The organism is Kocuria himachalensis (assembly GCF_054784195.1).
In genome coordinates this window covers 1-55177 of the sequence record NZ_BAAGPL010000014.1, presented here as the reverse complement: position 1 = coordinate 55177, position 55177 = coordinate 1, and the positions used below count along the sequence as shown (strand labels likewise).

Sequence of the window (55177 nt, the reverse complement as noted above, 5' to 3'; positions counted from 1 at the left end):
GACCAGGAACACGCCCCAGTCGACGAGCTCGACGTCGCCCGTGGCCAGGTAGCTCGTGATGTTGGCGGACGGAGTGGTGATGCCGAGGCCGGACTCGCGGCCGGTGGCCCAGCTGGCGGGCCACGCGATGATCGCGATGACGCCGACGACCACCGCGGTGGCGAACGGGTTCCAGGCCTTCTCGAACAGCAGGTGGTTCAGGCCGGTCTTCTCCGGGGGGAGCGTGGCCATCCTCATCCGGGGCTTGGTGAGGTGGTGGCGGGCCCACACGCCGGCGACGCCGACCAGGGCGAGCACGAGCACCCACGGGGAGATGCCGAGGGTCTCGTGGATCGAGCCCTGGGTCCCGACCGTGACGCCGCGCATGGCCTCGGTGGTCCCGGCCAGCGGGCCGTACTTGGAGATGGTCGCGAACAGCGCGTAGAAGATGAGGGCGAACCAGGAGCCGACGAGGCCCTCGGAGGCGCGGTAGTAGGTGCCGGTGGCGCAGCCGCCGGCGAGGACGATGCCGAAACCGAAGATGAAGCCGCCGACGATCGTGGCCAGCCACGGGAAGGCCGAGGCCTCGAGGGTGATGACGCCGAGGGCGTTCAGCACCCAGATGCCGACCGCCTGGACGGCGATGGCCACGAAGAAGGCGGACAGCCACCACGTGTTCTTCGCGATCCAGACGTCGCGGAACGCGCCGGTGACGCAGAAACGGCCGCGCTGGAGAACGAACCCGAGGGCGGCGCCGATGAGGAGACCTGAGATGAGCACCCGAGGACCATATGTTTTCCCGGACAAGCGTTTCCAGGGACTCGTCATGCGCCGTAGCATCGTGATGCAGCACTCACCGCATTGTGACGCTCCATGGCCGCGCCGACCGGCGCGGACGGACGGGCGTCCGGACGGAGCGCAGATGAGACGACCCCGGCCCGACGCCCCCGGCCCCGGCCAGGAGTCCGTGTGGGACTATCCGCGGCCGCCCCGCACGGAGCCCGCCCGCGAGCACGTGGAGGTGTGGCTGGGCGGCGAGCGCATCGCCTCCACCACGGCCGCGCTGCGGGTGCTCGAGACCAGCCACCCGCCCACCTACTACCTCCCCCGCGGGGCCTTCGCCGAGGGCAGCCTGCTCCCGTGCGAGGGGAGCTCGTGGTGCGAGTGGAAGGGCGCGGCGGCGTACTTCGACGTCCGGGGCGGGGACCGCACCGCACCCCGGGCGGCCTGGACCTACCCCTCCCCCGCGCCCGGCTTCGAGTCCCTGCGCGGGCACGTGGCCCTGATGCCGGGGCTGATGGACCGGTGCCTCGTCGCCGGGGAGCAGGTGCTCCCGCAGGAGGGCGGGTTCTACGGGGGCTGGATCACCTCGCGGGTGGTGGGCCCGTTCAAGGGCGCTCCGGGTACCCGGGGCTGGTGAGCCCCGGTCGCCCGCCGGCCGGGGCGTCGGACTCCCCGGCCGCCTCCTCGGCGGACTCTGCGGGGGACTCCTCGTAGGGGCGCAGCCGGATGAGGGCCAGGGCCGCGAGGGCGACGACCACCGCCACGCCGAGGTAGAGCTGCGTGGGGGTCCAGCCGGTGTCCAGCAGCGCGCCGACCGCGATGGGGGCCAGGATCGCCCCGGCCCGCCCGACCCCGATGCCCCAGCCCACGCCGGTGGTCCGGATGCCGGGTTCGTAGGTCATGGGCGCCACGGTGTAGAGGCCCGCGATGCAGCCGTTGATGAGCATGCCGACCACCACGCCGCTGGAGAACGCCAGCAGGGGCACCGACGTGGTGGTGATGAACAGCACGAGGGTCACGGCGGAGAGCACCGTGAAGGCCATCAGGGTCAGCCGTTCGTCCCACTTGGTGGTCAGTGCCCCGTAGAGCAGGGACCCGAAGGTGCCGCCCATCGTGAGCATGAGCCCGCCGATGATGCCCTGCTGCTCGGTCATCCCGGTCTCCACGAGGAGCCGGGGCGTCCAGGAGTTCGCGAAGTAGAAGCCGAACATGATGACGAAGAAGGCCGCCCACAGCAGGAGGGTCGCGGTGCGGTAGCGGCCGCTGAGCAGCATGCCGACGCTGCTCCGCCGCGCACCGTCGCCGGCCGGGACCGGGCCGAGCTCGACCTCGCCCTCGAGGCGGAGGCGCCGGGCGATGCGGTCGAGCTTCTGCACGGCGCCCGCCGGCCGCCGGGTGCGGAGGTAGTCGACGGACTCGGGCAGCACGGCCAGCACGAGCGCGATCCCCACGAGGGTGAGCAGGCCGCCGGTGAGGAACACGGAGCGCCAGCCGAAGGCGGGGATCAGCTGGGTCGCGCCCATGCCGCCGAGGGTGGCGCCCACGCCGTAGCCCGCGGTGAAGATGCTGACGGCCATGCCGCGGCGGCGGGCGCTGGCGAACTCGCTGGTGATCACCGTGGCGGAGGCGAGGATGCCGCCCACGCCCAGGCCGGTGACGACCCGCCACAGTCCGAGCTCGAGCACGGACCCGGCCGTGGTGGACAGGAACAGGCCGAGGGCGTTGACGGCGAGGGCCAGGACGAGGATCTTCCGCCGGCCGTACCGGTCCGCGAAGGGCCCGAGGACGAGGGAGCCCGCGGCCATGCCGATGAGACCGGCGCTGAGCAGCCAGCCCAGCTGGGATCCGGAGAGCCCGAACTCCTCGGTCACGGACGTGGCCGTGAACGCCATGGCCAGGACGTCGTAGCCGTCGAGGGCGTTGAGGAACGTGGTCACCGCGATGATGAGCCACTGGTACGACGACATCCTGGATGCGTCGATCTGGTGTCGGATGTCCATGGGGAATGCCTCTCAGGGGACGTCGATGGTGAGGACGGCGGCCGGGCGCCCGCCGGGAACGGTCTCCGGCGCGGCGGAGACGACCCGCGAGACGCAGCAGCACATGGACGTGCCGGCCTGCTTCTGGCGGTCCGAGTAGAACACGTCGCGGTGGTCGATCTGCCCGGCCAGGCCGAGGACCTTGACCTGGCAGAGCCCGCACTCGCCCTTGCGGCAGTCGGACATCATGTCGATCCCCTCCCGCTCGAGGGCCTCGAGCAGGGACTCGTCGGGGCCGACGACGGTCTCGGCGCCCAGCCGGGGGACGCGGACCACGAACGGCTCGGCCTCGAACCAGCCGCTGTTGCCGAAGGTCTCGTAGCGCAGGTTCGTGGGGTCCAGCTCCCGCCCGGCCCAGGCGCGGCGCACCGCGTCCATGAGCCGGATGGGGCCGCACATGTAGAGCTCGGCGCTCTCCGGCACGCCGGCCACGAGGGCCGGGAGGTCGAGCGAGCCGCCCTCGTCGTCGATGTGCGCCTCGAGCCGGTCCCCGTGCAGGGCGGCCAGGTCGTCGAGGTAGGCCATGGCGGCCCGGGAGCGGGCGACGTAGACGAGGCGGTAGTCCGCGCCGAGCCGGCGCAGCAGCGCGGCCATCCCGGCGATCGCGGTGATGCCGATGCCGCCGGCCAGCAGGACGTAGGCGGGGGCCCCGACGCGCAGCGGGAAGTTCTGCAGCGGCTGGGTGATCTCGAGGACCTGCCCGGGCTCGAGTCCGTGCATGAACACGGAGCCGCCGCGGGAGGTGGGGGTGCGGAAGACGCTGACGGCGAGCTGCGCGCCGTCAGCGTCGGCGTCGACCACGGAGTAGGAGCGCACCTGCTGCTCGCCGTGGACGAGGACGCGGACGTCCACGTGCTCGCCCGGCCGCACCGGGCGGGGCTGGTCGGGGCGCAGGACGACGCGCCGGATGCCGGCGGCGACGTCCTCGACGGCGACGACGGCGGCGTTCTGCCAGACCTCGTGCTGGGAATCGGCCACGGTCGCTCCTCAGGCCCCGGCGGGGGCGGTCGGGGCGGCGGCGAGGCGGCCCTCCGCCTCGAGCGCCCGCTCGAGGAGCCGGCGCACCCACATCCCGCCCATGTCGATGTTGAGGTTGTAGAACTCGTGGTCGGGGTTGGCGTCGATGGCCGCCTGCTGGGCCTGCAGCATGGCCTCGTCCTCGCCGAACACCCCGTGCACGCCGTTGCGCAGCTGGGTGGTGATGAGCTGGCTCTCCAGGCGGTAGTTGCGCATGAAGGCCCAGAAGTAGTGGCAGGAGCGGTCCGTCTCCGGGGTGATCGTGTTCATCACGTAGCCGTTGACCCCGCGGGAGCGGTCCCCCTCGGGCGCCCCGGTCCCGGCCTCGGCCACGCCGACGTCGATGCAGATGGTGGACGGGAAGGTGTAGTGGATGATCTGCCAGCGGTCCACCTTGCCCTCGAAGCCGGGGAACTTGTCCCGCATGTTCTTGAGCCAGAAGGGCGGGGCGTCGATGTTGCGCATCCAGCGCGTCACGGTCACGGAGTGCTCGTCGTGGGTGGTCTCGAACTCCGATTCGGACAGCTCCTCCTGGCCGATGCTGGAGGAGTGCACGAACTCCTCGTGCGTGAGGTCCATGAGGTTGTCGAGGACCAGCTGGTAGTTGCAGGGGGCGTGGATGGTCTCGCCGTCGCCGGCCCACTCCGCGCTGTCCATCTGGTGCATGTCGGGCAGCAGGGCGGGGTCCGCCTGCGTGGGGTCGCCGAGCCAGACCCACACGTAGCGGTGGCGCTCGAGCACCGGGTAGGACGGCACGGTGGCGGAGGGGTTCAGCGTCTCCTGGGCGGGCATCGAGGTGCACCGTCCGGCGGCGTTGTAGCGCAGGCCGTGGTACGGGCACTGGATCTCGTCGCGGCCCACGAGCCTGCCCTGGGACAGCGGGGCGAGCCGGTGCCAGCAGGCGTCCGCCAGGGCCACGGGGCGGCCGTCCTCGGTGCGGTACAGGGCCAGCGGACGGCCCGCGACGGTGCGGGAGAGGATGCCCTTGCCGGTGATCTCGTGGTCCCACCCGGCGACGTACCAGGCGTTGAGCGGGTGGGACAGGAGCTTGGCGGTGGTGGTGGTCTTCGTGGCGGAGACGGTCATGGTGCGGTCCTCTGCTGGGCGGTCCGGGGAGAGCACGATCCACTCACTATCCCGATAGATAGTGGTGGTGCAGGACACACAATACCTATGTCCATAGTGAGTGACAAGGGTCACGAGGCGCGGCTCCCGGCTAGGCTCTTCACGACGACCCCCGATTCGACGGAAGGAACCGCCCGTGAGCCTCCGCTCGGCCCTGCTGGCACTGCTCTCCTCGGGGCCGCTGACGGGCTACGACGTGGTCAAGCAGTTCAGCTCCTCCGTGGGCCACGTGTGGCACGCCCCCGACTCGCAGATCTATCCGGAGCTGCGCAAGATGCACGCGGAGGGGCTGCTCACGAGCCGGCCCGTCCCGTGGGGCTCGCGCGGGGCCACCAAGACGGAGTACTCGATCACGCCCGAGGGCGAGCGCGCCCTGCGGCAGTGGCAGGACCAGCCGCTCGGCTACGTCCGGGAGCGGGACCCCGCCCACCTGAAGGCCGCCTACTTCGAGTGGGCCTCCCCCGGGGCCGCGGCCGCGCAGCTGCGCGCCCACCTCGAGCACTACCGGGACCAGCGCGCCCAGGCGCTCCAGCAGATCATGGCGCTCCAGGACCGCACGAGCCCCACGCTCGCGCGCCGGCTGGCGGCCAATCCGGAGGACCAGTGGGAGCGGATCACCCGGTTCAAGGTCTTCGCCTACGAGGGCCAGGTGGCCCGCGCCGACCAGGAGATCGCCTGGGCCGAGCACGGCCTGCGGCTGCTCGAGGAGCTGGGCGAGCTCGGCGGGTCCGGCACCGTCTGAGACCCGGTCGCCACCCGGGTCCCCGCGCCGCGGACCGCCCGGGTCGCCCCGTGACGCGCCCGGCGCCGCGGCCGGCCCCGTTCCCGCCGCGCGCACCGGCCCGTGCGTAGGCTGGACGGACCCCCTGCTCCCGGCCCCAGGACAGACCATGACCCGCTCGCCACTGCCCCGCCCCCTCGTCCCGGTCCTGTGCGCCGCGCTCCTCCTGACCGGCTGCGCCCAGAGCGCCGGTCCGGGCTCGGCGGCGACGCCGGCCGCGGACGCGTCGTCGTCGGCCCCCTCCCCGACCCCCACGCCGGAGGAGCCCGCGGAGCTGATCGGCGGAGGCACCGAGGTGTTCCCCGACCGGCGGATGGTGGCCCTCTACGGCCGCCCCGGGACCCCGGCGCTGGGCGCTCTCGGGGAGCAGGGTCCCGAGGAGTCGGCCGCCCGGGCGAAGGAGCTCGCCGCCCAGTACGAGCCCTACAGCGAGGTGCCGGTGGTCCCCGCCTTCGAGATCATCGCGACCACGGCGTCCGCGGGCCCCGGCGAGGACGGGGACTACTCCGAGGAGCTCTCGGTCGAGGAGCTGCGCCCGTACGTGGAGGCCGCCGCGGAGCAGGACGTCTACGTGGTGCTGGACCTCCAGCCCGGCCGGCAGGACTTCCTGAGCCAGGCGCAGCAGTACCAGGAGCTGCTCGAGCTGCCCAACGTGGGCCTGGCCCTGGACCCGGAGTGGCGGCTGGGACCGGACCAGGTGCACATGGTGCAGATCGGCTCGGTGGACGCCGCGGAGATCAACGCGACCACGGCGTGGCTGGCCGAGCTGACCCGGGTGAACGACCTGCCGCAGAAGGTGGTGGTCCTGCACCAGTTCGCGGAGTCGATGATCACGGACCGCCACCTCGTGGACGCCTCCCGCCCGGAGCTCGCGCTGGTCCTGCACGCCGACGGCCACGGCACGCCGGAGCTGAAGATGGGGACGTGGGAGCGGCTGCAGCAGGGCCTGCCGGAGGGGATCCGGATGGCGTGGAAGAACTTCTACGACGAGGACACGCCCACTTTCACGCCGCAGGAGACGTCCGCGATCGAGCCGCAGCCATGGTTCGTCTCCTACCAGTGAGCCCTGCCGACCTGCCTTCCTCCTGCCTACGATGAGGACGGGCGGCCCGGCAGCCCGCCGGACCGGCGACCGAGGAGGACCCATGAAGGCACTCGTCTACCACGGACCGGGCAGCAAGGCGTGGGAGGAGGTCCCGGCCCCCGCCCTCCAGGACCCCACCGACGTCATCGCGAAGGTCGACACGACCACCATCTGCGGCACCGACCTGCACATCCTCAAGGGCGACGTCCCCGCCGTCGTCGACGGCCGGATCCTCGGCCACGAGGCGGTCGGCACGATCACCGAGGTCGGGGACGCGGTGACCGGGCTGGAGCCCGGTGACCGGATCATCATCCCCGCCGTCACCAACTGCGGGAAGTGCTCCTACTGCAGGAACAACCAGCCCTCCCACTGCCAGACCCTGGGCGGCGTGGGGTGGGTGTTCGGGCACCTCATCGACGGGACGCAGGCCGAGTACGTGCGCGTGCCGTTCGCGGAGACCTCCGTGCACAAGGTCCCCGAGGGGCTCGACGACGAGGACGTCCTGTTCCTCACCGACGCCCTGCCCACGGGCTTCGAGATCGGGATCCTCAACGGCAACACGAAGCCCGGCGACACGGTCGCGATCGTGGGCGCGGGGCCGGTGGGCCTCGGCGCGGTCATGACGGCCAACCTGTGCGGCGCCGGACGCGTCATCACTGTGGACCTCGACGAGAACCGGATGGACAAGGCGCTCGAGCTCGGCGCCACGGACAAGGTCAACGCCGGGGACCCGGACGCCGTCGAGCGGATCAGGGCGCTGTCCCCGGACGGTCTCGGCGTGGACGTGGCCATCGAGGCCGTGGGCGTGCCCCAGACGTTCCGGACCTGCCTGGACGTGGTGCGGCCCTACGGCACGGTGGCCAACGCGGGCGTGCACGGCAAGCCGGTGGAGCTGCCCCTGGACCGGATGTGGATCTCCAACGTCCGCATCAACATGGGGCTCGTGGACTGCCGCACCGTGGGCAACCTGCTGAACATGGTCCGGTCCGGCCGGCTGGACGCGAAGGCGATGGCCACCCACCGCTTCACCATGTCCCAGATGGAGGAGGCCTACGAGCTGTTCGGCAACGCCGCGCAGCACCAGGCGGTGAAGGTGGTCATCACGGCCGGCTGAGCAGCCGGCCCGGCGCTTGCTAGCGTGTGCCCGTGCGGACCGACAGACTTCAGAACCCCCGGCAGCGCAGGACCATCGACCGGCTGGCCCGGTGGCTCGTCCGCGCCCACGGAACCGAGCCGGGCTGGGACGCGCTCGTGCTGGACGTCCTGAGCGTGGGCCGGGACCTGCGGCTGCAGGTGCGGGAGGTCCGCGGCGACCGCACGACCTGCCGCCCCGTGGACGTCGAGGGCCTGCGCAACGCCCCGCGGCGGCTCGCCCGGGCCCTCCAGGAGGACTACGCCGATCTCGTCGACGGGTCGTGGCTCTCCGCCACGCTGATCGTCACCGTGGCGGAGCGGCGCTGGGAGCGCCCCGGCGTGGAGCTCGTGCTGAACTACGGCGACGACCCCGTCCTCCCGGCGCACGCCCCCCACCCTGTCGCCGCGGAGGACTGGCGGAGGCACCTCGGGCACTTCCGGAGGATGGACCGCAAGATCCCGGCCTGGCTGCGGGAGCGCCTGACCGCGGCCGGGCTCGACGTCCCGGAGCGCTGAGCACGCGCTGTTCGCCCTGGGGGGAATGACCCCTTCCGCGGCGCCCCGCCGGTTCCCCCAGCATGCTGAGCGCCTTAGGCTGGTAGCACCTGTTCACCGACCGGAGGGAGAGCCCATGGGACTCGGAGACAAGATCAGCAACGCCGCGGAAAAGGCGAGCGGCACCGCGAAGGAGAAGGTCGGCGACGCCACCGACAACCGCGACCTCCAGGCCGAGGGCCAGGCGGACAAGCTGTCCGGCAGCGCCAAGCAGGCCGGCGAGAACGTCAAGGACGCGGGCAAGAACTTCAAGGACGGAATCTAGCAGCACGGTTCAGCCGTCGAACCACACGGAGGGCCCCGGTGTCGCAGTCGACACCGGGGCCCTTCGCCGTGCTCCGCCTCTCCTCCGCGAGGAGTCGCGTTCCGTCCTCTCCCGCTGCGAGGAGTCGCGTCCTGACCATCCCCCGCCGCCGGGGAGGCGCCACCTGACCTCCCCCGCCTCGAGGGGTCGCGTCCTGTCGGAATGCGCCGCCCGTACGGGCAGATGCCGACCCGCCGGCACGTGGGAGTCACGGATCGCGCCGCGTCACGCGGCGGCGCACCGCGTTCCGGTTGCGATGGCACATCCTAGGTAGCCTGGGGCCATGCCGCAGACCTTCCCGGAGTCCCCGGAGTTCCCGCCCGGCTTCGAGGCGGAGCAGTGCGTCTGGGAGGCGCTGCGGGCGCAGCTCCCCGAGGACGCGGTGCTGATCTCGGGGCAGCGCATCACCGGGGACGAGGTCGAGGCGGAGCTGGACCTCCTGGTGCTGTGGCCGGGTGTGGGCAACGCTGTGATCGAGGTGAAGGGCGGGCAGGTCTCGGTCCGGAACGGGCAGTGGCACCAGTCCGGCCGGGGTGGGGCGCACCGGCTGAAGCGGTCGCCACTGGAGCAGGCCCGGTCCGGGATGCACGCCCTCCTGGACTACCTGGCGCCGCGGCTGTCCCGTGGGGGCGGGCGGACCACGTTCTTCGCGGCCCTGCCCTACACGCGCCTGCCCGAGGACTGGGACGTCCCCGACGCCCCGCGGGACCGGCTGTTCGACTGCACCGACCTGGACGGCATCGCCGGACGGCTGAACCAGGTGCTGCGCCGCAGCACGCAGGCCCACCGCCCACCGGACGCGACCACCGTGGATCTGATCGTCAAGAACCTGCGCCGCACCCACCTGTCCCTGCGCAACGTGCAGGACCTCGCCCGGGAGCTCGAGGACTCCGGCAACCAGCTCACCCAGGAGCAGGAGCGCACCCTGTCCCTGCTGCGGTGGCAGCACCGCGCGCAGATCACCGGAGGCGCCGGTTCCGGCAAGACCCACCTGGCCATGCTCAAGGCCCGCCGGCTGACCCGCGACGGGCACCGCACGGCCCTCGTGTGCTACTCCCGGGGTCTCGCGCGGTACTTCGAGCTGATGTCCCGGGCGTGGCCGGAGGAGGAGCGCCCGGCGTACATCGGACTGTTCCACCGGCTGCCCGTCGCATGGGGCGCGGAGCCCGGCGAGGACGACGACCCCGACTACTGGGAGCACCGGCTCCCCCAGCGGCTCCGGGAGCTGGCCGCCGCCCGTCCGGACGGGGACCGGTTCGACGCGATCGTCGTGGACGAGGGACAGGACTTCGGGGAGCTGTGGTGGGAGGCGCTGGTCCAGTGCCTCGAGGACCCGGAGCAGGACGTGCTGTTCGTGTTCACCGACGAGCACCAGCGCATCTTCGACCGGGACGGGCACGCCCCCATCGACCTCAACCCGTTCCCGCTGGACGACAACCTGCGCAACACCGCCACCATCGCCCGGGCCTTCTCCCCGCTCGCCCGGGAGCCGCAGCGGTGCCGGAACGAGGAGGGCCCGGCGGTGCGGTTCGTCGACGTCGAGCCGGGGGCGGTCCTGGAGCTCGCCGACGACGCCGTGGTCGCCCTCCAGGACGAGGGGTGGGACCCGGGCCGCATCGCCCTGCTGACCACCGGCAGGCGCCACCCGGTGCAGCGGGAGATCGTGGACACGGAGGGCTTCGGCGCCTACTGGGACGGGCATTTCGCGGAGGAGGACGTCTTCTACGGGCACGTCCTGGGGTTCAAGGGCCTCGAGCGCTCGGCCGTGGTCCTGGCGGTCAACGGGTTCCAGGACATGGCCCGAGCCCAGCACATGGTCTACGTGGGCATGTCCCGCGCGAGGTCGTTGCTCGTCGTCGTCGGCCCCCGGGAGGTCGTGGAGGAGGCCGCCGGCCCGGACCTGCTGGCCGCGCTCGACGCGGGCGAGGCGTGGCGCCCGCCCGCGGGCTGACCCGGAGCCGCCCCGACCGGCCGGCCGCTCCCGCCGACCCCTCCCGCCGACCGGCGGGCCAGGCGAGGTCGCTGATCAGCCGCGCCAGGATGTCGTTCATCGCCAGCAGCCCGATGAGCTCGTTGCCCTGCACCACCACCAGGCGGTTGAGGCGGAACCGGGCCATCAGCGCCGCGGCCTGGTTCACGGACAGGTCCTCGCCGACGGTGACCACCGGCTTGACGGCGGCGTCGTAGACGTTGAGGAGGTCCATGTCCCCCTCCTCCGCCACGATGGCCTGCAGCAGCTCGCTGTAGCTGAGCAGCCCGTAGCCTTCGTGCGGGTGCTGCGGCTCCACCACCAGGCTCTTGACCTGGCGGGCGCTCATGGTCGACAGCGCCTCCCGCAGGGTGCTGTAGGGGGAGATGGTGATGACGTCACGCACCATGACGTCCTTGACGGTCAGCACGGGGATCCTCCTGGAGGTCTCGGACGGGGCTCGAACGGGGGGGGGTCAGGCGCCCCCGCGGCGCATGTGCTCCTCGAACCGGGCGACCTGCTGCATGTCGATGCCGGTGAGGTGGTCGATGGGGACCCGACCCTCGACCGCCCCGCGAGCCCGATGCCGAGAGCGGTCACGAGGGGCACGGTGACCTCCGAGGTGGTGACGCCCCGAGGTCGAAGGCGAGGGCCACGACGTACTGCGGCGCCAGCAGGACGAGGACCATGACGACGGCGTAGGCCGCCATGATCACGTAGTACAGCGGTGCTCCCACGGGGATGCGGTACACGCCCAGGGTGATGCCGACCGAGAGCGCGCTGCGGCCTTGGATCGAGTTGGCCAGACCGGTCCCGATCGCCGCGATGTGGGGCACGGTGACGATGTTCGTGGTGACGCCGCCGGAGTCGTAGGCGAGGCCCACGATCTCCGGCCGGGCGACGTACGTGGCGACGAGCACGAGCGCGTAGCCGGGGAGCAGCAACGACTGCACGGCCCAGCCCCGGAGGATGCGCAGGGTGCCGAGGACGAGCACCGAGCCCACGGACACGGACACGGCGACGACGAGGCGCAGGGTGAGGGCCCTGATCCGTCCCTCGCTCGCGAGCTCGGCCTGCTCGGCCACGGCGATCAGCGCCGGCTCGGCGACCGAGGGTGTGAAGCCGATGGCGAAGCCGAACGGGAGCAGCTGCCCCGGGGCGCCGCGGCGGGCCCGGGACCGTCTACCGGGGGCTGTCCGTGGCCCCCACGCCGGACTCGACGCCGGACTCGACGCCGGCGAGCTCCTCCGGGGAGCCGTGCCCGGTGCGCGCCCGGGTGCGGGCGTCGACGGCCAGCAGGGCGAGGACTGCCAGGCAGCCGGCCGCGGCCGCGAGCAGCTGGACCCACCAGTCCCCCCCGGGGGAGAGCAGCGTGCGGTCCCCGAGCTGCCAGGGCCACAGGGCGCGCAGGGCCCCGAGCATGACCCCGGTGAGCGCCAGCAGGGTGACGCGGTGGTGGTGGTCGAGGAGCCACTGCAGACCCTTGACGATGACCACCACGCCCAGGACGGCACCGAGGAGGAACAGGGACAGATAGCCGAGGTCGAGCTCGTCGACGGCCCGCAGCGTCGGCTGGTAGAGCCCGATCGTCAGGAGCAGGAAGGAGCCGGAGAACCCGGGCAGCAGCAGCGCGGACACCGCGACCATGGCCGCGAGCACGATGAGCAGCGGCGCGGGCGCCACCGTGGTGGGCGGGACGGACACGAGCACGAACGCGAGCACGGCCGCGAGCGCCACCAGGGCCGCGTCCCGGACCCGCAGGGCACCGCCCGACAGGCGCAGGGGCACCCCGACGGAAGCCAGGACCATGCCGAAGAACAGCGCCCGCATGGTGACCGGGTGCTCCTCGACGAGGTGGCTCATGGGACCGGCCACGGTGAGCAGGGCCGCGACCATGCCGATCACCACGGGCACCACGATCCGCCAGCGGACCCGGGCCAGGTGGTGTCGCACCCCGGCGGCGCGGTCGGGTCCGAGCAGCGCCTGCCTGCCGGCGGACACCACGTGCCCGGCGGAGTTGATCAGCTCGTCGTAGATGCCGGTCACGAGCGCCACGGTGCCGCCGCTGACGCCGGGGACGGTCTCGACCACGCCGATGAGCGCCCCGCGCACCACGTTGCCCGGGATGCTGCGGCGGACCTCCCCACCGGCGGTGGTCGTGGCGGTGGTCGTGGCGGTGGTCGTGGTGACCGGCGGTGTCGAGGGACGGTCCGGGGGCGACGAGGGCGTCACAGGTGCTCCTGGGCAGGGGGCGAGGGATGCCTTCCAGGGTACCGGGACCGGTCCCCGCCCCTGCCGGTGTGCCGTGGGTCACCCGTGCGTAGACTGGCCCGACCGCACGCGTCGTCGACCCAGGAGCCCGCCATGAGTCCCCACCACGCCGGTCCGGCCCTGATCGGCGGCACGTCCTGCCGCCGGCTCCTGACGGCGGACGCCGTCCGCGCCCGGCAGGTCTGAGCCGTCATGAGCGACGTCGTCGTCGCCACCGACCACGGGCAGATGCCCGTCCACGTGGCGGTGCCCGACGGCCCCGGCCCCTGGCCCGGTGTGGTGCTCGTGCACGACTTCACGGGGATGAGCCAGGACCTGCGCCACCAGGCGGACTGGCTGGCGGGCGAGGGGTTCCTGGCCGTCGCCCCGGACCTCTTCCACTGGGGCGGCCGGCTGCGCTGCCTGCGCACGATCATGAAGGACATCGGCGCCCGCCGGGGACGGACGTTCGACGACGTCGAGGCGGCCCGGTCCTGGCTCGCCGCGCGCCCGGACTGCACCGGCCGGATCGGGGTCATCGGCTTCTGCATGGGCGGCGGCTACGCGCTCGCGCTCGCCGCCGAGCACGGGTTCTCGGCCGCGAGCACGAACTACGGCGGGTGCCCCGAGGGCGCCGAGCAGTGGCTCCCGAGCGCCTGCCCGATCGTGGGCAGCTACGGCGGGGCGGACACCACGCCGCTGGGCGCCGACGCCGGCCGCCGCCTGGAGGGCATCCTCACGGAGACGGGGGTGGAGCACGACGTCAAGATCTATCCCGGCGTGGGCCACGGCTTCATGAACGACCACGCCCCCGACGACCTCTCCCCGATGCTGCGGGTGCTCGGCCGGTTCAGCCGCACCGCCTACGACGACCCCGCCACCCAGGACGCCCGGCGCCGGATCGTCGCGTTCTTCGACCGGCACCTGCGCGAGCAGACCGACCCGGACGCCCCGCAGGACTCCGAGAGCTGAGATCCCGGCGCGCCGGCGGCCGCACGACACGGATGACGGGGTGCGACGACGAATGCACGACGTGTTGTTGTTCACGCGCCCGGCAGGGACGGCCGTCACAGAACACCACCCTTGACCGACCCGGGACAACCGGTGCAGGTTGCCGACCGGATGAGGGTGTGACCAACCTCAAGACGCCGGAGCTGTTTGTCAAATCGGGGCGGCCGCACGGGTCGCCCCGGACAGTGCACCATGGAAGCACACGAAGACGACAACGACGATGGGAGGTGGCGTCATGACCGCTGCTGAGAAGTGGATGACCGACCTGAGCCAGATCCAGCCCGGCGACCGGCTCGAGATCTGGGACGAGTTCTACGAGAGCTGCGTCGGCACCGTGGGACAGGTCTCGCACCCCCTGGGGGTCCTGTGGATCCTCGAGGCCGGCACCGGCGTCCGCCGGCTGTTCTCCTTCGAGGGCTGCCGCCTGCGCCCCGCGCCCCTGGCCCTCGCGGCCTGACCGGACACGGTCCACGACGCCCGACCGGGCCGGCTCCCACCGGCACCCGGTCGGGCGTCGTCGTGTCCTGGGCCCGTCCGGCCGCGCACGGCAGGATGGTGCCATGAGCATCCTCATCGGCCTGGACATCGGCGGCACCACGACCCACGGCCTGCGGGCCGAGGACGGCCACCCGGTGCGGGAGGCGGTCGGCGGCAGCGCGAACGTGCAGAACGTCAGTCCCGGCCAGGCCTCCCGCGCCCTGGCGGACGTCCTCGGCGAGCTGGGGGCCTCCGCCGCGGACGTGGTCGTGGCGGGGGCGGGCGGCGTCGACACTCCCGCGGACGCCGAGGCGCTGCGAACGCTCATCGCCCCCCACACGGGTGCGGCGCGGATCGTCGTCGTGCACGACACCCGGCTGGTCCTGGCCGCCGGCGGGTCCAGCACCGGCATCGCGGTCATCGCCGGCACCGGCTCCGCCGCCTGGGGTGCCGCCCCGGACGGCCGGGAGGCCCGCGCCGGCGGCTGGGGGCACCTGCTGGGCGACGAGGGCAGCGGCTACTGGCTGGGCCGCGAGCTCGTGCGCCGCGCCCTCGCCCGGCTCGACGACGGACTGCGACCCGACGCCCTGGACGCCGCGGTGCTGGCGCACTGCGGGCTCGCCGAGCCCGGGGCCCTCATCGAGCGGTTCCACGGCGGCACGGACCGAGGATTCTGGGCCGGGCTCTCCCGGGTCGCCTTCGAGGCCGCCGGGCACGACGACGACGCCCTGCGCCTGGTGGACCGCGCGGCCGGCGCGCTGGCCGACCTCGCCGCCACCGTGTCCCGGCGGCTGGACCTGACCGGCCCGGTGGTGGTGGGCGGCGGCCTGGCACGGCACCAGCCGCTGCTGCGGCACCGGCTGCAGGAGGCCGCCGCGGCCCGCGGGCTCGGGGAGCTGCGGGTGCTCGACCGCGACCCCGTGCACGGCGCCCTGGCCCTCGCCGACCTCCGGTGACGGAGGAGCCGCCCGGGGAGCCCTACCCTGAACGGGTGACCACCCTCGCTCCCGTCCGCAGCCCGAGACTGCGCCCGACCGTCTACGTGCTGGCCGCCGTCGTCTCCGTCCAGTTCGGCGGGGCCCTCGCCGCCGTCCTGGTGCCCCTGATCGGGGCGTCCGCCACGGTGACCATGCGGCTGCTCATCAGCGCGGTGCTCATGTTCGCGGTCATCCGGCCGCGGCTGCGCGGCCGGAGCCGGGAGGCGTGGCGGTCCGGACTGTTCTTCGGGGCGGCCCTGGCGGGCATGAACTTCGCGTTCTACCAGTCCCTGGCCACCCTGCCGCTGGGCGTGGCCGTGACCATCGAGTTCCTGGGCCCCCTCACCCTGTCCGCGGTGCTCTCCCGCCGCGCCCGGGACGTCCTCGCCGTGGCGGCGGCCCTGTGCGGGATCGTGCTCATCTCCCAGGCCCTCACCGTGCCGTGGGCGGAGCTCGACCTCGCCGGCATCGCCTGGGCGGCGCTCGCCGGGGCAGGCTGGGCCGCCTACATCCTGGGCAGCCGATCCGCGGGCCGGCACTTCGCCCAGCTGGACGGTCTCGCCGTGGCCCTGGTCGTGGCCGCCGTCCTGGTCACCCCGGTGGGCGTCCTCACGGCGCACGCCCCCGCCCTGACGTGGGGCGTGCTGGGCGCGGGGGTGGGCATCGCGATGCTCTCCTCCGTGGTCCCCTACTCCCTCGAGCTGCTGGCGCTGCGGGCCATCCCGCCCAAGGTCTTCGGGATCCTGCTGAGCCTGGAGCCCGCGGTCGCAGCGCTCGCGGGTCTGCTGGTGCTCGGCCAGGCGCTCGCGGGCCTGCAGCTCGTCGGCATGGGCCTGGTGGTGGCCGCGAGCGCCGTGGTCATGGTGGGCGGGGACACGCCCGAGCTCGGGCCGGAGGCCGCGGCGGGCCCGGCACGCACGGAAAAATGATCAGCCACCTGTTCAATGTCGGACGTCCGTGATGGGATGAACCCATGGAAGCCAACGAGATCATGGACCGCATCCGCTCCGCCCGGGACCACGCCCTGGAGCAGGAGCGCGAGGAGCGCAGCAACATCGAGAACGCCGACACCGCGGACAAGCAGGGCGCCGCGAGCGTGCGCCTGGCCACCCGGCAGGCCGTGCGGGAGGCCTTCGACGACATCCTCGGCGAGAGCACCGACCCGGAGCAGGACGGCTGAGCTCTCGAACGGCTGAGCACGCGGACGGCATGACGAGCGTCCCCGGAGCCCTCCGATGATCCGCACGGCCGTGGTCGGCGCGGGCATCGTGGGCCTCGCCGCCGCGCACGCCCTGCGGGCGCGCGGCGCCGACGTCACCCTCTACGAGTCCGGGCCGCCGGGCGGCGGGCAGTCCGCCGGGCAGGGCCGGATCTTCCGGCACGCCCACGAGGACCCCCGGCTGGTGGCGCTCGTCGTCCGCAGCCGGGCCCTGTGGCGGGAGTGGGAGCAGGAGTTCGGCGTGGAGCTGGTCTCCCCCGACGGCGCCGTGGCGATCGGGGACGGGGTCGAGGAGAAGCTCCGCACCCTGGAGCCGTTCGCGGACGTCCCCGTGCGGCGCCTCTCGCCCGAGGAACTGCACGGCCGGCTGCCGTTGCTGGCCGACTGGACCGGCCCCGCCATGCTGGACGCCCACGGCGGCGCCATCCGCACCCTCGACGCCGTCGGGGCCCTGGCGCACCGGCTCGAGGCGTCGATGCTGCGCGAGCACGTGCTCTCGGTGCGGCGCACGAGCACCCGGACGGTCGAGGTGCGCACCGGGACCACCTGCGAGACCTACGACCACGTGGTGCTGTGCGCCGGCCGGGGCACCGCCCCGCTGGCCCGTGGCGCCGGGCTCGACCTGCCCGTGGAGGTCGGCGCGCACGTCCGCCTCACCTTCGCGCCGGCGTCCGACGGATCGGTCCTCGGCAGCACGGCACCTGGTGCCGGCCGCGGCCTCCCGACCTTCCAGGACGGCAGCGGGGCCTTCGGGGAGACCGGCGTGTACGCGGCTCCGTACCCGGACGGCCGCCACGTCTCGGTGGGACTCAGCGCCGACACGCCCGCCCACCCGGACGGCGGTCTCGTCGATCCCGCGGCGCTGGCCGACCTGGCCGACCGGACCGTGGCCTACGTGCGGCGCGCCCTGCCGGGCCTGGACCCGCGGCCGGTGGACCACGTGCACTGCTGGGTCACCCGGTTGCCGTGGGGTGACGACGGCGTGGGGATCTGGTCCGAGGACGGGCTCACCGCCCTGGCCGGGCACAACCTCTTCAAGCAGGCCCCCGCGCTCGGCGAGGCGCTCGCGGAGACCGTGCTGACCGGCGCGGTCCCCGGAAACCTCCACCACGAGGAGCGGCTGGGTCGTCCGGCCGGCTGAGCGGTCAGGCCGGCCGAGCGGGCCGTTAGCGCGTCCGAGCGGACCCCTAGCCTGGAACGTGCCGGAGATCACAGCGCACCGTGTCCGGGTCCCGGACCCCGCAGAGGATCCCCGGCGGTACCGCTGCACCCGACCCGCGGAAGGACCCTCGTCATGACCACGCACACCGAACCCTGGCCGGTCGGCTCACCCTGCTGGGTGGACCTGATGGCCTCCGACCTGGGGCGGACCCAGGCCTTCTACCGCGACGTGCTCGGCTGGACCTACTCCGAGTCCCAGCCCGAGTACGGCGGCTACTGCAACGCCCTGCTCGACGGGCGGACCGTCGCCGGGCTCTCCCCCACCATGGAGGGAATGGAGAACGCCCCGCACGTGTGGTCCGTCTACCTGGCCACCGAGGACATCTCCACCCACGCCGCCCGGGCGGTCGAGGCCGGGGCCACCCCGGTGTTCGAGCCCATGGAGGTCGGGGCCTTCGGCTCCATGGGGATGTGGGTCGACCGCACCGGGGCGGCCTTCGGCATGTGGCAGGCCCACGAGCACACCGGCTTCGGCGCGTACGGGGAGCCCGGCGCGGTGACCTGGTGCGACCTCATGACCGGCGACCCCGCAGCCGCCCAGGGCTTCTACGCCGCGGTCTTCGGCTACACGTACCAGGACATCGGCGACGAGAGCATGCCCTACGCCCTGTTCACCGTTCCCGGGGGCCAGATGCCCGCCGGCGGCATCGGCGGTCTCGATCCCCGGGCCGGTGACGCCCAGCCCGGCTGGTCGGTCGCGTTCCAGGTCGAGGACGTCGACGCCGCCGCGCGGCGCGTGCGCGAGTCCGGAGGGTCGGTCACCCAGGAGCCGTTCCACTTCGAGTACGGGCGGATGGCGGTCGCGACCGGCCCCGACCAGGAGGTCTTCGCGGTGATGACCCCGAAGGAGGACATGTAGGTGCCGCGCCGGGGCGCCTCAGACCCGGTCGAGGCGCCCCAGGGCCGCGGAGACCGGTCGGGCGCCGGCCAGGCCCGGAAGAGCGGCGAGAGTCTCGTCGAGCCGCAGCAGGTCGGCACGGGCGGCCGGATCGGCGAACAGCCGCTGGACCCACGTCCCGATCGGGCCGGGGTCGCAGTAGCGGGTCCCGGGCCAGTCCCACCGGGCCGTCCCGGAGCGCGCGAGCCGGCGCGCACTCGCGCTGCGGGCCAGCCGGGCCGCGGCCTCCTCGGCGAAGAACGCCAGGTGGCGTTCCTTGAGGCGCACGATCTCTCGAGCCGTCCCGGCCCACCGGGGCTCGACGGCGCCCAGCCGGCGGTGGACCGCGGCGAGCACGGCGGTGTCGAGCCCCCCGGTGACCATCTGTCCCCCGGTGACGTCGGCGCCCAGGAGGTTGCTCGCCACCGCGCCGAGCGCGGGCCGGGCCCGCTCGTCCCAGCTCCGCCGCCACCGCCCTCCGGTGGTGTCGGCGGGCTCCCCGACCGTGCGCCCGTTGGCGGCCAGGACCGCGGCGAGGGTCTCGGCGAGCCAGTGCTGCTCGTAGGCCCACGCGGTGAGGAAGGCGGTCACCCGGGACTCGGCGTGGGTGGGGGTGACCAGGAGGTCCCGCAGCCGGTCCAGCAGGCCGCGCTCGACGCGCCACAGGTGCGCCAGCACGTCGAGCGTCCCGGGCGCGAGCCCGCGCACGCTCTCCAGGTCGAGGTCCGCGGGGCGCAGCTCGTAGGGCTCGCACGCAAAGGCCCGCACGTCGAAGCGGGGACCGCCCTCGTCGACCGCGGCGGTCGCGCTCACGCCGGCACGCCCCGGGCGTCCAGGGCGTCGGCCACGACGGTGAGGCCGTCCATCCCGGGCAGCTTGGCAATCTGGCGGTCGATGGCCTCGACCTCCTTGCGGCCCGCCGTCCCGGAGAAGAGGTGGCCCATGACGTGGGTGACCTCGTCCTCGGGCGAGACGCCGGAGCCGACCGGCTGCCACGCCGTGCGCAGGGCCAGGCGGGCCAGCTTCTGTGCCCTCGGGTTGTCCTGCAGCCGGGCCCGGGCCTGGGTCGTGTAGAACGCGATGTGCTTGGTCTCCTGCGCGGCGATGCGCCGCAGCAGCGGGGCGAGCACCGGGTGGTCCTCCAGCGCGGCCAGACGCCGGTAGGCGGCGGCCGCGGACCGCTCGTTCACCGCGCCCCAGAGCATGTGCACGGCGACGAAGTCCGTGCCCACGATGTTGGACAGCAGCGACTGCTTCACCGGGCCGACCCGGTCGCGCCAGCCGAGCTTGACCCGCTTGGCCTTGAGCTCGTCGTAGGCCACGGTGATGCCGTGCAGGTCCAGCACGTGGGCGAGGGCCTCGCCGTGCCAGAACTCCTCCCGGTTCCACATGGTCATGAAGGTGCTGACCTCCGGGTCCTTGCGGGAGGGGCTGACGAGCATGTCCCGCAGGTAGCAGACGGTGTGGAACTCGACGTCGCACATGTACCGCAGCGTGCGCAGCGTCTCCGGGGGCAGGGGGTCCTCGCGCAGCGCGTCGAGTCCCAGGTCGTCCCAGTGCAGACTGGTGGACTCGTCGGCGAACCGGTCGATGTCGAAGGCCATGACGCCTCTTCTCCTCCTCGTTGGGGTGGTCTCACGAGGATGTTCGGCGCCGCGGCGGCATCGGATGGGTCGGCCGGGCCCCGACCTGCCTCAGAAGTCCGCCGCAGGCGCTCCGTCCCTCGACGGGGACTCACCACGATCCAGGGCGGGCACGTCCATCACCAGTGCGTGGAAGACCTCCTCCGCCTCCGCCGCGGGAACCACCCTGTTGGGGTCGTGGACGTCCGGCACCCACGGCATGGTCCCGATGCTGATGTTCTGCTGCGGAACGCGGGCGAGGCCCGCTCCGAGCCTCGCCATGGTGGGAACCCGCGCCAGGTCCGTGTCGGTTCGCACCGACGAGGTCACGGCATCGAGGAACGAGTGGGCCCTCCGAGGGTGCGTGGCCAGCTTCCGGTCCCTGACGCGGTCCACGATCGTGTACATCACCGTCTGCTGGTTGCCCATGCGCCCGATGTCGCTGCCGTCCCCGATGCTGTAGCGCGTCCGGGACCAGGCCAGCGCCTGGTCCCCGTCCAGCACCTGCTCACCGCCCGGGAGGTCCAGCTCCGCCTTCGGGTCGAAGAGCGGCTCCGGCAGGTCCACCGGGAGCCCGTCCAGGGAGTCGACGATGCGGGCGAAGCCTTCGAAGCGCAGCTCGAGGAAGTGGTCCAGGGACACACCGCTCAACGACTCCACCGCCGTGATGAGGCATCCGGCCCCGGCGCCCAGCGCACCGTTGATCATGCCGTAGTAGCAGGAGTACAGGTCGTCGAGGTCCTCGGCGCACGCGGGGAGGTCCAGCACGGTGTCCCGCGGGATCTGGATCGCATCGATCCGGGTGCGGTCCTCGCTGAGGTGGACCAGCACCAGGGAGTCGGCCCGGTCCCCCATCAGCGGATCGTCGTCCCGGGCGTCGGAGCCGACCATCAGCACATTGACCCCGCGCCCGGCTGCGGCGCCCGCGGGCGCGTCACCCGCCTCCTCCCGCATCAGCTCGACCGTGTCGATGTTCGCGGCCAACCGGGCGAAGCGCACTGCCGTGGCCGACACCGTGGCCGCCGCGAGCAGGGAGAGCACGACACACAGCGTCATGGTCAGCCGGCACCACCGTGGCAGTGCGCGAAACGAAGGCAGGCAGCGGGGGGAGATCGGCATAGGGATCCAGGATCGTCTCGGGTCGTCACCGGGGCGCCGCTCGCGCTCCGGACATCAGCCCCGAACTGTAGGAGACCGCGCTGGGTGCCGCCTGAACCGATCCCCGGCCGGGACGCGCGGGGGTTCGGGGACGGTGGCCAGCGCGGCCCCTCCTGGACCCGTCCCGTCCGCTGCGGGCGCCTCCCCGGGGCAACAGGCCGGTCGCGATCGCCGGATCCCGCTACGGTCGCCGGGCGGGGCTGAGCACCCGCGGGACGTAGCGGACGGGCTCGAAGGTCCTGGCCACGAGGTCCCGCAGGGCTTCCAGGGTCCCGGGGACGACGCCGGCGGCCCGCAGCTGCACCAGGACGTTGCCGATCGCGGTGGCCTCGACCGGCCCGGCGTGGACGGGGCGGCCGGTGCGGTCGGCGGTGAGCTGGCACAGCAGGGCGTTCTGCGACCCGCCGCCCACGATGTGCACGGTGCGGATGCTCCGCCCGGAGAGCCGCTCGGCCTGCTCGATCGTGGTGGCGTACGCCGCGGCCAGGGACTCCAGGATGGAGCGCACCACCTCGGCGCGGGTGCGCGGGGGCTCGGCGTCGTTCTCGTGGCACCAGGCGGTGATGCGGGCGGGCATGTCCCCCGGGGCGGTGAAGCGGTCGTCGGTGGCGTCGAACACGGGCACGGGACGGCTCACGGCGGCGGCCTCGGCGAGCAGGGCCGCGAGGTCGCTGCTGCGCTGGGCGTCGGTGGCCCCGGGTCCGTCCCAGGTGCGCATGGACTCGGTGAGCAGCCACAGCCCGGAGACGTTCTTCAGGTACCGCACCCGTCCGTCCACGCCGCCCTCGTTGGTGAAGTTCGCCGCCCGGCTGTCCTCGCTGAGCACCGGGGCCTCCAGCTCGATGCCGACCAGCGACCAGGTCCCGGAGGAGATGAAGGCCGCGTCCTCGGCGGTGCTCGGCACGGCGGCCACGGCGGAGGCGGTGTCGTGGGAGCCCACGGCGGTGACCGGCATCCCCGGGCCGGCACCCAGCTCGGCAGCCACTCCTGGCAGCAGCGCACCGATCGTGGTGCCGGGGGCGACGACGGGGGCGAGCAGCCCCCGGGCGAGGCCGAGCTCACCCAGCAGCCCGGTGTCCCACTGCCCGGTGCGGGCGTCCAGCAGTCCGGTGGTGGAGGCGTTGGTGGCCTCGGCGACCTGCTGCCCGGTGAGCCAGTAGGCGATGAGGTCGGGGATGAGCAGGGCCCGGTCGGCCACGTCCAGGTCCCCGGCGACCCGGTCGGCGGCCAGCTGGAAGACCGTGTTGAACGGCAGGTGCTGCAGTCCGTTGCGGGCGTAGAGCTCCTCCGGCGGCACCTGCCCGTGCACGGCCGCCACCCCGGCGGCGGTGCGCTCGTCCCGGTAGTGGTAGGGCACCCCGAGCATCCGCCCGTTCCGGAGCAGGGCGTAGTCCACCGCCCAGGAGTCGACGCCGACGGAGACGACGTCGTCCCCCCGCAGGGCCTGGGCCAGTCCCGCGGTCAGGGACCGGTGGAGCTCGGTGATGTTCCAGTGCAGCCCGGCCCGGTCCCCCTCGTGCAGGCGCACGGGCTGGTTGGGGAAGCGGGCCACGTGGCGCAGGCGCAGGCGCCCGTCCTCGAGGCCGCCGAGGATCACGCGCCCGCTGGTGGCCCCCAGGTCGACGGCGGCCACCGCCGCGGTGGTGCGCACGGGGCTCACCGGAGGAACGCGGCGGCCACGCCGGCGTCGACGGGCACGTGCAGCCCCGTGGTGTGGGAGAAGTCGGCGGTGCACAGGGCGAACACCGCGTTGGCGACGTTCTCGGGCAGGACCTCCCGCTTGAGCAGGGTCCGCTGGGCGTAGTACGCGCCCAGCTCCTCCTCCGGCACGCCGTAGACGGCGGCGCGCTTGGCGCCCCAGCCGCCGGCGAAGATCCCGGAGCCGCGCACCACGCCGTCGGGGTTGATGCCGTTGACCTTGACGCCGTGCTCGCCCAGCTCGGCGGCGAGCAGCCGGACCTGGTGGGCCTGGTCGGCCTTGGTGGCGGAGTAGGCGATGTTGTTGGGGCCGGCGAAGATCGAGTTCTTCGAGGAGATGTAGACGATGTCCCCGCCCATGTCCTGGTCGATGAGCACGCGGGCGGCGTTCTTGGAGACCAGGAAGGAACCCTTCGCCATGACGTCGTGCTGCAGGTCCCAGTCGGCCTCGGTGGTCTCCAGCAGCGGCTTGGACAGCGACAGGCCGGCGTTGTTGACCACCAGGTCCAGCCCGCCGAAGGCCAGGACGGCGTCGGTGATCGCGGCCTGCACGGCGGCCTCGTCGGAGACGTCGATGGCGACCCCGACGGCCACGTCGGTCCCGCCGAGCTCGGCGGCGGCGGCGCGGGCCTTGTCCGCGTCCAGGTCGGCGATGACCACGCAGGCGCCCTCGGCGGCCAGGCGGGTGGCGATGGCCTTGCCGATCCCCGAGGCCGCGCCGGTCACCAGGGCGATCCGGGTGGCCAGCGGCTGGGGCTTCGGCATGCGGGCGAGCTTGGCCTCCTCCAGGGCCCAGTACTCGATGCGGAACTTCTCGGCCTCGTCGATCGGTGCGTAGCTGGAGATGCCCTCGGCCCCGCGCATGACGTTGACGGCGTTGAGGTAGAACTCCCCGGCGACCCGGGCGGTCTGCTTGTCCTTGCCGAAGGAGAACATCCCCACCCCGGGGACCAGCACGATCGCCGGGTCCGCCCCGCGGAGGGCCGGGGACTCCTCGGTGGCGTGGCGGTCGTAGTAGGCCTGGTAGTCGGCGCGATAGGCCTCGTGCAGCTCCTTCAGCCGGGCGATCGAGTCCTCGACCGGGGCGCCGGCGGACAGGTCCAGGACCAGGGGCTTGACCTTGGTGCGCAGGAAGTGGTCCGGGCAGGAGGTGCCGAGTGCGGCCAGGCGCGGGTGCTCGGCGGCGGCGAGGAAGTCCAGCACCCGGGCGTCGTCGGTGAAGTGGCCGACCTGCGGGCGGTCGTGCGAGGCCAGTCCGCGGATCACCGGGGCCAGGGCCGCGGCCTTGGCGCGGCGCTGCTCCTCCGGCAGGGCCTGGTACCCGTCCAGGACCGGGCCGAAGGGCTCGGGGCTGGAGTGCTGGTCGATGTAGGCCTCGGCGGTGTCGATGATCCAGCGGGAGCGGGTCTCGGCCTCCTCGGACGTCTCGCCCCAGGCCGTGATGCCGTGCCCACCGAGGACGCAGCCGATCGCCTGCGGGTTCGCGTCCTTGAGCGCCGCGATGTCCAGGCCCAGCTGGAAGCCGGGGCGGCGCCAGGGGACCCACACGACCTTCCCGCCGAAGATCTCGGCGGTGAGCCGCTCCCCGTCGGCGGCGGTGGCGACCGCGATGCCGGAGTCGGGGTGGAGGTGGTCCACGTGGGCGGCGTCGACCAGGCCGTGCATGGCCGTGTCGATCGACGGCGCCGCCCCGCCCTTGCCGTGCAGGCAGTAGTCGAAGGCCGCGACCATCTCGTCCTCGTGCTCGACCCCGCGGTAGACGCCGGTCAGCGCACGGACCCGGTCCAGCCGGAGCGCGGCCAGGCCCTTCTCGGTCAGGGTGCCGAGGTCCCCGCCGGAGCCCTTGACCCACAGCAGCTCGACGTCCTCGCCCGTGACGGGGTCGGTCGCGGTGCCCTTGGCGGAGGTGTTCCCGCCGGCGTAGTTGGTGTTCTTCGGGTCCGCGCCGAGCCGGTTGGAGCGGGAGATCAGGTCGGCGACGACGGAGTGGGTGATGGTGTGCATGATCAGGGGTCTCTCTCAGATCGGTCGGCGGGAAAAGCGGAAGGAGGACGGGTGGGGCAGCCCGGCAGGACCGGCATCACGGCGGCCGGAGGCGACCAGGGCTCCGCAGTCGGGACGCGGCGGGGCTGCCGCCACGCGGCGGAGGACGCGGCAAGGGGTCAGGAGGCCCAGGAGGCCTGGGTGCCGCCGACGCGCTCGACGGCCAGGCGCTGCTGGTGGCCCGAGGCGGCATAGGCGGCCATCGGGTCCGCCGGCAGCCCCCGGGACTCCCGCCAGGCCGCCAGGGCAGGCCGGACGTCGGTGTAGAAGGCGTCCATCAGCACCTGGTGGGCGCCGAGCACGTCCCCGGTCTCCTGTGCCGCGGTCAGCGCCACCCGGTCGAGCAGCAGCGCGCGGGCGGTCATCTCCTGGACGTTGAGCACCGAGCGGATCTGGCCGGGGATCTTCTCCTCCACGTTGTGGCACTGGTCGAGCATGAAGGCCACGCCCGAGGCCGGGTCCAGGGCCCCGCCGCGGACGACCTCGACCATGATCCGGAAGAGCTGGAAGGGATCCGCCGCCCCCACGATGAGGTCGTCGTCGGCGTAGTTGCGGGAGTTGAAGTCGAAGGAACCGAGCTTGCCCAGCCGCAGCAGCTGCATCACGATGAACTCGATGTTGGTGCCCGGGGCGTGGTGGCCGGTGTCCAGGCACACGAGTGCCCGCTCCCCGAGGGCGGTGACCTGGGCGCAGGCCGTGCCCCAGTCCGGGACGTCGGTGTGGTAGAACGCCGGCTCGAAGAACTTGTACTCCAGCACCAGCCGCTGCTCCGCCCCCACCTGCGCGTAAATCTCGGCCAGCGACTCCGCCAGCCGGTCCTGGCGCCCGCGCATGTCCTGCTGGCCGGCGTAGTTCGACCCGTCGGCGAGCCAGATCTTCAGGTCCCGCGACCCGGTCTCGGCCATGATCTCCAGGCACCGCAGGTGGTGGTCGACCGCCTTCCGCCGCACCACGGGGTCCGAGTGGGTCAGGGAGCCGAACTTGTAGGCGTCGTCCTGGAAGGTGTTGGAGTTGATCGTGCCGAGGGCCACCCCCTGGTCGGCCGCGTACCGGGCCAGGGCCCCGTAGTCGTCGACCTGGTCCCACGGGATGTGCAGGGCGACGGTCGGCGCCAGCCCGGTGAACCGGTGCACCGTCGCGGCGTCGGCGATCTTCTCCTCCACAGTGCGGGGGGTGCCCGGGGTGGAGAAGACCTTGAACCGGGTCCCGGAGTTGCCGAACGCCCACGAGGGCAGCTCGATGGCCTGACCGGCCAGCTGGGGCGTGATGTCGTCGAATGCAGTCATGACCTTCACATCTTCCGTGCGGGGATCGGGAACGCGACCGGAGCGGCGGCGTGACAAGTTTTTGAATCGTTTCATGACCCTAGGCGGTGATCCTGGTCACGTCAAGGCCAACCCCCCTCCCTTAGGGCCGCGACCGAGGTCGTTGTGGCGAGCAAGTCGCGGCAGAAATTGGCGAGGCTATTGAAACGTCTCAAAATGTGCTTAGGATGGCCGCGTACTGAGAGGCACCTCACATCCGGCGGTCGCCGGGACGTGCGGTCCACCGCCGGGGAGCATCGCCGCCTCTCGTCCCCGGCCGGCTGTTCCGACGGCCCCACCACGAAGGAGTCCCGCATGGGAGCTCACCCGTCTGCCGCGCCGCTGCAGGCGCTGATCCGGCTGCCCGAGGAGGTCACGCGCACCCGCCGGGCCTTCCTCCTCCATGTCCGCCCCGAGAGGCTCGCCGAGTACGTCGAGGTGCACCAGCGGGTCTGGCCCGAGATGCTCGCCGCCCTCCGGGAGACCGGCTGGCGCAACTACTCCCTGTTCCTGCACCCGCCGGACGGACTGGTGGTGGGCTGCTTCGAGGCCGACGACGCCGTGGCCACCCGGGCCCTCATGGACGACCACCCGGTCAACGCGCGCTGGCAGGCCGAGATGGCCCAGTACTTCGTCGAGGGAACACACCCCGTGCCGCTCCTCCAGTACTTCCACCTGGCCTGAGCCGGGCCCCTCCACACCACCGTCACCGTCACCGTCACCGTCACCGAAGGATCACCCATGACCACCACGAAGCTCGGGGGCTGGAAGGCCACCATCGCGGTCTCCATGTCCAACTACATCGAAGCCGGGTCCATCATCGCGCTGGCCACCAGCCTGAGCCTGTGGCAGGAGTACTTCGGCTTCACGAACCTCGCCGTCGGCCTCGTGGCCGCGCTCAGCGCCAACGCCTTCGGCGCGGCCCTCGGCGCGCTGATCGGCGGGCCGCTCGGGGACCGGTACGGGCGCAAGTTCATTTACACCTACGACCTGATCCTGTACATGATCGGCACCGCGTTCGTGATCTTCGCCGTGGCACCGTGGATGCTGGTGCTCGGCGTGATCCTGACCGGTGTCGCCGTGGGCGCCGGTGTCCCCGTGGCCTGGACCTACATCGCCGAGGAGGCGCCGCAGGAGGCCCGGGCGAAGCACGTCGGCACCGCACAGTTCGCGTGGTCCCTGGCCCCGGCCCTGGTGTTCCTCTTCGCCACCTTCGTGGTGCCGCTGGGGCTGCTGGGCACCCGCATCGTCTTCGCCCACCTGTTCGTGGTCGCCTTCGTCACCTGGTGGGTCCGCCGGGGCCTCTCCGAGTCCCACACCTGGAAGAAGTCCGACGAGGAGCGGCGCGCCTCGGAGGCCACCGGGATCAAGCGGCGCAACTACCGCGACCTGCTCACCAACCGCACCAACCTCAAGGCCCTGCTCTTCCTCGTGGGCGTCTACGCGCTGTGGAACCTCGTCGCCGGACAGATGGGCATCTTCATGCCGCGGGTGTACGAGACCGCCGGTGTCGAGTCGGCCACCCAGCAGAACCTGCTCCAGGTGCTGCTGTGGAGCTTCACGGTGCTGGCCACCTGGTTCGGCTTCATGCGGTACGGCGACCGGGTCGACCGGCGCCTGCTCTACGGCGTCGGGGCGCTCCTGGGGATCGCCGCCTGGGTGCTGCTGGTCTTCGCCCACGTCACCATGCCGGTGCTGATCCTCTTCGCCGTGCTCTGGGGCGTGTCCGCGGGCATCGGCGCCCAGGCGTTCTACGCCCTGTGGGCCGCGGAGATGTTCGCGACCCGCTACCGCGCCAGCGCCCAGGGCGTGCTGTTCTTCGTCGCACGCATCGTCGTGGGCCTGCTCAGCTACTGGTTCCCCACCCTGCTCGCCGAGCACGGCGTTCCCTTCGTGGGCATGATCATGATCGGCGCCCTGCTGATCGCGCTGCTCGTCGGTGTGATCGGCGCCCCGGACACCCGCGGCAAGAGCCTGGAGCAGATCGAGGAGGACCGCTACGGGGCGGCCGTTCCCCGGCCGACCCAGCCGGTGGTCTGAGCCGGCGCGCCGCGCGGCTCCCGGGCTTCGCGGGGACCGCGGCGGACCCGTGGACCGAGCACCCGGAGCGCTCCACGCGACGGCCGGATCGTTAGACTCGAGGCTCTGGACAGTTCCGAGGGAAAGTGACGACGTGGCCCCTGCGCGACCGGCGGTGAGCATCAAGGAGGTCGCCCGCGAGGCGGGAGTGTCCATCGGCACCGTCTCCAACGTCCTGAACCGCCCCGAGATGGTCTCCGAGGACCGCCGCCGGCGGGTCCTGCAGGTCATCGACGACCTCGGCTACGTCCGCAACGACGTCGCCCGTCAGCTCAAGGCCGGACGTTCCCGCACCGTGGGGCTCGTGGTGCAGGACTCGGCCAATCCGTTCTACAACGAGATCGCCCTGGGCGCGGAGACGGCCGCCGAGCGGCTGGGCCAGGCCGTGATCATCGGCAACGCGGGCCTCTCCCCCGAGCGGGAAAGCCTGTACCTTGGCCTGTTCGAGGAGCAGCGGGTCCGGGGCGTGCTCGTCACCCCCCAGACCCCCGAGCGGTCCCGCGTCGACGTCCTGCGCTCCCGCGGCACCCCGGTGGTGCTGGTCGACGAGCACGCGGCTCCCAGCGAGTACTGCTCGCTGGCCGTGGACGACGTCGAGGGCGGGCGCGCTGCCGTCGCGCACCTCCTGGGCAGCGGCCGCCGCCGGATCGCCTATGTGGGCGGCCCCGAGACCCTGCACCAGGTCCGCGATCGCCGGGCCGGAGCGCAGCGGGCGGTCGAGGCCGTGGCCGGTGCGTCGCTGGAGTCCTTCGGCACCACGGCCCTGACGGTGCTGGAGGGACGCCGGATCGGGGAGCAGCTGCTCGAGCTGTCCACGGACCGCCGCCCTGAGGCCGTGTTCGCCGCCAACGACCTGCTGGCCCTCGGCCTGCTGCAGGCCTTCGCGTTCACCCACCGCATCCGGGTGCCCGAGGACATCGCGCTCATCGGCTACGACGACATCGACTTCGCGACCTCCGCGATCGTCCCGCTCTCCTCGATCCGCCAGCCCGCCCGGCTGATCGGGCGCACGGCCGTGGAGCTGCTGGAGGACGAGATCACCGACCCCGACCACCACCACCGCCACGTGAGCTTCCAGCCGGAGCTGGTCGTCCGGGACTCCACCCGCTCCCCGGTCTGAGCCGCCGAGCGACCCGGACACGGCCCCCGGACGCACGACCCGGACGGGCACCAGCCGTCGGCGCTGCATCTCGGTGCCGTGGCCCGTCCGCCGGCCCGGCACGACGGGGTGGAGTGCGCACCTGGGTGAACGCAGGATGTACCGGCTGCGCGAGGCGCTGACGGTGCTGCGGAAGATCATCGATCCCTGCGCAGCGCCGGAGGCTCAGGGGTGGGGTTCAGGCTTCCTTCGGGATGATGATCCACAGGGCGATGTAGACCAGCTCCCCCACGCCCACCAGGCCGAAGATGACGAAGCCCAGGCGCAGGAGGAACTTCGGCAGTCCGAAGCGGTTCGCCAGGGCCGCGCAGACACCGGCGATGAGCTTGCCGTTGCGGGGGCGGACCAGTGCAGAGTTCATGTCCGGATTCTACCAACGCACCTCGGGACACGCCCGGGTGCGGGGCCGCCCGGCCCGGGCGGCCCCGCACCCGGGTAGGCGTCAGAGCTCGACGACGCCCTGGTCGCCCTTGATCGTGTCGCCGGTGACCTTGGCCTTCACGAGGTTGGCCACCTGGGTGACCTTGCCGCCGCCGGGGGTGTCCCAGTACTCGGCGGAGCGGCCGGTGACCTCGATGAGGATGTTGTTCGGGTTCTCGGGCCCGCCCTCGAGCCAGGAGCCGGTGAAGCTGTCCCACAGCTCCTTGAGCTTCGCCTCGTCGTTGAGCACGAGCGCCGTCCCGGTCAGCGAGACCCAGGCGCCGTTGCCGGCGTAGGCGACGTTCACGGCGGGCCGCTGCTGCAGGTCCTGGACCTGGTCCGAGGTGCGCTCGGCGATGAAGTACACGGTGCCGTCGAAGTCCACGTCCTGGGTGGCCATCGGCTTGGAGATCAGGTTCCCGTGCTCGTCCGCGTGGGTGAGCATGGCGATGCGGGTGGACTTGATCAGGTCGCGCACCTTGGCGGTGCCGTCGTTCTGGTCGGTCATGGGGAGGTCCCTTCGTCGTTGGGCATCTGGACCGTGCCACTGCTGAAGTGTTCGACAACTGAGCCGACAACTGAACTGCCGGTCCGCGGCGCGGAGGGCCAGTCTATGAACTCGGGGCGGCTCGCACGAGGGGGCACCGGGGAACGGGCCCGGGCAGGCCGCCTGGAGCACCGCCGCCGCGACCGCGGGCTACCGGCCGCCCCGCAACTCGGCGGCTGGTACCCCGCGAGCGCCGCGACGCCCCACCGGCGCGGGCCCCACAGCCGGAGGGCCCCGGTGACAGGACGGAGGTGCCGCGTCATGGGCGGGGCGCCTCTCGGTCGGACGGGGTGCTCTCCCCACTGTGCCGGGGATCGCGGTCCGGCACCAGCGCGGGGACCAGCCGTACCAGCAGCACCATCCCCACCAGCTCGACCAGGGTCTGGGTGACGACGACGAACGGCGTGAGCGCGAGCCGCTCCGGCAGCGCCAGGGCCAGCGGGAGCACCACCAAGGAGTTGCGGGTGACCCCGCCGAACACCAGCGCCCGGGCGACGGGCACGTCCAGGCGGGCGAGGCGGGCGGCGAGGACCCCGATCGGGACCATGAGCGCCAGGAAACCGGCGTAGAGCGGCACGACCGCCGTGAGGTCGGCCAGCTGCTCCCCCACTCCGCGCACCTGCGAGGCGATCACGGTGAACAGGGTGAGCGCCATCAGCGGCACCATGGCCGCGGCCGTCGCGGACTCCAGCCCCCGGGCCGCCGCGGAGCGGGACGCCGCCCCCTGCACGGCCGCGGCCGCGGCCAGGGGCAGCAGGATCAGGAGCACGAACGCCTCCACGAAGGGGCCGAGCTCCACCAGGGCGACCGCCTCCGGGCCGGCGAGGAGCAACAGACAGACCGGCAGGAGCAGCATCTGCGCGAGCATCAGCAGCGGAGCGGCCGCCAGCAGCCGGTCGGCGGCGCCCCCGGCGAGACCGGTGAAGACGATGACGTAGTCCACGCAGGGGGCCAGCAGCACCAGCAGCACGCCCAGCAGCAGGGCCTCCTGCCCGGCGACCGTCCGGGACAGCCCGAGGACCACGACCGGGACGACCACGAAGTTGACGACCAGCAGCGCCGCCAGGAAGCGGAGGTCCGCGAAGGCCCGGCCCAGTGAGGCGAAGGGGACGGCCAGGAACGTGGCGAACAGCAGCAGCCCCAGGACCGGGGTGATGGCCGGCGCGAGCGCGGGGGCGCCGGGCACCGTCCAGCCCACGAGGATCGCGGCCGCGATGGCGACCAGGTACACGGCCACCTGGTGGCGCTCCGCCCACGCGGCGGCTGTCGGTGCGTTCACCCGCCCCAGCCTAGAGGCGCGGCGTCCGGGAGGTCCGCGGTCGTCACCGGGCGGGGATCAGACCTGGACACCTGGGCACTCCACGGCCGGATGACCCCGGAGGGCCGTGTGCCGGCGCTCCGGGGTGAGGACCGTGTCCTCGGCGACGGCGCACTGGATCTGCCGCGGCCCGGCAGGGAGGGACCGAGCAACATGCCTCGACGAACGATCCGCAACCGGGTCAAAGGCCTGTCCCTGACCAGCAGGGCCCGCAGGTGACTGCTGACGTCAGAAGGCCGCTGCTCCGCACCGTGGATGTCCCCGGGGGCGGACCGGAAACGGAGACCAGGGGCCGAAACCATGAATGATGCGGGGGCACGGTTCTACGGGCGCCTCGTCAAGGCAGAGCCCGTCGCTGTGGAGGCGATGGCCGAGGACGCCCGGCGCCACCTGCCCGAGGTCAGCCACGGCGCCTGGGCCGGCCGGTTGCCTCAGTGGCTGTCGTCGTCGTCCTCGTTGTCGTCCTCCGGAGTCGGGACCGGTTCCGGGGGCATCGCCCCGCCCTCGCCCTTCCACCGGTGCAGCTGCTTGTCCGGGACCGGTCCCATGTGCGGATCCGGATCCTCGACAGGCTGGTCCTTGCCAGAGCCGTTCTCCCTCGTCATGCCGCACACTCCAGGCGCCGCCAGCCTCAGGAGGAACAGGAGCAGGTCCGGCGCTGGTCTCCGTGGCCGCACGGGAACCCCGCCCTCGTCGGCGACCCGCACGGGGGACGCGGACCTGGGCGAGGGTCTCCCCGTGGTCCGTGTCCTCCCACGAGCAGGCCGTGGCGTGACGGTGTTCCTGATGCGGACTCCGCAGCTCAGGCGCTGACCGCACCAAGGCTTGCCACGACCGTGTCTCCTCGGCCGACGGGAGTTGCGACGACGGCGTCCGGACATGGTGACGTCGTCCGTCGAGCAGACCCCTCGGTCGGTTCTGGGGTGGCGGTCGTCCGCCGGCGGCAGGTGCCAGCACCGGCTGGCGGACGCTGTCGAGGTCCAGGTGCACCGGCGCTGATCGCTGTGAGGGCCCGCGACGTGCCCGACGGCGCAAGCTTGCCCCTGTCCGGACCATCGGCAGGGTCCGGACAGATCATCCGTACGGGTCCTGGGTCCCCACGCGGGCGTCCAGGGCGTCGATCAGCGCGCGGCGACGGTCCAGGGTGATGGGGTGGGGTCCGGCGGGGTCGGTCAGGTACTCCCAGTCGAGCTGGCTGCAGATCTGGCTGTGCAGGACCTGCAGCTGGGTCACCGTCAGATCGTCCAGGTGCTCCGGGAACGCCTCGGTGGGCTCGAGGTAGATCCACTCGGGCTCGACACGGTGCGAGGCGGGGCCGGCCTGGGGATCGAGAGGGTGGACAGGGTAGGCATGCAGGGTCGCCAATCGGGGCTCTTTCTGGTCGTTCGCCTGTCTCGGGGTGCTCCTGACTGGGCGTTTCGGTGGTCGTCTGCCGTCCCGGGGCAGAGGCGGCACCCGGAAGGCACTGTCCTTCCGACCATAGCCCGTTTCCTCATACCCCGCCGGGGTTTCCGCCGCGGGCCTACGGCCGGGCCGGTCGCACGGAGCCGTGGACTCCTGCTCGCGCGTCCAGGGCGAAGACCACCTTGCAGTACCGGGCCATGGTCACCGGGTGGGGAAAGGCAGGATGCTGCAGATGATCACGGTTGAGCTGGCGGCAGAGCCTGCTGTGCAGCACCTGCAGCTCCGGGAGGGCCAGCCGCGACAGTTCTGCGGGGAAGCCGGCGGTGGGCCCCAGATAGATCTCCTCGGCATCGTCGAGGTCGAGGGGGTCCCAGGGCTGGGTGGAAGGGTGGCTCATCAGGCGCTCTCTCTGTCGGATCGCCTGTCTCGGGCCGTTCTCCTGACTGGGCGGGATGGTGGTCTCCGCCCCGTCGGCGCGCCGGTCGCGCCCGAAGGGCAGCACGGCTCCGACCATAGTGTCCCGCCGGTGGCAAGGCGAACCGCGGGGTCGGCACCGGTCGCGAGCCGGCGTCGCCGCCGACGGGCCCGGAAGAGCGGAGCCGCCACGGGTCTTCCGGGGCGCATCACGGATGTGCCGTGCAGACCCCCCGGCCCCGGAGTGGCCCGTTCCCCGAGCGGGGCGTGAGGCCGGATCGTGTCCTAGTTCTCGTCCTCCGACAGGATCGATCCTCCCGCACGGGATCCGCTGTCACCGGGTGCTGCCTCGGCGAGCACCTCCTCCAGCCGTTCGTCGCCCAGATAGGTCAGCGCCGTGAGGATGCCCGTGATCCTGCGGCGCTGAGCGTCGTCGAAGCGAGTGGAGTCGAGGATGTCGCTGACCCACAATCCGTCCATGGCCAGCCGCACGATCACCCCGATGATCCCCGCCGGGTGTCCCGGATCCAGGTCCTCCCGGTCCATCCGGCGGTTGAGCTGGACCAGGGACTCGGCCAGGTGAGGCCTGGCCACCGCCGCGTGGAGCAGCGCCACCTGGTCCCGGCTGCTGTTATCCCGCACATCGGAGAACGCCTGCACATAGGCGCGGTCATCGGCACCGTCCGGAACGTGGTCCTGCTGGACCCAGTGGTCCAGTTCCTCGACGAGCTCCGTCATCACCGCTTCGACGTGCCGCTCGATCTCTTCACTCGGCGTTTCCGGCCTGAACATGGCTCCTCCAGCCGCTCGGGAGAGGACACCCCGTGCGGGTCCGCTCGCAGAACGAGCAAGTCTACTTGACTGTTTCCTGGAGCACCCGTCCCCGGTGCGCCGGTCCGCACTGCGACCGGTCGGGGACTCTGTGCTCCTGGTGGTCGGGTCTCGTCGTGGTGCACCGCTGCAGTACAGGGTTCTGTGGGATCTGTTCTTCCCTGGGCACGGGGCGTCGGCCGGACCCCGTCCGGGGCACCTCACAGGACTCGTCCGGGCAGCAGCTGGTCCTACACTGAGGCCATGTCGGCCAGGTCGTGGCCCAAGGAGGTTCCCCGTCTGCTCCGGACCCGGGTGCGGTCGGGTTCGCGCCGGGTCCGGAAGTCCTTCGGGCATGCCGTTCAGATGACCGCGGGCGGCATCGCGGCCTTTGCCATCGCCCAGGAGCTGCTGGGTCACGAAGGCCCGATCTTCGCGGCGACCTCAGCCATCATCGTGCTGGGCTTTTCTCATGACCCCCGGCTGCGCCGAGTGCTGGAAGTGGCCATCGGGTGCACCATCGGCATCCTGGTGGGCGATCTCCTGCTGAAGGTGCTCGACGCGGGCCTGTGGCAGGCCGCCGCGGTGCTGCTGACGGCTATTCTGCTGGCCCGGTTCCTGGACAGCGGGTCACTGTTCTCCACCCAGATGGCGATCCAGTCGGTCCTCGTGGTGCTGCTGCCGGTCCCAGCAGGAGGACCTTTCACCCGCAGCGTGGATGCCGTCGTGGGAGGCTCCGTGGCTCTGCTGATCACAGCACTCGTGCCCCGGGATCCCCGGCGTGAACCCCACGCGAACGTCCGGCGGGTGCTGGCCGAGCTGGCCAAGGTCCTGCAGAGAGCCGCCGTCGCGCTGGAGACCCATGACGCGACACCGGCCTGGCACGCCCTGGTGAGGATCCGGAAGACCCAGCCCCTCATCGACGAGTGGCAGGATTCGCTGAACTCGGCCCAGGAGATCGCCCGACTCGCGCCGGCCTATCGACGCCACCGCACCGAGCTGGAGGACCTGAACCGGTCACTGGACTTCATCGAGCTCGCCGTCCGCAACAGCGACGCGCTGGTGCGACGGCTCGCCTCGGCCATCAACGATGCCGCTCTGAGCGAGGAGGCCATGGACTCCCTGCACGGCCTGCTGATCGACACCGCGGACGCGGTCGAGACCTTCGGCCGCGCGCTCACCGAAGCCGACGCCGGAGGAGGCTCCGAACTGGACATGCGCCGGACCCGGGACGAGCTGATCGCGGTGGCCGTCCGGTTGCACCCGGACCCGCTGGGGGTGCGGGGGCTGCAGGGCGAAGGCGTGATCCTGCTGCTGCGTCCGTTGGTGGTGGATCTGCTGGAGGCGACGGGAATGCGGCACCGGACGGCGTCCGGCTACCTGCCGAAGCTCCACTAGCCGGCATGCAGTGACCGCCCGGGCGACCGGGGGTGCGGGCCGGGGCATCGCTCACACGGATTCGTGGGTCACCGGGCAGGGGCCGCCTGCTCGGCCTGTCCGGCCTGTGCGGGAGGCCCCGGTGTTGACAGAGCGGACGAGCACAGGCCTGGACGTGCCCGCACGATCGGTCGCGGCGGCGGCGATCGACGATGGCACCGGCGGACTGCTGCAGGCCCGGCACCGGCTCTCGGAGCTGCTGCTGCGCCACGGCATCGTCGACGAGTGTCTGCGCCGTCCCCGGCCCCGGCGTCGTGTCCTTCTTCAGGCCTGGCGGTAGTAGCGTTCCTCGAGCTGACGATCGATGCCCTTGCGGCGCGCCCGGACCGCCAGCATCTGCAGGGCCGGGTCGAGCAGACGCCCGGGGCCGGGGAGGTGGATGTCGGACTCCATCAGGATCAGCGCACCATGGTACAGATTCTTCGGCCGCCCGTCGGGGTGGGTCAGCCCGTCGGTGGCCATGTTCTGCAGGGTCACCAGCCACTTCTCGAACCCCGGGTGGGCGGGGCGGACCTCCAGCACGAAGCGCAGGGTGCGGTCCCCGGTGGTCCGCCAGCCGTGCACGGCGCGCGGGGGCACCACGGCTTCCTGGCCCCCGATCAGTTGCACCTGACGGCCGGCGATCCGGCCGTCGAGGGTGCCCTCGAACAGGTGCAGGGTCTCGGTGTAGAGCGTGTGGTAGTGCGGGAACACCCTGATGCCCGGGGCGTACTCCGCGTACAGCAGGCCGTACTCGCCTGCGGTCTCCGCACCGGTGCGCACCCAGGTCAGCGCGGTGCCCTGCGCCTGGTCCCGGTACGTCGCCCGGCCGTTGCGCATCTGGCTGATCTGTTCGGCGCTCCAGTCCATGGTCATCGCCCCCGACCAACAGATTACGATCGGCCGCCGTCCGGTGTCCCGGGTCGTTTCCAGATCGCAATCCGCCCGATCGAGCCCGTCCGTCACCCGGGGGCTGCGAGCCGACCGCGTGCTGATCGCAGACCGGTCGGCATCCCCGCGGCGCAGTGCCGAATCCTGCCGGTGCTCGGGGCCCGCCTGAACACACAGCTCGGCAGAAGCAGGGGAACCATGGCCGTCAACGTCGGCTCCGGCCCCGTCGACATCTGACTGCGCGGAGCGCACCCCCTGGTCCTGGGTGCGCGGCGTCCGATCGGCCCGACGGGCACCGCGCATCCAGCCCTTCGGCGGGACGACGCCGACGCAAGGTTCTGCGACGGCCCGCAGCGGGCACACCATTCTCGATGACGACGTCGACGGCGGCCCCTCCGTCACCGCGAGAAGCGGAACCTGCGTCACCAGAGCGTGACTTCGACCTTGTGCTGCTCGTCACCGCCCTGGTGACCATACGATGGTTCCCACGTACCGGGGTGGGGGTGATCGCCCTAGCAGAGGTGACTGCGTCTCCGCCCCCGGGAACGCAGGACATCGTTCCCTGGGATCGAGCCACCGCTGAGCGCTGCCGCCCCGGAACGCGGAAACCGTCCTCACCCGATCCCCGTGGCACGGTGGCACGTCGAGGCGTGATGCCTCCAGGACCGCAGGAGCAGTCAGTAGACCGGTTTGTCCGGCTCCACCTGCTCCACCCAGGCGAGCACCCCGCCCTCGAGGTGGCGGACCCGCTCCTCCCGCTGCGCGAAGAACGGCCGCAGCGCGGCCAGGGCGGTCGCGGAGCGGGCCCCGGCCTTGCAGTGCAGCACGAGGTCCGCGCCCCGGGCCTCCGGCGGCAGGGCGTCCGCGCCCCGGTCCAGGATGTCCTGCAGGAGCACGGGCACGGCGCCGGCGATGGCCACGAGCTCCCGCTCCCAGTCCTCGCGCACGTCCACCAGCGCGAAGGACGCCTCCCCGCGCTCCCGGCGCTCGAGCAGCCGGGCCAGCTCGGCCGCCCCGACGGTCTCGGCGGGCTCCGCCCCGGGCAGGGCGCAGACGGCGTCGGGCTCGGCCACCGCGGTGACCGGGGCGGCGCCGGGGTCCGGGGCCAGGCGCATCTCGCGCCAGGTCATCGCGAGCGCGTCGTGCAGCAGCACCCGCCCGAGCAGGGGCTCCCCGGTGCCGGTGATGAGCTTGACGGCCTCCGTGACCATGACCGAGCCGACGGTCGCGGGGAGCATGCCGAAGACGCCGCCCTCGGCGCAGCTCGGCACCTCCCCGTCCGGCGGGGCCTCGGGATAGAGGTCCCGGTAGGTGGGTCCGTGCCCGGCCCAGAAGACGCTGACCTGCCCCTCGAAGCGCAGGATGGAGCCCCAGACGCAGGGCGTGCCGGTCAGGGCGGCGGCGTCGCTGACCACGTAGCGGGTCGCGAAGTTGTCGGCGCCGTCCAGGACCAGGTCGTACTGGCCGATGATGTCCACGGCGTTGCCCGCGGACAGACGCACGCGGTGGATGCGCACGTCCACGAGAGGGTTGAGCGCGGTGACGGCGTCGGCGGCGGAGACGGCCTTGGGGCGGCCGACGTCGGCGGTCGTGTGCACCACCTGGCGCTGCAGGTTGGAGAGCGCCACGACGTCGTCGTCGACGATCCCGAGGGTCCCGACCCCCGCCGCGGCGAGGTACTGCAGGGCCGGGGAGCCCAGTCCCCCGGCGCCGACGACGAGCACGCGGGCCCTGCCCAGCCGCCGCTGGCCGAGGGGCCCGATCCCGGGCAGGGTCAGATGCCGGGCGTAGCGCTCCAGCTCCTCGCGGGTCAGTTCGGGGCCGGGTTCCACGAGCGGGGCCAGCGGGCTCACGGCCGCTCCCCCACGGGCGCCCAGTCCCCGCGCGGCACGTCGGCCGGGTCGGCGGCCGGCCCGTCGTCGGACGCGCCCGGATCGATCCGCCCGGCCATCGGCGAGGACGCCTGGGCGTGGCGGCGGGCCGGGATGCGTCCGGCGCCGGCGGCGAGCCGGCCGGCGACCACCGCGTGCCGCATCGCGGTGGCCATCGCCACCGGGTCCTGGGCACGGGTGACGGCGCTGGCCAGCAGCACGGCGTCGCAGCCCAGTTCCATGGCCAGGGCGGCCTCGGAGGCCGTGCCGATCCCGGCGTCGAGCACCACGGGCACGGACGCCCGGGAGGCGATGAGCTCGATGTTGTGCGGGTTGAGGATGCCCAGGCCCGTGCCGATGGGCGCGCCCAGGGGCATCACCGCCGCCGCGCCCAGGTCCTCGAGGCGGCGCGCCACGGCAGGGTCGTCCGAGGTGTAGGCGAAGACCTTGAAGCCGCGCGCCACGAGCTGCTCGGTGGCGTCGAGGAGCTCCACGACGTCGGGCAGCAGGGTGTCCTCGTCGGCGATCACCTCGAGCTTGACCCAGTCGGTCTCGAGGGCCTCCCGGCCGAGCTCGGCGGTGAGCAGCGCGTCCCGGGCCGTGTAGCACCCGGCGGTGTTGGGCAGGATCCGGATGTCGTTGCGCTCGAGCAGCGCGAAGAGGGAGTCGCCCTGGCCGGGGGCGTAGCGGCGCAGGGCCACGGTGGTCAGCTCGGTGCCGGAGGCCAGCAGCGCCTGCTCGAGGGTGTGCAGCGAGCTGAGGCCGCCGGTGCCCATGATCAGCCGGGAGGTCAGCTCCGTGCCGTCGAGCACGAGCGGGTCGGGGTGCGGGACGGTCACGTCAGCCTCCTTGGACGGCGGTGATGATCTCGACGGCCTGGCCCTCCGCCACCGGGGTCCGCAGCCAGCGGCTGCGGGGCACGACCGCGGCGTCCACGGCCACGGCCACGCCGAGGCGCCCGCCGTCCAGCGGGGCGCCGTCGGGGCCCAGGGCCCGGCCGACGGTCTCGGCGACGAGGTCGACGACGGTCGCCTCCGCCGCCACCTCGTGCGGGCGGCCGTTGAGTGTGATGGCGGTCATCGGGGGCTCCTGCTCCGGGACCCGGGTCCGGCGGCGGCCGGCTCGGGGTCCTCTCGACGGGCCTCGACGGGTCGGTCGAAGCGGTGCGGGTCGGTGGTGGCGAGGTGTTCGGCGTCGGCGGCCGGATCGGGCCCGGCCCCTCCGGCGACCAGCTGCGCGGCGAGCCGGGCGGCCAGCGGGGCGAGCAGGACGCCGTGGCGGAAGTAGCCGGTGGAGACCACGAGCCCCGGCACGGGCGAGCCGTCGGGGTCGCGGACCCGGCCGAGGTACGGGATGTCGTCCGGGGTGCCGGGCCGGGCGCGGGCCAGCACCTCGACCAGCTCGAGGTCGGCGACTCCGGGCACGAGCGCCTGGGCGTCGCGCAGCAGCCGGAACACGCCGCCGGCGCTGGCCCCCGTCAGGTCGTCCTCGCGGGAGGTCGCCCCGATCACCACGGTCCCGTCGGTGCGGGGCACCAGGTAGACGGGCACTCCGTGCACCAGGCCGCGGACGGTGCACTCGAGCAGCGCCGGCGCCCCGGCGGGGACCCGGGCGCGCAGGATGTCCCCGTGCACCGGTCGCAGGGGTGGGTCCCAGTCCTCCGGCAGACCCTCGAGGTCGCCGAGGCCGGCACCCGGGGCGAGGACCGTCCAGGTCGCGGAGACCATCCCGCCGCCGGCCAGGCGGACGCCGGTCACGGCGCCCTCGGCGTTGCGGCGCAGCCCCGTGGCGAGGTCGTGGACGAGGTGGGCCGGTCCGCCGTCGCGCGCGGCCGACAGCTCGGGGATCTCCGGACGCTCCGGGGGCCCCGAGTTCTCGGCGGGCACGGGAGGCTCGGAGTTTTCGGCGGCCTGCGGGAGCTTCGGGGCGACGAGGGCGGCGAGCAGCCCGGCCACGAGCCGGCGCGGGTCCACCTGGTGGTCGTCGGGGATCCGGAACGCGGCGGACAGCCGCGGGCTCAGAGCGGGCTCGAGGGCCCGGGCGTCGCGCAGGGTCAGCTGCTCCACGGTCATGCCGTGGCGTCCCTGCAGCGCGCGGAGGTCCGCCAGGGCCTGCCGGTCGGCGGCGTCCACGCCGCAGACCAGGGTCTCGGTGGTCCGGTGGCCCACCGTCCCCTCGGCGGCACGCTCGAGGGCGGCCACGAACGCCGGGTACGCGGCGGCCGAGGCGGTCATGAGGGGGTACAGGGGCTCCTGCCGGTACTGGACCTCGCTCACCGGGGCGAGCATCCCGGCCGCGGCGCGGCTGGCGCCGGAGCCCGGTTCGGGGTCCACCACGGCCACCGAGCGGCCGCGACGGCGCAGCTCCCATGCGGTGGCGAGGCCAATCACCCCGGCGCCGACCACGGCGACGTCGGACCGGACGTGCTCGGGCTGCCCGACCAGGGGGTGGCGTGCGGTCGTCGGTGCGGGGTGCGCGGAAGTCACACGGAACGTCCTTTCCTACGGCGGCATGACCCGCATCAGGTGTGGCGGTCGGCGCTGGACGCCCTCTCAGCCCCCGGTGGGGCTCCCGCAGAACCGCTGACCTATCATCAGCGTGTGACCCAGCATACCCGTGACGCCTCCGCCCCCGCCGAGTCCGCCCTGCGAGATGCCCGGACGGCGAAGCTCCTCGCCGCCCGGCTGTACGTGTGCACGGACGCCCGCCGGGACCGGGGAGACCTCGAGGAGTTCCTGCACGCCGCGTACTCCGGTGGCGCGACCATCGTCCAGCTGCGGGACAAGAGCATCGACGCGGACCAGGAGATCGCCGCGCTGCGGCTGCTGGGCCGGGTCGCCGCCGAGTACGACGCCCTGTTCGCCGTCAACGACCGCGCCGACATCGCCGCGCTGGTGGGCGCCGACGTCTTCCACGTGGGCCAGCACGACCTCACCCCCGCCCAGGCCCGGCACCTGCTGGGCCCCGACGTGCTGATCGGGCGCTCCACCCACGACCTCGGACAGGCCCGGACGGCGCTCGAGGACCCGGACGTCGACTACTTCTGCACGGGCCCCGTCTGGGCCACGCCCACGAAGCCGGGGCGCCCGGCCACCGGACTGGAGTTCCTCCGCGCGGTGGCCGCACTGACGGAGGCCCGGCTCGACGCGGACCCGGAGGTCCTGCCCGTGCCGTGGTTCGCCATCGGCGGGATCGACGAGCAGCGGCTCCCGCAGGTGCTGGACGCCGGGGCGCGCGGCGTCGTCGTCGTCCGCGCCGTCACCGAGGCCCCCGATCCCCGCGTCGCCGCGGGGCAGCTGCGCAGCCTGCTCCCCGCCTGAGCCCGGCACGGTTCCCCGCCCCGGTCCCCCATCCCGATGACCGGCCGGCTCCCCGCCGCCGCCCAGCACGTTCTGGGAGCATGGACGCAGGACGACGACGGAGAGGTGGCCCATGGACCCCGAGCTCGACCCCCAGGTGCGGCACGCGGTGGAGCGTCCCGCGGAGACCGCCCGCGGCCCGGAGGACGTGCAGCTGCGCGTCCGGCTGGCCGGTGAGCCCGCCCGCCGCGCCCTCGGCACCCACTGGGAGCAGGGCCTCCCGGAGGACGCCGCGCCGAGCGACGACCGGCTCGCCGCCGCCGTGCTGCTCGCCACCCTCTTCGGCGACACCTTCTGGCTGGAGCGCGCGGCCCGGCTGCCCAGCGACGTGCCGGGGTGTCCGTCCGCACCGCCGAGCGGGCTGCTGGAGCTGACCCGGGTGCCGGGGGCTCGTGCCGCCCTGGCCGCCGTGCTCGAGCGCCCGCTGCTGACCGGGCTCCTGGAGTGGGGCACCAACCCCCTGCCGGAGCAGCCCCCGCTCGCCGTGGCACGGGCCGCCCGGGATCTGGGCATCCCCGACGACGGGCGCGTCTACCGGGTGGTGCGCCGCCGCGCCGAGCGCTTCCTGGCGCGGGAGCACGACGGGTCCGAGCCGCTCGAGCAGTTCGTGACCCTGCTGAGCGAGGCGGAGCAGGGCCACCGCGAGGACGGTCCCGTGCTCTCGGGCGGGACCCTGCCCCCGGCGCCTCCCCCGGCGTCCGGCCCAGGTGCGGGACCGTCGTCCGCGACCGGTCCGGCGGCGGACGGCGACGTCCGCCCGGGAACGCCCCCGCCGGGCGCTCCCCCGGCGGGCTCGCCCGAGAATCCGCAGTGGGGTGTGAGCCCCGCGACCCCCGCCCCGCCGCCGCCGGCGCAGTACCCGGGGCAGTTCCCCGGACAAGGTGCACCCGGGTACGGGGCTCCCGGACACGGCGTCGAGCACCAGCCGCCCGGCGGACCGGGAGCCGGCGGGCAGGGAGCCTCCGGACCGGTGTTCGGTCCGGGCCCCGGAGGCTGGCCGCCGCGCCCGGCCGAGCCCGAGGAGGACGACTCCGACAACCTCAAGGCGTGGGGGCTCGTCTTCCTGGGCATCCTGGCGGTCATCGCGGCGCTGATCTTCATCCTCTGACCACGCCGCCGGCCCACCCGCTCCGACCACCGGACCGGGCGGACCCGGAACGGTGGTGCACCCCGCAGCGGATCGAGCACGGGGTCCCGCTCGCCGGCACCACCATTTACTTGCACAGGAAAGTTTCTCGCGCTATTCTTGGGGACATATCAACCAATGCACTGCCCCTGCCGACGGAGAACCCCGAGATGCCGATCTTTCCCCAGAACCCCGATCCCCGAAGCCTGACGAAGCGCCCCGCCGAGGACCTGCTGTCCGCCGGCACCCGGATGGGCGCCGTGGAGCTGCTGGTCTCCGACCTGGACACGATGGTCGCCTACTACTCGGACGCCATCACCCTCGACGTGCTCGCCCACGCCGGGGACACCGCGGTCCTGGGCCGGGACGGCCGGACGGTCGTGCGGCTGCGCCAGGTCAAGGAGCTCCCGCCGGCCCGCCGCGGGCAGGCCGGCCTGTTCCACACCGCGGTCGTCTTCGAGGACGAGCCGGCCCTGGCCGCGGCGCTGGCGTCCGTGGCGACCGTGGCGCCCCGCTCCTTCACCGGCAGCGCCGACCACCTCTACAGCCAGGCCTTCTACTTCGACGACCCCGAGGGCAACGGGGTGGAGCTCTACACGGACCGGCCCCGCGACACCTGGCGGCGGGAGTCCACCGGCCTGCTGACACTGGCCTCCAACCCCCTGGACCCGAACGGGTTCCTGCAGGAGCACCTGGCGGAACAGGACGGGCGGCGCCCGGCGGCACCGCCGGCCACCCTGGGCCACGTCCACCTGCAGGTGGGCGACATCCCGCTGGGCCGGCAGTTCTACGTGGACGTCCTGGGCTTCGAGGTGATGAGCGACATCGGCTCCGCCCTGTTCATCGCCGCCGGCGGCTACCACCACCACATCGCGCTCAACACCTGGCAGAGCGCCGGGGCCGGCCCGCGCGCGGCGTCACTGGGGCTGGGCCAGGTCAACATCGACCTGCCGGGCGCCGACGACGTCGCGGCCCTGGAGTCCCGGCTCGCGGACCACCGGATCCCCACCCGCCACGACGGCGCCGTGCTGCGCTTCGAGGACCCCTGGAGCACGCTGATCCAGGTGGGCGTCACGGCGTAGCCCCGGTCGCGCAGCCGGCCCGGCCGCTCCCCGCCCGAGCCGCCGGCGCGCCCACCCCCTCCCCCTCGCGCGACGAGGCGCCCGTCGCCCACCGGCTGCTCGCCGGCACCCCGATCCGCCGGTAGGTTGAGCCTCAGGCCCGGCGTGCCCGGGCACCGAGGGCGCGCGGCGACACGGCGGCCGTCCGGGTCGAGAGCGAGGAGCAGGACGTGGGCGACAGCGAGGACACCACCGGCAAGGACTTCGACGAGGCCGTCAACATGACCGCCCGACAGCTGTCCGCGTGGCTGGAGACCGACGAGTCCACCTCGGTGGGCCAGGACGACGGCGGGGAGTCGGTGGGCCACCGCTCCGGGCGGCGCATCGTGGAGATCCTGCAGAAGTCGAAGGGCGAGCGCACCGACGCCGACCACGAGCACATGCGCAAGGTGGTCGGCTACGTCCACCGCCACCTGGCCCAGCGGCCCGACGGGGACGTGCGCGAGACCCGGTGGCGCTACTCCCTGATGAACTGGGGCCACGACCCCCTTAAGGACTGAGCCGGAGGGCCCCCGAGGACTGGGCCGGAGGGCCCCTCCGGCCCGTCGGGGAGAGCCGTACGGTCCACCCCCTAATATTGCAGTTGTGCAGAACGTGCAGAAGTGCAAAAATGTGGTCGTGAACGACGACTCCCCTCCCACCCTGCGCGCCCGCAAGAAGGCCGAGACCTGGTCCGCGATCCACGAGGCGGCCGCCGCCCTCGCGGTCGAGCGCGGGGTCGAGGGCACCACGGTGGAGGCCGTCGCCGCCGCGGCCGGCGTCTCCCCGCGCACCTTCTTCAACTACTTCCCCGCCAAGGAGGACGCCGTCCTGGGCATGCGGGCCCCCGTCCTGGACCCGGAGCTGCTGGAGGGGTTCTCCCTCGAGCACGACCTGCTGGGCCAGGTCTCGCGCCTGCTGCTGGCCGTGACCCGCAGCGCCTACGCGGGCCGGGACGCGGAGCGGCGCCGGAAGCTGCTGCAGGACCACCCGGGGCTGGGCCGCCGCCGGCACGAGCTGATGCTCGAGGCCGATGCACTGGTGCGCCGCACCCTCGCGGAGCTGCTGTCCCGGGACCCGGAGTGGTCGGCCGGGATCGAGGAGCACCGTGTGGACGAGGTCGCCCGGATGCTGGTCATCCTCGGCGGCGTCCCCCTGCGCTTCGCCATCACCGCCGAGGGGTACTCCCCGGCGCACGGCCTGCCGGCCGAGGACCACGAGTCGGCGCTCGCCCTCCTCCACCGCCTCCAGGAGAAGCTCTCATGACCCGCACCCCCGCCCACCGGGCCGAGCCGGGCTCCGGCTCCCGGCACCTCGTGCTGCTCTTCGTCGGCCTGATGCTCTCCATGCTGCTGGCCGCGCTGAACCAGACCGTGCTCAGCACGGCGCTGCCCACGATCGTGGGCGAGCTCAACGGGGTCGACGAGATGCTGTGGGTCATCACGGCCTACATCCTGGCCTCGACCATCATGATGCCCGTGTACGGCAAGCTCGGGGACCTGATGGGCCGCAAGCCCCTCCTGCTGGGCGCGATCCTGGTGTTCATGGCCGGCTCAGTCGTCGGCGCGCTCGCCGGCACCATCGAGGTCCTCATCGCGGCCCGCGCCGTCCAGGGCCTCGGCGGCGGCGGCCTGATCATCCTCTCCCAGGCCGCCATCGCCGACGTGGTGCCCGCCCGGGAGCGCGGCAAGTACATGGGCGTCATGGGCGGGGTGTTCGCCCTCGCCTCGGTGGCCGGTCCGCTGCTGGGCGGGTTCTTCACCGAGGGGCCCGGGTGGCGCTGGGTCTTCTGGATCAACATCCCGCTCGGGCTGCTGGCGCTGGCCGGAGCCGTCCTGTTCCTCAAGCTCCCCCGGCACAGCGGCCGGCCGCGCCTGGACGTCGGCGGGATGGTGCTGCTGGCCGTGGCCACGACCTGCCTGGTGCTGTTCGCCACCTGGGGCGGCGGCAAGTACGCCTGGACCGACCCCGTGATCCTCGGCCTGATCGCCGGGACGCTCGTGAGCGCCGCGGCGTTCGTGGCCGTGGAACGGCGCACCGCCGAGCCGATCATCCCGATGCACCTGTTCCGCGAGCGCAACTTCGTCCTCACCACCCTCGCCGGGCTGCTCACCGGGGTGGCGATGTTCGGGGCCCTCGGCTACCTGCCCACCTACCTGCAGATGGTCTTCGGCGTCGACGCCACCCGCTCCGGGCTGCTGATGGTGCCGATGATGGCCACCATGCTCGTGACCTCGGTGCTCGCCGGGCAGGCGGTCAGCCGGACCGGACGCTACAAGTGGCTGCCGGTGGCCGGCAGCGTGATCGTGGCCGTGGCCATGGGCCTGCTCGCCACCCTGACCCCGGAGCAGGGGGTGTGGCACGTGTGCCTCTACATCGCGGTCCTGGGACTGGGACTCGGCCTGTCCATGCAGATCCTCGTGCTGATCGTGCAGAACACCTTCCCCCTGCGGCAGGTCGGCACGGCCACCGCGGCCAACAACTTCTTCCGCCAGATCGGCGCCACCCTGGGCTCGGGGGTGGTCGGCAGCGTCTTCGCGAGCCGCCTGTCCGACCTGATGGCCGAGCGCCTCCCGGCGGCCGCGCTCGAGGGCGGTGCGGGCGGGGCCAACTCGCTCACCCCCGCCGTGGTCGCCTCCCTGCCGCAGGCGCTGCGGGACCCGATCGTGACCTCCTACAACGACGCCCTGACCCCCATCTACCTGTGGATCATGCCCCTGGGGCTGCTGGCGGCCGCCGTGCTGTGCTTCGTGGCCGAGAAGACGCTGGCCACCACGATCGAGACGGACGGCGAGCCCGAGGCGCTCGCCGAGGGCCGTCTCGTGGTCACCGCCGGCGAGCCGGCCGACCCGCGGACCGGGGACGAGGGCCGGGACGCCGGCGACCCGCGCGAGGAGCCGGCCGCCCTCGAGCCGGCCTCGGCGGCCCGGTAGCAGCGCAGCCCGACAGCCCCGGCTCGGCGGCAGCGGTCCGGCGGCAGCGGCGCAGCCGTCGCTGCCGGACCGTTGCCGCGCCCGGCGGGGGGTCGCCGCACCACGGTCGGCTCCGTAGGCTGAGTACCGTGCCCGGCACGGCCGGGCACCCGGGCCGGCGGCCGCCCGAGGGCGGACGGGCGCCGGCTCGGTCGAGCACCGGAGCGGAGGAGCAGCAGATGAGTCTGAGCAAGGGCACCAAGGTCACGTGGAACACCCCGCAGGGCACGACCGAGGGCAAGGTGATCGAGAAGAAGACCGAGGACTTCGAGCTCGACGGCCGCACGTACCGCGCCAGCGCGGACGATCCCCACTACATCGTGGAGTCGAACAGCTCCGGGGCCCGGGCGACCCACAAGGCCGACGCCCTCACCGAGGCCTAGCCGCCGGCCTGACCTCAGCCACAGCAGAAGGTGGCGTTCAGTCGCGGACGCCGGGCGTGTCCCAGACGAACGGACCGAAGGACGGGCCGGCCGGTTCGAGGTACTCGACGTCGGACGCCGGGATCAGGGCACCCGGACTGTACCCGTCGGCCTCGCAGCGCACCAGCACGACCATGCCCAGCTCGACCGGATCGTAGGGTGCGCACAGCACCACCTCACCCGCACGCAGGTCCAGGCCTGCGCGGTCGGTGCGCATGCGGTAGCGCGCCACGTGGGAGACGGTGATGGCCGAGACCGGGACGACGACCGGCCCCACCCCGATGCCGGGGAGGACATCGAGGGACCCCGTGTCGTCGGGAACAGGGGTCAGTTCGGAAATGCTCATGGCGGGGATCTCCAGTCGTGCGAGCGCATCGGGGTCTGCAAGTGGTCCCGGTGCCGGGCGGGGTGCACGACGACGCTGTCCCTGTCCATGATAGAGATCTGCGTCACACAGGGGAAGAGTCCTTCGCATCGGTCCACGGCCCCCCGGGCGGGGTGCACGAACTTTCACGCACCGGCGCCCCGATCGTCGTCCGGCGTCACAAACGCCGTGTCACCCTGCCGCCAACCCACCTCTGACCAGGGCTGATGCAAGGAATCGGCGACTGTGACGCACGGAACGCCCCGATGGCGGCGGTGCGGCCGCGAGTCACGCCTACATTCGCTGTAATGAACTACGAGGGGTCGACACCGTGATCACGATCAACATGAACAGCGCCGCGCTCTGCCGGCTGGAGCAGCAGGACCGGTCCCGGCCCGGCGCACGGCCGGTGAGCAGAGCCACCACCGCGAGCGCCGGCCCGGCGAGCGGCCGGGAGACCGCACCGGGGCCGAAGGCCGCTCCCCCGACCCCGACCGCTCCCCCGGCCCCGGAGAACGCCGGGGGCTGATCGCCCCGGTCCGGCTCAGCGGCTGCCGACGAGGCGGCTCGCCCGCACGACCCCGAGGTGGGCCTGGCGGCCGGCACCGACGATGCCGGCGGCGTTGCGCAGCTGCGCGGGGGCCACGCGGGCCCGCAGCCGCAGGTGGGGCAGGAACTCCTGGTGCCGCTCGCTGATGCCCCCGCCGAGGACGATCAGGTCCGGCGAGATGAGTCGCTCGAGGTGGGACAGGTAGCGCTGGAGCCGGTCCGTGTAGGTCGGCCAGTCCAGGGCCTCCTCCATCCGGGCGGAGGCGCCGGCCCAGCCGTCGACGTCCCGGCCGTCCAGCCACACGTGGCCGAACTCGCTGTTGGGGATCAGCTCTCCGTCCAGGAACAGCGCCGAGCCGATCCCGGTGCCCAGCGTGATCACCAGCACCGTGCCGTCCGCGCCGCGGGCGGCGCCGAAGCGCACCTCGGCGAGCCCGGCGGCGTCGGCGTCGTTGAGCACCGCGACCTCGCGCCCCAGTCCGTCGGCGAGCAGCTCCCGGGCGTCCGCGCCGATCCAGGAGTCGTCCAGGTGGGCGGCCGAGCGGGCGATGCCGTGGTCGATGATGGCCGGAACGCCGATGCCGACCCCGGCCAGGGGCCCGCCCGGCCCGGGCGCGTTCTCCACCTTCTCCAGGACCCCGCGCAGGGCGGCCACCACCGCGGCCGGGGTGGCCGGCGCGGGCGTGGGCACCCGGCGGACCGGGCCGACGGTGGTCCCGCGGACCGGGTCCACCACCGCGTACTTGATGGTCGTCCCGCCGATGTCCACCCCGAGGCAGCGGGCGTCGTCGTCGCCCCCCGCGGAGACGGGCGGGACGGTCGGGGGCGTCCGGGCGGACGGCAGGGCACAGGTCATCTCACGGTCCTGGATCGAGGCGGGGACGGCGCGCCCTCGAGCGGGCGGCGCCTGTTCGACTGTACAACCGGGCGGGGACGGCAATTATTCGCGCCGGTGCTGCTGCTCGGCCGGCGCGGCCCGTCCCGCCCCGGGCGTTCCCTAGAATCGAGAGGTCCAGGTCACCCCGGCGAGCGCCCGCGCCCCGCCCGGAGCCCGTCCGCCCCGCCGCCGTTCGAAGGACTTCCTCGCATGACCAGCTCTCCCACCGCCGTGTGGCCCGTGCCGCAGAAGACCACCAACCGGGTGCTGCTCGCCTGCTGGCTCGCGATCCTGGCCGAGGGGTACGACGTCGGAGTGCTCGGCGCCGTCCTGCCCGCCCTGGCGGAGCACCGGGAGTGGGATCTCACGCCGCTGGAACTCGGCGGGCTCGGCTCCTACGCCCTGATCGGCATGCTCATCGGCGCCATGACCATCGGCACGCTCTCGGACCGGATCGGCCGGAGGAGGATGCTGCTGGTCTCGATGGCCATCTTCACCACCATGCAGCTGGGCGCCGCACTGGCCCCCACCCCGGAGGCCTTCGGGCTCTTCCGGCTGCTCGGCGGCCTCGGCATGGGCGGGATCATCCCGGTGGCCGCGGCTCTCACCATCGAGTACTCGGCGCCGCGGCGCCGGTCCTTCCACTACGGCGTGATGTACTCCGGCTACTCCCTCGGCATCCTGGCCGCCGCGCTCGTGGCGATCGCCCTGCTGCCCACGCTGGGCTGGCGCTGGGTGGTCGGCGTCGGGTTCCTCCCCGTGGTCCTGCTGCCCCTGGTCGCCAAGCTGCTGCCCGAGTCCCTCGAGTACCTCGTGGGCAAGGGCCGCCGCGAGGAGGCCGCCCGCCTGGCGGAGCGGCTGCACGTGGACCCGTTCGTCGAGAGCGACTGGACACCGGTGTTCCCCGAGGAGGCGAAGGCGCGTTCCGTGGGCTGGAAGCAGTCGCTGGCGGCCATGTTCTCCGGCGGCTACCTGATCGCCACGGTCTTCTTCTGGATCTCCCTGTTCTGCGGCATGGTCCTGGTCTACGGCCTCAACACGTGGCTGCCCTCGATCATGCGCTCGGCCGGCTACGAGCTCGGTCCGGCCCTGACGTTCCTGGTGGTCTTCAGCCTCGCCTCGGCCATCGGCGGCATCGCCCTGGGCCGCGCCGCGGACGCCTACGGCAAGAAGCTCGTCCTGGTGGTCTTCTACCTGCTGGGCGGGGTGGGCATCCTGCTGCTGATGTTCCCCAACAGCATCGTGATCAACTACGTGTTCGTGGCCCTGGCCGGCATCGGCTCGATCTCCACCTCACTGGTCCTCACCGGCTGGGTCGCCGAGTACTACCCCGCCCACTCCCGCGCCACCGCCACCGGCTGGGCCCTGTCCTTCGCCCGGATCGGCGCGATCTCGGGCCCGCTCATCGGCGGCTGGATCGGCTCCATGGCCCTGCCGTTCCAGTGGAACTTCATCGTCTTCGCCGCCGTGGCGCTGGTCGCCGCCGGGGCCGTGGCCCTGATCCCGCAGTTCCCGGGCCCGGCCGCGCTGCCCGGTTCGTCAGGGCGCACCGAGACGGTGCCGGCGGCGCCGGGCCCCTGAGCCGGACCGTCCGCCGGCCGGGCGTCCCGGCCCCGGACGCGCATCACCCGCTCGGGTCGACCCCGCCGGACTCCGGGCGGTCGGTCGAGGCCCGCACCCGCCGGTCGTCGGCCGGGTCCTCCGCGTGCAGGTGGGCCCGCTCGCCGTCGTGGTCGAGCACGGTGAGGATCTCCACCGGCCCGCCCTGCGCCACGATGGCGTGCGGGACCATCGTGGAGAACTGCGCCGCCTGACCGGCCTCGACCACGATGACCCGCTCCCCCAGGTGCAGGCGAGCGGTCCCGGAGAGCACGGTGAACCAGTCGCGGCCCGGGTGCACCGCCAGTCGGTCCGGGGCGGGCGGCCGGCCCGGCTGGATGCGCATCTTGGCCACGGTCATCCCGTGCAGGGCCCGGTCGGAGGAGAGCAGCCACGTGGTCAGTCCCGGCGTGCTGCTGGGCTGCGGGCGGATCACCACGTCCTCGTCCTCGGGGGACTCGACGAGCTGGTCGAGCGAGGTGTCGAGGGCGCGGGCGATGGGCACCAGCTGGTCGAGGGCGATCCTGCGGTGGCCGGTCTCGAGCCGGCTCAGCGTGGACGGGCTGAGGTGGCACCGGGCCGCGAGCGCGTCCAGGGACCAGCCGCGGGCCAGCCGGAGCCCCCGGATGCGCCGGCGGATCACGGCGTCCAGGTCGAGTTCTTGCGTCATGGGCAAGATGCTATGTCTAGAACGCATACGACGTCTACCGTGGTGCTGCGGCCGGGAGTTCCCGGCCGGAGGAGACCGCAGGAGAGCAGAGGTGTGCCATGAGCCCGGAACTGACCCATGACGTGGTGGTCGTCGGAGGCGGTGCCGCCGGCCTGAGCGCAGCCGTCGCCCTGGCGCGCTCCCGGCGCTCGGTGGTCGTGGTGGACGCCGGCGAGCCGCGCAACGCCCCGGCCGGTGGCGCGCACAACCTCCTCGGCCGCGAGGGGGTCCCACCGCTGGAGCTGCTGGCCGCCGGCCGGCGGGAGGCCGAGGAGTACGGGGCGGAGATCGTGCCGGGCCGTGCCGTCACGGCCCGGGCCGAGGCGGACGGGTTCACGGTCGGCCTCGCCGACGGCAGCATGCTGCGCGCGCGGCGGCTGCTGCTCGCCTCCGGGCTGGTCGACGAGCTCCCCGACGTGCCCGGCGTGGCCGAGCTGTGGGGGCGGAGCGTGCTGCACTGCCCGTACTGCCACGGGTGGGAGGTCCGCGGCCGGCGCATCGGCGTGCTCGGCGCGGGCCCCATGAGCATCCACCAGACGCTGCTGTTCCGGCAGCTCAGCGAGGACGTCACCTTCTTCCCGGACCGGATGCCCGACCCCGGCGCCGAGGCGTGGGAGCAGCTCTCCGCCCTGGGGGTCCGGGTGGTCGAGGGGCCCGTGCAGCGGCTGCGCGTCGAGGAGGACGTCCTGCGCGCCGTGGTCCTCGACGACGGGCCGGAGGTCATGGTGGACGCCCTGGTCGTGGCGCCCCGGTTCGTGGCCCGGGCGGAGCTGTACGAGCAGCTCGGCGGCGCCCTGACCGACCACCCCGTCGGGGCACTGATCGCCACGGGCCCGATGGGCGGAACCGAGATCCCCGGGGTGTGGGCGGCCGGCAACGCCGGCGACCTCTCGGCCATGGTCTCCTCGGCGGCAGGAGCGGGGGTCGGCGCGGCCGCGGCGATCAACGCGGACCTCGTGGCGGAGGACGCGGCCGCCGCCGTGCGGGCACGGGCGGACGGGCTCACCGCGGGGACTCCCTGCCGCGGGTGAGGGTCGGTCCGGGGTCAGATCTCCACGGATCCCTGGACGTGCTCGAACACGAGGCTGGTCTGCGTGCTCGCCACCGCCTGGTTGGAGGACAGGTGCTCCAGGACGAACTGGCGGATGTGGTCGGTGTCCCGGGCCGTGACGTGGATGAGGAAGTCGTCCGAGCCCGCCAGGAAGAAGAACTGGGACACCTCCGGCACCGACCTCAGCCCCTCGCCGAACGCGGACATCAGGTGCCGGGCCCCCGGCCGCAGGCGCACGCTGATGAGGGCCTCGATGGTGCTCCCGAGCGCCCGGGGGTCCACCTCGACCGTGAACCGGCGGATCACCCCCGAGCGCTGCAGCCCCTTCATCCGGGCCAGGCAGGTGGACGGGGCCACTCCCAGCGCCTCGCTGAGCGCCTGGTTGGTCATCCGGGAGTTCTCCCGCAGCAGCGCGAGCAGACGCCGGTCGAGGTCGTCCAGCTCGTCCCGGGGCCGCCGATCCTGCGGTGCGGAACGCGTGAGCGGGGTCACTTTCTCCATGGTTCTCCCAGTTCTGCACCGATTGCCGAAGGATCGTCGATCTCTGCGACAGGAAGGGCGATCAATCGTAGTTTTGTGGCACCCATTCTACGTTTTCTGCGGAAGGCCCTTCGATGATCATCTCCGTTCCCACCGAAGTGAAGACCGACGAGCACCGGGTGGCCATCACGGTCTCCGGCGTGCACGAGCTGCGCCACCGCGGTCACCAGGTGCTCATGGAGGCCGGTGCCGGCGTCGGCTCGGGCTTCTCGGACGGGGACTTCGCCGCCGCGGGCGCGGAGGTCGTGACGGACCCGGACGAGCTGTGGGCCCGTGCGGACATGGTGCTGAAGGTCAAGGAACCGATCGCCTCCGAGTACCACCGGTTCCGGGAGGGCCTGGTCCTGTTCACCTATCTGCACCTGGCCGCGGAGCCGGAGCTCACCCGCGCCCTGCTGGCGTCCGGGGTCACGGCCATCGCCTACGAGACCGTGCAGACCGCGGACCGCCGGCTGCCGTTGCTGGCGCCGATGAGCGAGGTGGCCGGCCGGCTCTCGGTGCAGGCCGGGGCCTCGGCCCTGACCGCCACCGGCGGCGGCAAGGGCGTCCTGCTCGGCGGCGTGCCCGGGGTGCGCCCCGCGCAGGTGACGGTGATCGGCGCCGGCGTGGCCGGCACCAACGCGGCCGCCATGGCCGTGGGCCTGGGCGCCGACGTCACGGTCCTCGACATCGACGTGGATCGACTGCGTGCCCTCGACGACCGGTACGCCGGGCGGCTGCGGACCGTCGTCTCCAACGCCTACGAGGTGGAGCGCGCCGTGACCGAGGCGGACCTGGTGATCGGTTCCGTGCTGATCCCCGGCGCCCGGGCCCCCAAGCTGGTCACCAACGAGATGGTCGCGGCCATGAAGCGGGGCAGTGTCCTGGTGGACATCGCCGTGGACCAGGGCGGGTGCTTCGAGGACAGCCGTCCCACCACCCACCAGGACCCGGTCTTCCCGGTGCACGACACCCTGTTCTACTGCGTGGCCAACATGCCGGGCGCGGTGCCCAACACCTCCACCTACGCCCTGACCAACGTCACGCTGCGCTATGTGACCGCCCTCGCCGACCGCGGCGTGGCGGCGGCACTGGCCGCCGACCCCGCCCTGGCCGCGGGGCTCAACACGGTGGCCGGCCGAGTCACGCACCGCTCGGTCGGCGAGGCCCACGGCCTGGACGTCGCCGACCCGGCGGAGCTGGTCGCCGCCGCCTGACCGGGAATGGCCGTCACCTCTGCACGTCGATGGCCGCCTCCAGCTGGTGGACCTTCCACCCCTCGAACCACGTCTCGAGCGTACGGGTGTGGTGAATGCCCTCCGGGGCGATCTCGGGGAGGTCCTGCCCACCACGATGAAGTCCGCGGAGCGGACCTCTCACAGTACGGCCGCGTCCCCGCCCAGGCCCATGGCTTCGGCGGGAGTGCGGCTGGAGGCGGCGACGGCTTCCTCCACCAGGAGGATCTGCACCGGGGTGTCACTCGACGGTGCCCGCTGCGAGCTGCACGTCTGCAGGGCGTCCGCCGGGGTGCTGGTGGGGAGGGCGTCGATGAGGGCGGTGAGGTCGGCGAGGTC

59 protein-coding genes, 1 pseudogene and 1 riboswitch (1 of these 61 cut by a window edge) are annotated in these 55177 nt (G+C 73.1%); of the genes and pseudogenes, 30 read left to right on the top strand and 30 right to left on the bottom strand.

All coding sequences use genetic code 11. The features are described 5' to 3' along the window. Positions 1-759, bottom strand: the 5' portion of a protein-coding gene (locus tag ACYVM4_RS09180; RefSeq protein ID WP_460668322.1) for a YeeE/YedE family protein. Its footprint begins 297 nt before the window's first position; 759 of the gene's 1056 nt are visible here — the first part of the coding sequence; the start codon lies at positions 757-759; its stop codon lies beyond the left edge, outside the window. A 142-nt stretch (positions 760-901) separates the two neighbouring features. Here ACYVM4_RS09180 and ACYVM4_RS09175 point away from each other — a divergent pair, with 142 nt between their 5' ends. Continuing rightward, a complete protein-coding gene (locus ACYVM4_RS09175) occupies positions 902-1399 on the top strand; it encodes a DUF427 domain-containing protein (protein ID WP_460668321.1) in 498 nt (165 codons plus the stop codon). Here the strand turns inward: ACYVM4_RS09175 and ACYVM4_RS09170 are convergent. Genes ACYVM4_RS09170 through ACYVM4_RS09160 form a run of 3 tightly spaced genes read right to left on the bottom strand, consistent with a single transcriptional unit; the run spans position 1368 to position 4904 of the window. Continuing rightward, complete coding sequence (locus ACYVM4_RS09170) at positions 1368-2762, bottom strand: MFS transporter (RefSeq protein ID WP_460668320.1); 1395 nt, start codon at positions 2760-2762, stop codon at positions 1368-1370. The genes ACYVM4_RS09175 and ACYVM4_RS09170 overlap by 32 nt on opposite strands. 12 nt (positions 2763-2774) lie before the next feature. Then, the gene (locus ACYVM4_RS09165) at positions 2775-3779 is read right to left on the bottom strand and encodes a PDR/VanB family oxidoreductase (RefSeq protein ID WP_460668319.1); all 1005 of its coding nucleotides are present in this window, start codon (positions 3777-3779) and stop codon (positions 2775-2777) included. 9 nt (positions 3780-3788) lie between these two features. After that, a complete protein-coding gene (locus ACYVM4_RS09160; protein WP_368822966.1) occupies positions 3789-4904 on the bottom strand; it encodes an aromatic ring-hydroxylating dioxygenase subunit alpha in 1116 nt (371 codons plus the stop codon). 175 nt (positions 4905-5079) lie between these two features. On the opposite strand from ACYVM4_RS09160, the gene ACYVM4_RS09155 reads away from it, so the two are divergent. The 6 genes from ACYVM4_RS09155 (at position 5080) to ACYVM4_RS09130 (ending at position 10752) form a co-directional block, all read left to right on the top strand. After that, complete coding sequence (locus tag ACYVM4_RS09155) at positions 5080-5685, top strand: PadR family transcriptional regulator (protein ID WP_460668318.1); 606 nt, start codon at positions 5080-5082, stop codon at positions 5683-5685. A 148-nt stretch (positions 5686-5833) separates the two neighbouring features. Continuing rightward, a complete protein-coding gene (locus tag ACYVM4_RS09150) occupies positions 5834-6787 on the top strand; it encodes a hypothetical protein (RefSeq protein WP_460668317.1) in 954 nt (317 codons plus the stop codon). Positions 6788-6869: 82 nt separating this feature from the next. Continuing rightward, positions 6870-7922, top strand: coding sequence for an alcohol dehydrogenase catalytic domain-containing protein (locus ACYVM4_RS09145; protein ID WP_460668316.1), 1053 nt, complete (start codon positions 6870-6872; stop codon positions 7920-7922). A 32-nt stretch (positions 7923-7954) separates the two neighbouring features. Continuing rightward, entirely contained in the window at positions 7955-8458 is a 504-nt protein-coding gene (locus tag ACYVM4_RS09140; RefSeq protein WP_460668315.1) for a hypothetical protein, read from the top strand. Between the two features lie 115 nt (positions 8459-8573). Further along, entirely contained in the window at positions 8574-8762 is a 189-nt protein-coding gene (locus ACYVM4_RS09135) for a CsbD family protein (protein ID WP_344123695.1), read from the top strand. Between the two features lie 322 nt (positions 8763-9084). After that, a complete protein-coding gene (locus ACYVM4_RS09130) occupies positions 9085-10752 on the top strand; it encodes an NERD domain-containing protein (protein ID WP_460668314.1) in 1668 nt (555 codons plus the stop codon). A gap of 88 nt (positions 10753-10840) precedes the next feature. Here the strand turns inward: ACYVM4_RS09130 and ACYVM4_RS09125 are convergent. The 3 genes and pseudogenes from ACYVM4_RS09125 to ACYVM4_RS09115 all read right to left on the bottom strand — a co-directional run. Beyond that, positions 10841-11179, bottom strand: a pseudogene (locus ACYVM4_RS09125) (CBS domain-containing protein); the annotation flags it as partial. 187 nt (positions 11180-11366) lie between these two features. Continuing rightward, a complete protein-coding gene (locus ACYVM4_RS09120) occupies positions 11367-11861 on the bottom strand; it encodes a DUF1538 family protein (protein WP_460668334.1) in 495 nt (164 codons plus the stop codon). 91 nt (positions 11862-11952) lie between these two features. Next, the gene (locus tag ACYVM4_RS09115; RefSeq protein WP_460668313.1) at positions 11953-13002 is read right to left on the bottom strand and encodes a DUF368 domain-containing protein; all 1050 of its coding nucleotides are present in this window, start codon (positions 13000-13002) and stop codon (positions 11953-11955) included. Positions 13003-13233: 231 nt separating this feature from the next. On the opposite strand from ACYVM4_RS09115, the gene ACYVM4_RS09110 reads away from it, so the two are divergent. The 7 genes from ACYVM4_RS09110 (at position 13234) to ACYVM4_RS09080 (ending at position 18784) form a co-directional block, all read left to right on the top strand. After that, a complete protein-coding gene (locus ACYVM4_RS09110; protein WP_460668312.1) occupies positions 13234-13992 on the top strand; it encodes a dienelactone hydrolase family protein in 759 nt (252 codons plus the stop codon). A gap of 274 nt (positions 13993-14266) precedes the next feature. Further along, on the top strand, positions 14267-14488 hold the full coding sequence (locus ACYVM4_RS09105) for a hypothetical protein (RefSeq protein ID WP_368822958.1): 222 nt from the start codon (positions 14267-14269) through the stop codon (positions 14486-14488). A 103-nt stretch (positions 14489-14591) separates the two neighbouring features. Further along, on the top strand, positions 14592-15464 hold the full coding sequence (locus ACYVM4_RS09100) for an N-acetylglucosamine kinase (RefSeq protein ID WP_460668311.1): 873 nt from the start codon (positions 14592-14594) through the stop codon (positions 15462-15464). Between the two features lie 35 nt (positions 15465-15499). Beyond that, complete coding sequence (locus tag ACYVM4_RS09095; RefSeq protein WP_460668310.1) at positions 15500-16414, top strand: EamA family transporter; 915 nt, start codon at positions 15500-15502, stop codon at positions 16412-16414. Between the two features lie 44 nt (positions 16415-16458). Continuing rightward, complete coding sequence (locus ACYVM4_RS09090; protein ID WP_368822955.1) at positions 16459-16665, top strand: hypothetical protein; 207 nt, start codon at positions 16459-16461, stop codon at positions 16663-16665. A 55-nt stretch (positions 16666-16720) separates the two neighbouring features. Further along, complete coding sequence (locus ACYVM4_RS09085; protein ID WP_460668309.1) at positions 16721-17845, top strand: NAD(P)/FAD-dependent oxidoreductase; 1125 nt, start codon at positions 16721-16723, stop codon at positions 17843-17845. A 153-nt stretch (positions 17846-17998) separates the two neighbouring features. After that, entirely contained in the window at positions 17999-18784 is a 786-nt protein-coding gene (locus tag ACYVM4_RS09080; RefSeq protein WP_460668308.1) for a VOC family protein, read from the top strand. Between the two features lie 18 nt (positions 18785-18802). On the opposite strand, the gene ACYVM4_RS09075 is transcribed toward ACYVM4_RS09080, so the two are convergent. The 6 genes from ACYVM4_RS09075 to rhaI all read right to left on the bottom strand — a co-directional run bounded on the left by ACYVM4_RS09075 (position 18803) and on the right by rhaI (position 26609). After that, complete coding sequence (locus tag ACYVM4_RS09075) at positions 18803-19615, bottom strand: hypothetical protein (RefSeq protein ID WP_460668307.1); 813 nt, start codon at positions 19613-19615, stop codon at positions 18803-18805. Next, on the bottom strand, positions 19612-20406 hold the full coding sequence (locus ACYVM4_RS09070) for a ferritin-like domain-containing protein (protein WP_368822951.1): 795 nt from the start codon (positions 20404-20406) through the stop codon (positions 19612-19614). The genes ACYVM4_RS09075 and ACYVM4_RS09070 overlap by 4 nt, the downstream gene beginning before the upstream one ends. A 90-nt stretch (positions 20407-20496) precedes the next feature. Further along, on the bottom strand, positions 20497-21480 hold the full coding sequence (locus ACYVM4_RS09065; protein WP_460668306.1) for an LCP family protein: 984 nt from the start codon (positions 21478-21480) through the stop codon (positions 20497-20499). A 283-nt stretch (positions 21481-21763) separates the two neighbouring features. Continuing rightward, positions 21764-23233, bottom strand: coding sequence for a rhamnulokinase (locus ACYVM4_RS09060; RefSeq protein WP_460668305.1), 1470 nt, complete (start codon positions 23231-23233; stop codon positions 21764-21766). Positions 23234-23238: 5 nt separating this feature from the next. Further along, positions 23239-25284: a bifunctional aldolase/short-chain dehydrogenase gene (locus ACYVM4_RS09055; protein ID WP_460668304.1), complete on the bottom strand. Its 2046-nt coding sequence runs from the start codon at positions 25282-25284 to the stop codon at positions 23239-23241. 158 nt (positions 25285-25442) lie between these two features. Next, entirely contained in the window at positions 25443-26609 is a 1167-nt protein-coding gene (rhaI, locus tag ACYVM4_RS09050; protein WP_368822947.1) for an L-rhamnose isomerase, read from the bottom strand. 333 nt (positions 26610-26942) lie between these two features. Here rhaI and ACYVM4_RS09045 point away from each other — a divergent pair, with 333 nt between their 5' ends. From ACYVM4_RS09045 to ACYVM4_RS09035, 3 genes are all read left to right on the top strand, one after another. Then, positions 26943-27311, top strand: a complete 369-nt coding sequence (locus ACYVM4_RS09045; protein ID WP_460668303.1) for an L-rhamnose mutarotase — start codon at positions 26943-26945, stop codon at positions 27309-27311. 57 nt (positions 27312-27368) lie between these two features. After that, a complete protein-coding gene (locus ACYVM4_RS09040; protein ID WP_368822945.1) occupies positions 27369-28667 on the top strand; it encodes an MFS transporter in 1299 nt (432 codons plus the stop codon). Between the two features lie 133 nt (positions 28668-28800). Next, complete coding sequence (locus ACYVM4_RS09035) at positions 28801-29826, top strand: LacI family DNA-binding transcriptional regulator (protein ID WP_368822944.1); 1026 nt, start codon at positions 28801-28803, stop codon at positions 29824-29826. 217 nt (positions 29827-30043) lie between these two features. On the opposite strand, the gene ACYVM4_RS09030 is transcribed toward ACYVM4_RS09035, so the two are convergent. The 7 genes from ACYVM4_RS09030 to ACYVM4_RS09000 form a co-directional block, all read right to left on the bottom strand. Next, positions 30044-30226 (bottom strand): PspC domain-containing protein, encoded by a 183-nt coding sequence (locus tag ACYVM4_RS09030; RefSeq protein WP_368822943.1) that lies wholly within the window; start codon positions 30224-30226, stop codon positions 30044-30046. An 81-nt stretch (positions 30227-30307) separates the two neighbouring features. Further along, positions 30308-30793 (bottom strand): pyridoxamine 5'-phosphate oxidase family protein, encoded by a 486-nt coding sequence (locus ACYVM4_RS09025; protein WP_368822942.1) that lies wholly within the window; start codon positions 30791-30793, stop codon positions 30308-30310. Positions 30794-31091: 298 nt separating this feature from the next. Next, positions 31092-32111, bottom strand: a complete 1020-nt coding sequence (locus ACYVM4_RS09020) for a bile acid:sodium symporter (protein ID WP_460668302.1) — start codon at positions 32109-32111, stop codon at positions 31092-31094. A gap of 470 nt (positions 32112-32581) precedes the next feature. Beyond that, positions 32582-32755: a hypothetical protein gene (locus tag ACYVM4_RS09015; protein WP_368822940.1), complete on the bottom strand. Its 174-nt coding sequence runs from the start codon at positions 32753-32755 to the stop codon at positions 32582-32584. A 469-nt stretch (positions 32756-33224) separates the two neighbouring features. Then, entirely contained in the window at positions 33225-33515 is a 291-nt protein-coding gene (locus ACYVM4_RS09010) for a hypothetical protein (RefSeq protein ID WP_368822939.1), read from the bottom strand. Between the two features lie 157 nt (positions 33516-33672). Continuing rightward, positions 33673-33951: a hypothetical protein gene (locus ACYVM4_RS09005; RefSeq protein ID WP_368822938.1), complete on the bottom strand. Its 279-nt coding sequence runs from the start codon at positions 33949-33951 to the stop codon at positions 33673-33675. Between the two features lie 302 nt (positions 33952-34253). Beyond that, positions 34254-34760, bottom strand: coding sequence for a TetR family transcriptional regulator (locus tag ACYVM4_RS09000; protein WP_368823334.1), 507 nt, complete (start codon positions 34758-34760; stop codon positions 34254-34256). A gap of 282 nt (positions 34761-35042) precedes the next feature. Here ACYVM4_RS09000 and ACYVM4_RS08995 point away from each other — a divergent pair, with 282 nt between their 5' ends. Together ACYVM4_RS08995 and ACYVM4_RS08990 are read left to right on the top strand one after the other, a co-directional pair. Beyond that, on the top strand, positions 35043-36176 hold the full coding sequence (locus ACYVM4_RS08995; RefSeq protein WP_438612851.1) for an FUSC family protein: 1134 nt from the start codon (positions 35043-35045) through the stop codon (positions 36174-36176). 154 nt (positions 36177-36330) lie between these two features. Next, positions 36331-36495, top strand: a complete 165-nt coding sequence (locus ACYVM4_RS08990; protein ID WP_368823332.1) for a hypothetical protein — start codon at positions 36331-36333, stop codon at positions 36493-36495. Here ACYVM4_RS08990 and ACYVM4_RS08985 read toward each other — a convergent pair. The 5 genes from ACYVM4_RS08985 to ACYVM4_RS08965 form a co-directional block, all read right to left on the bottom strand. Next, on the bottom strand, positions 36480-37064 hold the full coding sequence (locus tag ACYVM4_RS08985) for a cupin domain-containing protein (protein ID WP_460668301.1): 585 nt from the start codon (positions 37062-37064) through the stop codon (positions 36480-36482). The two genes, ACYVM4_RS08990 and ACYVM4_RS08985, sit on opposite strands and share 16 nt — an antisense overlap. A gap of 698 nt (positions 37065-37762) precedes the next feature. Continuing rightward, positions 37763-38938 carry a molybdopterin-synthase adenylyltransferase MoeB gene (gene moeB / locus ACYVM4_RS08980; RefSeq protein ID WP_368823330.1) on the bottom strand — a complete coding sequence of 392 codons (1176 nt, stop codon included), beginning with the start codon at positions 38936-38938 and terminating at the stop codon, positions 37763-37765. Further along, positions 38935-39795, bottom strand: coding sequence for a thiazole synthase (locus ACYVM4_RS08975; RefSeq protein WP_368823329.1), 861 nt, complete (start codon positions 39793-39795; stop codon positions 38935-38937). Before ACYVM4_RS08975 ends, moeB begins: the two co-directional genes overlap by 4 nt. Position 39796: 1 nt before the next feature. Continuing rightward, positions 39797-40036 carry a sulfur carrier protein ThiS gene (gene thiS, locus ACYVM4_RS08970; RefSeq protein WP_368823328.1) on the bottom strand — a complete coding sequence of 80 codons (240 nt, stop codon included), beginning with the start codon at positions 40034-40036 and terminating at the stop codon, positions 39797-39799. Next, positions 40033-41442 carry an FAD-dependent oxidoreductase gene (locus ACYVM4_RS08965; RefSeq protein ID WP_368823327.1) on the bottom strand — a complete coding sequence of 470 codons (1410 nt, stop codon included), beginning with the start codon at positions 41440-41442 and terminating at the stop codon, positions 40033-40035. Before ACYVM4_RS08965 ends, thiS begins: the two co-directional genes overlap by 4 nt. Next, positions 41438-41541, bottom strand: a riboswitch (TPP riboswitch). (Overlaps the previous gene by 5 nt.) A gap of 15 nt (positions 41542-41556) precedes the next feature. On the opposite strand from ACYVM4_RS08965, the gene thiE reads away from it, so the two are divergent. From thiE to ACYVM4_RS08930, 7 genes are all read left to right on the top strand, one after another. After that, a complete protein-coding gene (gene thiE / locus ACYVM4_RS08960; protein ID WP_438612850.1) occupies positions 41557-42276 on the top strand; it encodes a thiamine phosphate synthase in 720 nt (239 codons plus the stop codon). A 112-nt stretch (positions 42277-42388) separates the two neighbouring features. Continuing rightward, positions 42389-43423 carry a hypothetical protein gene (locus ACYVM4_RS08955; protein ID WP_460668300.1) on the top strand — a complete coding sequence of 345 codons (1035 nt, stop codon included), beginning with the start codon at positions 42389-42391 and terminating at the stop codon, positions 43421-43423. Between the two features lie 188 nt (positions 43424-43611). After that, positions 43612-44523 (top strand): VOC family protein, encoded by a 912-nt coding sequence (locus tag ACYVM4_RS08950; RefSeq protein ID WP_460668299.1) that lies wholly within the window; start codon positions 43612-43614, stop codon positions 44521-44523. Between the two features lie 209 nt (positions 44524-44732). Then, positions 44733-45062: a DUF3140 domain-containing protein gene (locus ACYVM4_RS08945; RefSeq protein WP_368823324.1), complete on the top strand. Its 330-nt coding sequence runs from the start codon at positions 44733-44735 to the stop codon at positions 45060-45062. 118 nt (positions 45063-45180) lie between these two features. Continuing rightward, positions 45181-45807, top strand: coding sequence for a TetR family transcriptional regulator (locus ACYVM4_RS08940; protein ID WP_460668298.1), 627 nt, complete (start codon positions 45181-45183; stop codon positions 45805-45807). Continuing rightward, positions 45804-47474, top strand: coding sequence for an MDR family MFS transporter (locus tag ACYVM4_RS08935; RefSeq protein WP_460668297.1), 1671 nt, complete (start codon positions 45804-45806; stop codon positions 47472-47474). Before ACYVM4_RS08940 ends, ACYVM4_RS08935 begins: the two co-directional genes overlap by 4 nt. A gap of 218 nt (positions 47475-47692) precedes the next feature. After that, positions 47693-47896 carry a hypervirulence associated TUDOR domain-containing protein gene (locus ACYVM4_RS08930; protein ID WP_368823321.1) on the top strand — a complete coding sequence of 68 codons (204 nt, stop codon included), beginning with the start codon at positions 47693-47695 and terminating at the stop codon, positions 47894-47896. 37 nt (positions 47897-47933) lie between these two features. On the opposite strand, the gene ACYVM4_RS08925 is transcribed toward ACYVM4_RS08930, so the two are convergent. Beyond that, on the bottom strand, positions 47934-48281 hold the full coding sequence (locus ACYVM4_RS08925) for a hypothetical protein (protein ID WP_368823320.1): 348 nt from the start codon (positions 48279-48281) through the stop codon (positions 47934-47936). Between the two features lie 349 nt (positions 48282-48630). On the opposite strand from ACYVM4_RS08925, the gene ACYVM4_RS08920 reads away from it, so the two are divergent. Beyond that, complete coding sequence (locus tag ACYVM4_RS08920; RefSeq protein WP_368823319.1) at positions 48631-48828, top strand: hypothetical protein; 198 nt, start codon at positions 48631-48633, stop codon at positions 48826-48828. 15 nt (positions 48829-48843) lie between these two features. Here ACYVM4_RS08920 and ppgK read toward each other — a convergent pair whose 3' ends face one another. Then, entirely contained in the window at positions 48844-49704 is an 861-nt protein-coding gene (gene ppgK, locus ACYVM4_RS08915) for a polyphosphate--glucose phosphotransferase (protein WP_368823318.1), read from the bottom strand. A 231-nt stretch (positions 49705-49935) separates the two neighbouring features. On the opposite strand from ppgK, the gene ACYVM4_RS08910 reads away from it, so the two are divergent. After that, entirely contained in the window at positions 49936-51306 is a 1371-nt protein-coding gene (locus ACYVM4_RS08910) for an MFS transporter (protein ID WP_460668296.1), read from the top strand. 43 nt (positions 51307-51349) lie between these two features. Here ACYVM4_RS08910 and ACYVM4_RS08905 read toward each other — a convergent pair whose 3' ends face one another. Beyond that, positions 51350-51994 carry a helix-turn-helix domain-containing protein gene (locus ACYVM4_RS08905; RefSeq protein WP_460668295.1) on the bottom strand — a complete coding sequence of 215 codons (645 nt, stop codon included), beginning with the start codon at positions 51992-51994 and terminating at the stop codon, positions 51350-51352. A gap of 98 nt (positions 51995-52092) precedes the next feature. Here ACYVM4_RS08905 and ACYVM4_RS08900 point away from each other — a divergent pair, with 98 nt between their 5' ends. After that, on the top strand, positions 52093-53064 hold the full coding sequence (locus ACYVM4_RS08900) for an NAD(P)/FAD-dependent oxidoreductase (protein WP_460668294.1): 972 nt from the start codon (positions 52093-52095) through the stop codon (positions 53062-53064). A gap of 14 nt (positions 53065-53078) precedes the next feature. Here ACYVM4_RS08900 and ACYVM4_RS08895 read toward each other — a convergent pair whose 3' ends face one another. Then, entirely contained in the window at positions 53079-53585 is a 507-nt protein-coding gene (locus tag ACYVM4_RS08895; RefSeq protein ID WP_368823313.1) for an Lrp/AsnC family transcriptional regulator, read from the bottom strand. A 113-nt stretch (positions 53586-53698) separates the two neighbouring features. Here ACYVM4_RS08895 and ald point away from each other — a divergent pair, with 113 nt between their 5' ends. After that, positions 53699-54820, top strand: coding sequence for an alanine dehydrogenase (gene ald, locus ACYVM4_RS08890; RefSeq protein ID WP_460668293.1), 1122 nt, complete (start codon positions 53699-53701; stop codon positions 54818-54820). Between the two features lie 159 nt (positions 54821-54979). Here the strand turns inward: ald and ACYVM4_RS08885 are convergent. Then, positions 54980-55177 (bottom strand): hypothetical protein (locus tag ACYVM4_RS08885; RefSeq protein ID WP_460668292.1); only part of this gene is annotated, 198 nt, incomplete at its 5' end.

Coding starts and splice junctions, on each gene's coding strand:
- ACYVM4_RS09175 (WP_460668321.1), top strand. CDS start 902: ATGAGACGACCCCGGCCCGACGCCCCCGGCCCCGGCCAGGAGTCCGTG.
- ACYVM4_RS09170 (WP_460668320.1), bottom strand. CDS start 2,762: ATGGACATCCGACACCAGATCGACGCATCCAGGATGTCGTCGTACCAG.
- ACYVM4_RS09160 (WP_368822966.1), bottom strand. CDS start 4,904: ATGACCGTCTCCGCCACGAAGACCACCACCACCGCCAAGCTCCTGTCC.
- ACYVM4_RS09150 (WP_460668317.1), top strand. CDS start 5,834: ATGACCCGCTCGCCACTGCCCCGCCCCCTCGTCCCGGTCCTGTGCGCC.
- ACYVM4_RS09145 (WP_460668316.1), top strand. CDS start 6,870: ATGAAGGCACTCGTCTACCACGGACCGGGCAGCAAGGCGTGGGAGGAG.
- ACYVM4_RS09135 (WP_344123695.1), top strand. CDS start 8,574: ATGGGACTCGGAGACAAGATCAGCAACGCCGCGGAAAAGGCGAGCGGC.
- ACYVM4_RS09130 (WP_460668314.1), top strand. CDS start 9,085: ATGCCGCAGACCTTCCCGGAGTCCCCGGAGTTCCCGCCCGGCTTCGAG.
- ACYVM4_RS09110 (WP_460668312.1), top strand. CDS start 13,234: ATGAGCGACGTCGTCGTCGCCACCGACCACGGGCAGATGCCCGTCCAC.
- ACYVM4_RS09105 (WP_368822958.1), top strand. CDS start 14,267: ATGACCGCTGCTGAGAAGTGGATGACCGACCTGAGCCAGATCCAGCCC.
- ACYVM4_RS09100 (WP_460668311.1), top strand. CDS start 14,592: ATGAGCATCCTCATCGGCCTGGACATCGGCGGCACCACGACCCACGGC.
- ACYVM4_RS09090 (WP_368822955.1), top strand. CDS start 16,459: ATGGAAGCCAACGAGATCATGGACCGCATCCGCTCCGCCCGGGACCAC.
- ACYVM4_RS09085 (WP_460668309.1), top strand. CDS start 16,721: ATGATCCGCACGGCCGTGGTCGGCGCGGGCATCGTGGGCCTCGCCGCC.
- ACYVM4_RS09080 (WP_460668308.1), top strand. CDS start 17,999: ATGACCACGCACACCGAACCCTGGCCGGTCGGCTCACCCTGCTGGGTG.
- ACYVM4_RS09070 (WP_368822951.1), bottom strand. CDS start 20,406: ATGGCCTTCGACATCGACCGGTTCGCCGACGAGTCCACCAGTCTGCAC.
- ACYVM4_RS09065 (WP_460668306.1), bottom strand. CDS start 21,480: ATGACGCTGTGTGTCGTGCTCTCCCTGCTCGCGGCGGCCACGGTGTCG.
- ACYVM4_RS09055 (WP_460668304.1), bottom strand. CDS start 25,284: ATGCACACCATCACCCACTCCGTCGTCGCCGACCTGATCTCCCGCTCC.
- rhaI (WP_368822947.1), bottom strand. CDS start 26,609: ATGACTGCATTCGACGACATCACGCCCCAGCTGGCCGGTCAGGCCATC.
- ACYVM4_RS09045 (WP_460668303.1), top strand. CDS start 26,943: ATGGGAGCTCACCCGTCTGCCGCGCCGCTGCAGGCGCTGATCCGGCTG.
- ACYVM4_RS09040 (WP_368822945.1), top strand. CDS start 27,369: ATGACCACCACGAAGCTCGGGGGCTGGAAGGCCACCATCGCGGTCTCC.
- ACYVM4_RS09030 (WP_368822943.1), bottom strand. CDS start 30,226: ATGAACTCTGCACTGGTCCGCCCCCGCAACGGCAAGCTCATCGCCGGT.
- ACYVM4_RS09025 (WP_368822942.1), bottom strand. CDS start 30,793: ATGACCGACCAGAACGACGGCACCGCCAAGGTGCGCGACCTGATCAAG.
- ACYVM4_RS09015 (WP_368822940.1), bottom strand. CDS start 32,755: ATGACGAGGGAGAACGGCTCTGGCAAGGACCAGCCTGTCGAGGATCCG.
- ACYVM4_RS09005 (WP_368822938.1), bottom strand. CDS start 33,951: ATGAGCCACCCTTCCACCCAGCCCTGGGACCCCCTCGACCTCGACGAT.
- ACYVM4_RS09000 (WP_368823334.1), bottom strand. CDS start 34,760: ATGTTCAGGCCGGAAACGCCGAGTGAAGAGATCGAGCGGCACGTCGAA.
- ACYVM4_RS08995 (WP_438612851.1), top strand. CDS start 35,043: ATGTCGGCCAGGTCGTGGCCCAAGGAGGTTCCCCGTCTGCTCCGGACC.
- ACYVM4_RS08985 (WP_460668301.1), bottom strand. CDS start 37,064: ATGGACTGGAGCGCCGAACAGATCAGCCAGATGCGCAACGGCCGGGCG.
- thiS (WP_368823328.1), bottom strand. CDS start 40,036: ATGACCGCCATCACACTCAACGGCCGCCCGCACGAGGTGGCGGCGGAG.
- ACYVM4_RS08955 (WP_460668300.1), top strand. CDS start 42,389: ATGGACCCCGAGCTCGACCCCCAGGTGCGGCACGCGGTGGAGCGTCCC.
- ACYVM4_RS08950 (WP_460668299.1), top strand. CDS start 43,612: ATGCCGATCTTTCCCCAGAACCCCGATCCCCGAAGCCTGACGAAGCGC.
- ACYVM4_RS08935 (WP_460668297.1), top strand. CDS start 45,804: ATGACCCGCACCCCCGCCCACCGGGCCGAGCCGGGCTCCGGCTCCCGG.
- ACYVM4_RS08930 (WP_368823321.1), top strand. CDS start 47,693: ATGAGTCTGAGCAAGGGCACCAAGGTCACGTGGAACACCCCGCAGGGC.
- ACYVM4_RS08925 (WP_368823320.1), bottom strand. CDS start 48,281: ATGAGCATTTCCGAACTGACCCCTGTTCCCGACGACACGGGGTCCCTC.
- ppgK (WP_368823318.1), bottom strand. CDS start 49,704: ATGACCTGTGCCCTGCCGTCCGCCCGGACGCCCCCGACCGTCCCGCCC.
- ACYVM4_RS08910 (WP_460668296.1), top strand. CDS start 49,936: ATGACCAGCTCTCCCACCGCCGTGTGGCCCGTGCCGCAGAAGACCACC.
- ACYVM4_RS08905 (WP_460668295.1), bottom strand. CDS start 51,994: ATGACGCAAGAACTCGACCTGGACGCCGTGATCCGCCGGCGCATCCGG.
- ACYVM4_RS08900 (WP_460668294.1), top strand. CDS start 52,093: ATGAGCCCGGAACTGACCCATGACGTGGTGGTCGTCGGAGGCGGTGCC.
- ACYVM4_RS08895 (WP_368823313.1), bottom strand. CDS start 53,585: ATGGAGAAAGTGACCCCGCTCACGCGTTCCGCACCGCAGGATCGGCGG.
- ald (WP_460668293.1), top strand. CDS start 53,699: ATGATCATCTCCGTTCCCACCGAAGTGAAGACCGACGAGCACCGGGTG.